This window comes from Actinoplanes sp. NPDC049599 (assembly GCF_044465625.1).
Lineage (GTDB): Bacteria > Actinomycetota > Actinomycetes > Mycobacteriales > Micromonosporaceae > Actinoplanes.
The window spans coordinates 51,964-109,634 of record NZ_JBITLX010000022.1; the positions used below are offsets into that span (position 1 = coordinate 51,964).

Sequence of the window (57,671 nt, forward strand, 5' to 3'; positions counted from 1 at the left end):
AACGCTCGTACGGGACCCAGGTGACTGTCGAGTGGTTGGCCGACGGTTGATCCAGTGTCCGGATCCCACAGCAAAATTCGGGTGTCGTCGCCGCCCGAGGCAAGCAGCGGCCGGCCGTCGGAGGTGGTACCGAAGGCCAACGCTCGTACGGGACCCAGGTGACTGTCGAGTGGTTGGCCGACGGTTGATCCAGTGTCCGGATCCCACAGCAAAATTCGGGTGTCGTCGCCGCCCGACGCGAGCAGGCGCCGGCCCTCGCTCGCCGAACCGAGCGCGATGCTCGACACTCCGCCGATGGGACTACCGACCGGCTCAGGAGCCCCGGTCGCCGCCTCCGGCGCCCACAGCCGTACCGTCCGGTCCCAGCTCACGGACGCCAGCCATCGGCGCCCGTTCTCCACTTCACCGAACGTGACCCCGGAGACCGGTCCCAGGTGACCGGTCAGCGATGCGCCCAGTTGACGGCCAAGACCCGGATCCCATACCCGCACAGTTCCGTCGTGGCCGGCGGACGCAAGGACGAGGCGCCCGTCGCGAAGGCGGCCGAACGCCACACCGAACACCGGACCGGCATGCCCGGCGAGCGGGGGCCCGAGCGGCGTTCCGGAGCGGGAACTCCAGACACGAACGGTGCCGTCGTCGCTACCCGATGCCAGCACCGGCCGCCCATCCGAAGCACCGAACGCCAGGGCGCGCACCGGACCGTCATGGCGGGCGAGAACCCGCAGGTCTCGTCCTCCGTCACCGGCACTCCAGATGCGCACCGTCGCGTCGTCGCCGCCGGTAGCCACGACGCCGTGATCGCCCTCGGCAGAACCGAGCGCTACGGCCGTGATCGGGCCGTCGTGACCGGTCAGCGGCGAGCCGAGTGGTGCGGCCGTGGCCGGATCCCACAGCCGAACCTGTTCGTCCCAGCCCGCCGATGCCAGCGTCATGCGTCCACTGATGGTCGTCCCGCAGGCGAGGCCGATGACCACGTTGCGGTGACCACGCAACGGCTCACCGATGGAGGCACCCGAGTACGGATCCCACAACCGGACCGTAGCGTCGTCGCCGGCTGTGGCCAGACGTACGTCACCGTTGGCCAGGTGCACGAACACGACGGCGGTCACCGGGCCCTCGTGGCCCTCGATCGGTGCGCCGATCGGCGCACCGGAATACGGATCCCAGAGCCGTGCGGATCCGTCGTTGCCGCCGGACGCGAGGACCATTCGACCGCCGCTGAGGGAACCGAACGCGACGCTCCTTCCCCATCCGATGTGGCCGGCAAAGGGTAGATGCGCGGTCACCCGCTCGAGCCGGCACCACCGTACGAGGATGTCGCTGCCCCGGGCGTCGAGGCTGGTTCCCAGGCGGTACGCGGCGATGGTACGAATCAACCGACGTTGTCCGACCGGAGCCCTTTCCAGATCATCTGCCACAATCATCGACGCCGCTATCGCGGGAGGAAGCCGGTGAAGGCCGTACTCCCGACGGAAGGACTCAGCGGCCACGCTCAACGGACTCACGCGGTCCAGCACGTCGGTGCGGCCGGCTAGCGACTCCCATAGCCGGCCCGCCCCGATATGCTCCGGCAGATGCTGCGTCAGGTACGGGCTCAACGGCTGATCAGCGGCGATCGCCCGGTCGGCCTCCGCGAGCATGATGAGGGCGAGCCGTTTCTCGAATTCGTGATCAGCGACAGTCACCAGCGGCCGCCGGGTTCACGTCGTACGTCTGCCGAGTTGGCGTGATTGTCAGGTCGAACGTCATGATGTGTCCCGACGGTGATACCACTCGGCGAAGGTCCGGTGCGCGAGCCGATAGACGGCCTGCCCGTTCTCGCTGTCCTGCATGATGTACGGGGCGGCCAGGCGAAGGGCACGGCCGACACCGGCATCGTCGACCGGAGCCGTCCCGATGCTCGCCGCCGCTGCCGCCCAAACTCCGAAAGTGCGTGGAAACCCACTTCCTCGGGCATAGGCGAGGACGTGCATCAGCGCCTCCACGTCGGGTGCGCAGGCGCTCAGCCGGCGTACGGCGTGGGCGAAAATGCGGCCGTGACCGTCACCAAGAAGTCGATCGAGCAGTGCGTCGGACTCGCCGATCGCCGGGTCGGCGAGTATCTCGTGGACGGCGAGCCGGGCGAACAGAAAAGGCTGGTTTTGAACGGCGATACGTTCGGCGAGATTCCTGACGTAGGTGCCGGTCCGCTGAAGGCCTGCGAATCGCAGCCGGTTCTCGACATAGCTGCGGACGGCGCCGGGATCACGGCCCAGCGTCAGTACGCAATTCGGCTGGAGGACGAGGTGATCGAGGATCTCAGAACCCATATGCTGGTTGTTGTCCAGGTCCTCCCCCAACGCCCGGCGGGTGCCGAGGAGTACCCCGAATCCGGGCAGTGCCGCGAGTCCGCGCAGAAGCGCCGCAATGGTGAACGGATCCCGGGCTTCATCCAGAGCGTCGACGACGACAAGGGTCCGGCTTTGCTGTCTCTGCCGGGCGTAGTCCAGAAGCTCTGCGTGCCCGGCGACAGCGCCAAGCCCGAGTTGCGCCGCGACGGACGACGCGGTCTCCGCGATGGTCCGCCCACTGAGGTGGAGGATCGCATCGAAGGCCAGGTCACCTGATCGCAGGTCTTCGGGAATCGGCGCATGGCCGGCGGCGTGCAGGGCCGACCGCACCTTCGGATCGGAGCTGGCAAGGACCATGCCGAGGAGTGCGGATTTGCCGCACCCCGCCGGGCCGGTGACGACCAACATGCCACCGTCGGCCGTCCGTAGCCATTCGGCGATTCGCCGACGCTCCACGACCCGGCCTGCGAAGTTCCATGCAGCCTCGCCGATCTCACAACCCTGTGCCTTGGCGTAGAAGTGGTCGCGGATTTCCGCCGGGGCGTTGGCCAGGACCGCCCTCATTTCGCCGTACACATCCATCGCGGCCCGGACCGGCGGCAGCACATCGGACCGATGAGGCAGCACGGCGGATAGCTCGAACTTCTCATTGATCTTGTCGACGCCGAGCGGGATCGTCAGGCGCCGGACGAGTTCATGGACCGGAATCGCGTCGGTATCGTTGCCGTTGAAACTGGCCAGCACTTCTTCGAAGACATCCGGAAAAGCGCCCGAGTAAGCGGCGCCGTCGTCGGTCGTCGCGATCACCCCGACATTCCGGGGCGGGTAGCCGAACGACGTCCAAATTCGCCACCCTCCTCCTCTCGACCCGCAGGTATCAAGGATCAGCAGGACCCAGTCCGTGCTGGCGGCGGCCGTCCGGGCGCGTTCGAGCCTGAGCAGGGCAGCGCTGATCTGACCGTCTGACAGGGAGTCGTTACCTACCAGCTCCTCGGTGTCGGCCAGTGCAAGGAAATAGCCGTCATCGGTGAACTCACCGTGGCCGGTCCAGTAGACGATGTGCGATTCCTGCCCTCGCTTCGCCCACTCCTTGAGCTCCTTACTGATCTTGTCGGAGGTTGCCCGGTCGGTCCAGTCCTCGGTGACAGCGCCGTGCGCGCCCAGTAATGACTCGACCTTCCGTCGGCTGTCCGCGGCGGCAGGAACTGTCCACGTCGGCTGGCCGGGATACTCGGCCAAGCCGACCGTGATGAGGCGCACCACGGTCATGCCGCCTCGTCGGCGAGGAGCAGTTCCGACACGGCGGAATATCCGCCCGCCTTGACCTCGATGCGGTGCAGGCCGGCGGCGAGCCCGGGACGGGTGTATCGGAGCAGGTCCCCGTCGATGCGCACGGTGAGCCATCTGGTGGGCACATTGGTGGACAGGTTCGTCGAGGTGACCGTCACACCGACCGGATCGCCGCCGGCACCGGACACGGTGACCTCGACCGGGGCGCCGGCGCGCACCAAGTCCGGGATATCCGCGCCGACCGGCCGAGTTCCCAGCGGGAGGCCGGTGTCCGCGCCGGCGAGTTTGTCCGCGACGAAGGTTAACGCCTCGCCGCTCCTGGCCAGCGCGCCGTGCTTCTGCGGCAAGGGCCAGGCGACCATCCCCGCCGGGGCGGCCGCGTTGCGGTACACCGTGGAATCGCCACCGTGGTCGACGCCCGCGAGTGATTCGCCGAACCGGCACTCGCCGTCGGTGAAGGAGACGCTCTGCAACGTCGGCTGTTCGGCGCCCACCACCGGGTGCACCCGCAGGCTCGAGGCCGACCTGTTCACGTCGTCCGGTCGCAGCGACAACGCGTTCCAGCGGTTTGCCGCATCGTCCGCCAGCGCCGCCACACCCCCGAGACGGACGACGTCGGATGACGTCAGAAGCCGGTCCGGGCCGACGCACCGGTACCGCGGCAGCAGGTCGTACACCCCCGGACAGGTGCGGGCCAGTGCCTGAACCGCCCGCCGCGGCAGCGGCGCGCCCTCGCCGGTGGCCATCATGCGCACCGTCTTCACCGAGCCGTAGTAAGGCGTACCGAGCGTGATGATCTGGCGAACGACCGCCGATAGGCCCAGTACCTCGGTCGCGTATCGGGCCACCAGGCCACCCATCGAGTGCGCGACGATGGAAACCTGGACCTCAGCACGATCAGTCCACCTGTTCTCGGCTACGAGGGTCCGCCATGCTGCCAGTCGGGTCTCGCAGCTGAGGACCAGGTGCCGCGCGCTATGTTCGATCGACAATCGCCAGTCATAAGGAAACTCGAACATCGCACGGGCGTCTACGACCCGCTGCGCCACTCGATCCAGCAAAGCCGAATACGGCTCGACGCCACCGAGCATCGGCATATAGCCAGGGACACGCAGCAACCGTGTCGGCCGGAGCCGGCCCGCACCCGCCATGTCGTCCTCGGTCACCCGTAACGTATCCATCGCACCGGTCGACCATGCTCGGGCCAGCACCGAAGGGGTCAGGCCCCACCGGACCTTGCCGCTCTCGTCGACAAGTTCGCTGCCCATCACCCCGGGTATGACGCAAACCACGTCGTACGTCTTCCGGAATGTCGGAAGCGCGGCCATGGGTGACCCCTGTCAGTGAGGAACTCCGCGGTTGTACGTCGATTCCTACCGGGTAAGTCGTTGACCCGCACTCGAAGCGCACGGTTTCACTCATCAGTGAGCCTTGACGCAAACCGACTGCCCTTGTCTTGGCCCTGCGCGAGTATTCGTCCGATTGTCCATAGGGAGGCGAGCCGCGCCGTCGAGTCCCGGAGCGCGTGGCCGGCCGGACACGGATGCCGCTACGAGTGGGCAACGGCCGGCCGTTCAGGCGGGAGCGCCTGCTGGCGCAAGGTGGCGGGCGGTCGCGGCCGACAACGCTTTGCGGGTGAGCGGTCCGACGACTCCGTCTACCTCGAGGCGGTGCGCCTTCTGGAAGGCCCGCACGGCCGCCGCGGTACGGCGTCCGTAGGCACCGTCGGCCGGCCCGGGGTCGATGCCGTGCATCTGCAAACGGCGCTGCACCCAGCGGACCTCCTCGCCGAGGCAGCCGAGCTCCAACAACGTGTGGTGTTTGTCGGCGTGGAGCCCTGGAACCAGTCCGCCATGCGTCCACCCTCGCTTGTCGGCCGGGAACTTGTTCACGCCGTACTTCCTGCCCCGGGCCTCTATGGTCCTGCCATTACCCAGCGAAATTGCGACATGGTCGTTCGACGGCCCTTCATCGATTCGGAAGAGCAACGCCCCTCTCGTCTTGCGGGCGCGTTCCACCGAGATGAGCTTGTCGGCGCGGCGACAGGCGTCCCGCTGATTCTGGGCACCGTCGACGAACGTGACGCCACATCGCGCGGCGGCCCACTCCACGAGCTCCGAGCAGTCGAAGCTGTCAGGGTTCGGGTCGTCGAATTCGGCCTCGGAGCCGAAGACGTAGGGATCGCCCTGCTGGGTCAGGGCAATCTTGGCGAACTGACTGAAGCTGGCCATGGTGTGACCTCTTTCCAGACGAATGGCCGCTGGTGATCAGACCAGTGAAGCGCCTGCGGGTGGCCAGCATGCGGAAACCATCCGATGCATCACCCTCTGTCGGATGAGCGACACTCTATTTGTCATACGTTTTGGCGCTCCGGTAACGGGCGCGCCTCGGAAATGGCGGCTGGCACCTGCAAGGCGGGCAGCGGATCGCGCAGCCGGGTGCGGCCTGGCGGCCGGCGCGCGGCAGTAACGAGGTCACCCGGTCGGGGCGTAAGGGAAGAAAAGGCCGGCACCGCTGCGGCCCGAGGGTAACCTGGAGAGATCCGGCAAGCGTTCTACGGGTTTGGCTTGGATGGTGCGAAATGGTTACCCGAAACGCTTGTTTCCCTCATGTTCAGAGTGGACTCAGTCGCGCCATCGCCGCGCACAAGGAATACGCAGCCGCGCTGGATGATTGGCATACCTGGCTTGCGGCCGGGGACAATCCCAGCAATGCGGAGCAGCTGACCTTGTACAAGCTGATTCAGGAGACAATCGCACGTCGGCGCGACGGCGGGGCGTGGGCGACAATGGACAAGAAGGTCATCCCCGAGCCGGCAGCCCTCGACCGTGTGCTCGATCGCGACAAATATGACGCCTTCGGGGCGACGGTTATGACCCGGCGACTGAAGGTCGAGAAATCAGCCAAGGAACTCTGCGATCAGCTGGACTCCGATGACCTCATCGCCGAATTGGAGGCCTCCTCCTATGAGGCACAGTTGGCGTACCTCGCCGAGTTGACCGATCAGCTGTCGGCATCGAATGTCGGAATGCTCTTCATGCGCAGGTCGGTGAATCTGGATCAGAGCCCTCTGCCGGTCGTACATCCTGACCGGATCACCCGCGATCCCATCAACTTTCTCATCACTGACACACCCGCGGCGCGCCGGGCCGCCAAGATCTACATCCATGCCAGCCTGAAGATGTTGCCCGCGCTGGTGAAGGACAAGAACCCCGATAAGCTCACCGCCCTGCTCGTCGATTTCATCGGCCGGTACTTCCCGGAGGACAAGGTTGCCGCCGCGACCTTGGAGGAGAAGTTCAACAAGGCACGCGCCTGGCTTGTCGACAATCCGGACGTCTGGAAGGACAAGTTCGACAAGCACGGTCGCGCCGCCGGCTGGATCCAGGTGTTCTTCGAGGTCGCCGACTGCGCGGTGAAGGCGAAGAAGATCAGCGACCACGTCGATGCCAGGAGCATCGTGGCGATGATCAAGGCGATCGTCGGTACCGGCTCGGCCATTCTCGCTTCCCCGTGGGAACGCGCGCAGAACTTCGTCACCACCGATGTCGGCAAGAGGATGAAGTACGGGCTTTCCTTGCTCAACGCGGTCATGGACGTCATCACCGCCTGTATCGCGGTGTATGACGCCAAGGAGGCATACGAGGACGGCGACCTGAGCGTGGCGGCCGGGCAGGCGATGCAGGGGGTCGGGCTGGCCGCCGCTGGGGTCATCGCCGGGGTCGACACGGTGGCGTCCCTAACCGGGTCCGTGGCTCTCGGCGCCCTCGTTCCGGGCCTTCAGGTGATCGCGCTTGCCGCGGTCGTCGCCGTCCTGGCCGGCGCTCTTCTCGTCGCTTACACCCAGGACTCGCCCTTCGAGTCCTGGCTGCAGAACTGCTGGTTCGGGGACCGCTGGGACGACGTGGAGCCCGGGGCCGGGCCCGACAAGGCGTGGTTCAAGGCCAAGCGCGTGGACGGTACCCCGGACATCGGTCGACAGGTGTCGACCTATCTATCGGTGCTCTTTCCGCTGCGGCTCACCGCGACGATCGGCGAGCACACGCCGTTGTTGGTGAGCCTGAGCAGCAGCCCCATCCTTGCCTATGCCGATTCTCAGGTGGACTTGTGGCGACTGGCGGACAACACGGGCACCGACCAGGGGATGCGGTGGACGCGGGTGCCGGTCTTCAACCGCTCCCGGACGTTGGGGCAGGTCGACGATCCCCGGGTGTTCGCCGACCTTGCCGGCGATCCGCCGGACCAGCGCGTCATCGGCTGGGTGGCGTCCTTCGGGCCGCTGGTGTGGTCACAGGGGACCAACGCGGCCTTCGACATGACTGAAAGATGGGTGGAGATGGACGTGACGATCCCGGCCAGGTTCGCCCCTCAGATCGTCGAGGCGATCGGAGGCAGCGACCGGGGTCAGAACTTCTCCTTCCCGTATACGGTGCGCGGCCGGTGCAAGGTCGCCGAGGCATGACCGGGTCTTCTGTAGAGGCGGTGCTTAGGGAGATCGGCCTCGCCCTGGAGCCGCTCGCCGACGCCGTCACGCAGCAGCCGGTTCCCTCGGGCCTGGCGGCGCTGCTGTCCGAAGCCGGAATCACCACGATCGCCGCCGGCGGCGTCCTCGCCGACCTGTGCAGGGACGTGGCGCCCCTCGTGCAAGCGGTCCAAAGCCTCACCAGCGATGACGCCGGCCCGGACGCAAGCACCCTCGGCTCGGCGCTGCGCAGGGTGTTCGCCTCGGTCAACGCCTTCGGGCAGGGCGCGGCGGGCGTTCCCGTCGGTGCCGGTGAGCAGCTCGTGGCCCATCTGCTGACCGACTCGCTCAGGCGCCGGCACACCGTGCTGTATGCCGCCCTGCAACTCATGGGCTTGATGCGGGAGACGCCGGACGGGGTCGCCGGGCCGGCCCCGCGACTAGAACCGGCGCGCTTTCCGCGACTCGTCAACGACCTCAACGGCCTGATGGCCGAGGCGTACGGATGGGGAACGCCGCATTTCGCGGATCGCCGGTTGCTGGAACACCTGCAGCAACTGGCGCTCGCCCTGGGTTTCCCGGCCCTCGCCGACGTGGCGGACCGGCACGAACATGCCGGGCTGGCACCCGTCGCGGGACACCCGATTCCGGGTCTACGGCTTGTGCTGGCTACGACGGGTACCGCGGAAGCCGCGGTCGAGACCGGGATATCCGTGCTGCCGATCAGGCGGGACTCCGACCCGGCGCCCGGGTTCGCGGTCGTGCCGTTCGGCGTCGGCGCCATCTCGCAGAAGATCCCACTCGGCGATCAGTGGGACCTTCTCCTCGAGGCAACCGGCGAGACGACAGTGCCCTTCGGACTGGTTGCACTCTCGGGCTCGTTCACCGTCGCGGCGGTATCCGACACACCACACCCGGTGCGGGCCGGAATGCGTATCGGCATCGCGCGGTCGGTCCCGTCCGACCAGTCACACACCTTGCTGGGCGACCCGCACGGCACCCGCCTCGATGTCGGAACCCTGGGTCTCTTCCTGGAGCTCAGCGCCGATCCGTTCGATTTCGGCGTATGCGTGGCGGGCACGCAGTGGCGCCTCGTCGTACAGGCCGGCAGTGAAGACGGCTTCCTGTCCGCCGTGCTGCCCGAGGACGGACTCAGTCTGCCCTTCGACCTGTCCATCGGCTGGTCACACCGTCGGGGACTCTATTTCGCCGGTGGCGCCGGACTGCGCTGGGCGGTTCCGACTGCCATCGACACCGGGCCAGTGCGCATCACGAAGGCGGCGCTCGCTCTGGCAGCGGACGCCAAGAAGCCCGACGCCGCAGCCAGGATCCGCCTCAGCGTCGCGCTCGACGCTCGCGTGCAGATCGGACCTTTCTCCGCCGTCGTCAGCGAGGTGGGTGTGCAGGGCAACCTGGCGATCGGCGTCGGCAACGCCAACGCCGGGATCGGTGAGTTCGGCCTCACCGCTCAACGCCCGACCGGTGTCGGGCTGACGATCGACACACCCACCGTGTCCGGCGGCGGCTTCCTGCGACTCGAGCCGGAGCTCGGCCGATACGCGGGGGTCTTTGAACTCACTCTCGCCGGCACGGTGGCGATCAAGGCGATCGCCCTGATCGCCACCAGGACAGGCGGCGATTCGGGGGGCTTCGCGCTGCTGATCCTGATCACGGCGGATGGGTTCACGCCGATCCAGTTGGGCCTCGGGTTCAGCCTGACCGGCATCGGTGGGCTGTTGGCGATCAACCACACGATCGACGCCGACGCCGTCCGTGACGGTCTGCACAACGGGGTCCTCGACTCGATCCTGTTCGTCAAGGACCCGGTGAAGAACGCCGATCGAATCATCAGCACCCTCGACCATGTTTTTCCCTTCGCCAAGGACCGCCTGCTGATCGGCCCACTGGCCGAGATCAGCTGGGGCAGCCCACCGCTGATCAAGATCCGCCTCGCGCTGCTGCTGGAGATCCCCCAGCCGGTGCGGGTGGTACTGCTCGCCGCGCTGTCCATGTACCTGCCCACACCGGCGAACGCGGTGGTCGAAATTCACATCGATGCGATCGGGACGCTCGACCTCGGCACGAAGCAGCTCGCGCTCGACGCCTCTCTCCACGATTCGCGGATCCTGACGTTCGCCCTCACCGGCGACATGGCACTGAGGCTGAACTGGGGAGACGAACCGCAGTTCCTGATGTCCATCGGCGGGTTCCATCCGAAGTTCCGGCCACCGAAGGGCCTGCGGCCACTGAACCGGCTCGCCCTGAGCCTGTCCGGCAGCAACAATCCGAGGATCCGCTTCGAGGCCTATCTGGCGCTGACGTCGAACACCATCCAGATGGGAGCCCGCGTGGACATCCACGCGGAGGAAGCAGGTTTCGGCATCGACGGCGGCGGCTCGTTCGACGGGCTGATCCAGTGGTCGCCGTTCATGCTCGATGTCGCCTTCGCGGCATGGGTGAAGATCACCTTCGGTGGTGCACCGCTGCTCGCCCTGTCGTTGTCACTGAACGTCACCGGTCCGCAGCCGTGGCACATCACCGGCCGGGCCGCTGTCCAGGTCCTGTTCTTCAGCGCCAGCGTCGGCATCGATCTCACCATCGGCGCCGTCGCTGCGGCACCGGAACCGGTAGAGCTCATCGATGTCGGCGCCGAGATCTGGTCGCAGCTGAGCGATCCCGCTCGGTGGCAGGCAATCCTGCCCGCCTCGGTCCCGCCCGGCGTCACGCTGGCCGGGGTACCGCAGCCTTCCGCGACGCGCCCGCTGGTCGCCCACCCGCTGGCGACGCTCAGTGTCCGGCAGAGCATCGCCCCGCTGGATCGCCCCGTCGAGCGGGTCGGCGCCCGGCTCCCCGCAGGCGGGACGCACACCTACTCGGCGGCAGCGGTCACGCCGGCCGGAGTCGACTGCGCGCCGGTCACCGACCTGTTCGCGCCCGCCCTGTACACCGATCTGCCCGACGACGCAGCACTCGCCGGGCCGTCGTTCGAGACCATGACCAGTGGGCTGAGCCTCCGGCCGGCGGTCGCGTCAGCCGCGGGACCGGGAATGGCCTGGGACTTCACCGTGGACACCCTCGACATCACCACGTGGGACGGTCCCACCGTTCCCGGTGCCCCGGCCACGGTGTCGCCGAGCACGTCCAGGACGCCGGTGACCACATGAGTGTGCAACGCGGTGTGCTGGCCTGGTACCGGCGTGGCCTGGTCACCGCGGTCACCGGTACGCCGACCGCCGGTACCGCCCGCGCCGGGCTACCCGCCCGGTTGACGCTGAACGGTGCTGCCCCGTACAGCGGGCCGGTGCCGGTGCAGCTGGCAGGCCCCGGCGATGTCGTGGCACTCGACCCCGCCGAGATCCGCCGTTGCGAACCCTATGACGGCTGCTCCGACTTCGAGCCGGAGTATCTGGCCTACGTCGAGCTGGCGTCCGCGGATCTGCCCTGGCGGTTCAGCCCGCTCGGACCGGTCAGTGTTCCCCTCACCGATCCCGAACATCCGGGTCCGGCCCCCGGAAGTCAGACACGGCTGGCACCGTGGCTCGCGCTCGTCGTCGTACCGCAGGACGCCGCCCAGGTGACGCCCGCCGCACCGGGCGGCCTGCCGATCCTGATCTGCGCCGGATCCGAGCTGCCGGATCCGAGTGAAAGCTGGGCGTGGGCGCATGTCCAGGTCGACACCAGTGGTGGCGTCGACGCCGCGACAGCCGCCGGGGACCGTAGCCGCTCAGTGGCCCGCCTGCTCTGCCCCCGCCGCTTGGAGTCGGGCGTCGCCTACCGGGCGTTGCTCGTGCCCACCTTCGCCGGCGGTCTGGGCGCCGTAGGGCTGGATCTCGCCGGCCGCGATCCCTTGGCTCCCGCCTGGGACACCACGGGAGAAGCCCGGCTGCCGGTCTACTTCAGTTTCGGCTTCAGCACCGGCGAGGCCTCGACGTTCGAGACACTGGCCCGCCGGCTACGACCCCGCGGAGCTCCCCCGACCACCGGCGGCCGGACGATCGCCGTTCATGCGCCCGGATGGGGCGTCGTCGGCCCCGTCGGGTCCACCGTCCTCGTTCAGGGCGCTCTGCGGCCTCTCGGACCGCCTACCGACGCGCCCGCCGATCCTGCACTCGCCGCCCAGCTCGCCACCGCGATCAGCGCCGGCGGCACCGGACTTCAACTACGCCCACCGATCTACGGTCAGGACTACGCCAGTGGACGCACCACCGTGAACGCCGCTGAGCGCGGCTGGCTGAGCGAGTTGAACACCGACCCCCGCCGACGGCTGGCGGCCGGTCTCGGCGCCTGGGTGGTCGCCGTGCTCCAGGAGGAACTCGTCGACCAGGCGTGGAAGCAGCTCGCAGCGGCAGGTTCCGTGCCTTCCGCGGCGGCCGACCCGGAGCTCGCCGGGATCCTGACCGACGCGCTCTATGAGCGGACCGCCTCCACCACCGCCGGGGTGCTGCCGGGCACGCTGGCACGGTCGAGCCGGGCGGGTGGTCCCATCGCCCGGACCGGCACTGCGCTGGCGCCCGCGTTGCGGACGATGGCCGTGACCGCTTTCGGCGCCGAGACCGCTCCCGACGCCGGTACGCCTGCCGCCCGCTTCGCACCCGACTACGACGATCCGGCACACGCCCTACTGGCCGGTGTCTGCCCGGAGTGGCTCCTTCCCGGTGTGGGTGACGTAGCTGAGGATTCCCTGGTCGTGATGCGCACCAACCCCGCATTCATCGAGGCGTTCCTGATCGGGCTGAACCATGCGCTCGCCCGCGAGCTGGCCTGGCGGCGCTTCCCCCTGCGGCAGGGGGCGACCATGGTGCGCCGGTTCTGGACGTCCACACCCGGTGCTGCCGACAACCGGATGAGGGCCGTGGGCGATTGGGATGCCGCCTCCGGTCTCGGTACGCACACTCCCGGCGTGGACGAGCTTGTTCTCCTGATCCGCGGTTCGCTGCTGCGCCGGTTCCCGACCGCGGCGATCTACCTCGCCGGTGTGGGCGCCGACGGCACGGAGCGGCACGTCACTCCGTCGATGTCTGCGTCACTCGGTCCCGGCACCGCGTTCTTCGGCTTCCCTGTCACCGCCACCGAGGCACTCTCGCCATCGGTGGCCAGTGGCGTCTCCGCGTGGTGGATCGTCCTGCAGGAGGCCGTCGATCACGCCCGGTACGGGCTGGACGGCGCCCCGACCGACGGCAGCACCGCCATCCTGAACAGCTGGGCCGACCTCGACTGGGCCCACCCGCACGTCGCTGGGCACACGCACCTGCCGGTCGACGGTCCGCTGGCCGGCGTCGCGCGTGGTCTCCGCAGTGCCGCGGGTGGCCCCAAGGCAGTGTGGGGGGCCGACTCCGCGCAACTGGCCGCCGCGCTGACCAGACCGGCCATCCGCGTGCGTATCTCGGTGTCGCTCTGGCTGAAGACACCGAACAAGTCGGTGGTCTGATGTTCGACCACCTCCGCGCTCAGCTCGCCTCGCGGCTGGCGCAGGCCCTGGCCGCGCTCCAGGACGCCGAGACCACCGCCGAGCGGGCGGCCCTCGCCGCGGACGAGGCGGCCACCACCGTCGGGGCCGCCGCCGCCTCACTCCAGAACGCGGAGGCCGTCGTGGCTCCGGCCCAGGCGGTCGTCTCGGCGGCCCAGCAGGCGCAGGCCGGCGCCCGGCAGACCGTGGCTGCGGCCCAGGACGCCATCCGGGAGTGGCTGGACAGCGAACCCGAGACCGACATCGGCACCAAGCCCAACCCCACACACGGCCGCTGGGCGAGACTGGGCCCGCCGCTGAAGAAGCGGCTCGCCGAGGCCCAGGCCCAGGTGAGCGCGGCCGACGCCGACCTCGCGAACGCCGAGAACGCGCTCGGGCAGGCGACCGCCCGGGCCGCGAACGCGCGGCAACAATTGCTCGCCGCCCAAGCCGGTCAGGCCAGCGCCCTGGCCCAGCTCGGCACCGTCAGGGCGACGGTGGTCGACCGCCACCAGCAGGCGCAAGCCGTGTCCCGACTGACCGTCGAGTTGGACGCCGAACAGGCGGGAATCCTGGCTGACCCACTGGATCGAGGAGCTCTGCAGGAACTGGCCGATCGGCAGACCGCGGCCGCCCTGGCCGCCCGGCAGGCCCGGCGCTCTCACCGGCAGGAGCTCGCCACGGTGGCCGCCGAGCGGGCGGCGACGCTGGCCCAGCAGGACGAGATCGTGAATCGTCTCGCGCCGCTGTGCGCCGAGATCCGGGGACAGATCCGATCGGTGCCATATCCAGAACTCGCGATCATCGCCGATGGGCTCGAGCAGGTGGTCGCCGAATCCGCGGTGCAGCGCGTCCGCGACGTACCCGATCGCACCGACGACCTCACCGCCGCCGGGGCTGCGCTGGCCACGCTCGCCGAGCACGGCGCTCGGGTCCTGTCCGCCGCCCAAGCCACCTTGCAGCAGGCGAGGGAGAAGCTGGACTCGGCGAACTCCGACCTGGCCGCCCTGAGGACGGAATGGCGATGAAGGACTGGAACCCGGACGACCCAGGTGACTCCGCCGCATGGAATCGGAACTTCCGACGCTGGCAGGCCGCCGAGGCCGCCGCGACGAGAGCGCAGACGGCGGCCCAGGAGGCAATACGGGATGCTCATGAGGCGATTGCCTCGATCACCTCGTGGACGGAGATGCTGGCCTCCGCGGCCGATACCACTCTCGCCCGAGCCGGACGGCTCGCCGAGCTGTCCCGCCAGGCGATCGCCGCCGACGCGGCGATCGCCGTCGACACCGACGTGCTCGCCGACCGGGACCAGGCACGCGACACGGCCACAGCCCGGCTGCTGTCAGGGCCCCGGAACTCGATACCGGTCACGCTGCTGCCGGTCGGTCTGCACACCAGCTGGAGCGGCGGCACGCTGCGGGTGCGCATCCAACCGGACCAGATCTCGACCACCCACCACGATCCTCGACTCACATCCGCGGAGACCGCCGCCGCCACCGCCTACTGGACGACCTGTGGGGCCGGACACGCCGACCAGGCGTGGGTCGACCTCGTACGAACGGTCGGGCCGTACCGGGCTGCCTGGATCGTGCGCGGCAGCGACCCGGCGCAGCCCACGCCGCAGACCCGCGACGGGTCCTGGACCGGCGTCGCGGTGCGCTTTGAGCTGCTACCCGACAGGTTCGCCGTCGTCGCCTACGCGGCCGGGCAACCAGTGAACACGGCGCCCGCCGATTCGCCGCCGCAGTACGTCACCTGGGGCACTCCGATCGACGCCGACGCGCTCACCATCACACCCTGGAGCGGGGCGGGCGCCCTGGACTGGACGGCTGACTTCGCCGCCGCCCAGTCCGCAGGCATGGGAGTCATGGTGACCGTGCCGCCCAGCGCGCCGACGATCGACGAGCTCGTCGCGGTCGGCGTGCGCACCTCTGGCGGCTCTCTCGCCGACCTGCTGGACGAACACGCCTTCACGGTCGGCGTCGAACTGACGACCGACCAGACGGCGACGAACAACACCGACGCCGCCCGCTCGACGTTCAGCCCGGAGCACGACGTCGAAGTGGCCGCGGCCCTGCTCACCGAAGCACCAACCCCGCCGAAGGGCTCCGGCGGCGCTCAGTTCGCCGAGTTGCTGGGAGTGGATCCGTCCCGGCTCTCCCGAACTGCCGGGGCCTCCGTGTCCCGCGTCGACCTGCCGTCGGCCGTCCGGCTGCTCACCGGGCTGGCTGCAGACGGCCCGGTGTCCGGCGCCGTCGGCGACCCGGCTGCCTGGGCACTGGTCACCCCCGGCGGCCCGGCGCCGGCATTGCGTGTCGGCCCGCAGCCGTACGGTGTCCTGCCCGCCAGCGTGCCCGCCCGCTGGACGTCCGCGGCCGGGGAGGCGGGGGCCGCTGTGGCCCCGCTGCTGGCGGCCTGGGCGGCCTCACACGCCGCGCCGGTCGACGTCGATCCGGCCCGTACGGTCGCCGATCCACCCGTCGCCCGGCGTGTCACCGCCGACGACGAGTCGACGCTGTTGGACCTGCTGGTGGAATCGGCCCGCAGTCTCTCCTGGTCCGGCGACGGTTACGACTACACGGGCCGGGATGGCCTCGTGGGGCAGGCCGGAACCTATCTGGAGACGATCGCCGCGACAGCCTCGGCCAACCTGACGGACGTTGCACTACCAGACGTCCTCCTCGCCCGGATCGCCGTGATGGCGAAGAGGCGAGCCACGGCGGAGCAGGCGAGCGCCGTCGATGCCGCACTGAGCACCCTCGCCGCCGCCGCCCGGTCCGAGGCGGGGCTTGACCAGCTGGCCGCCGCGGTGACCACCCATCTGGATGCCCTCTCGCACCGGACCGACGCCTGGATCACCGCGGTGGCTGCCGAGCGCCTCGTCGCCTCGCGCAGCGCCGGAGCCGGTTCGGCACTCGGTGCCTACGGCTACGTCAGTGACGTCGCAGCGCGCACCGATGACCGCAGTTCCGGGCACGTGCATGCACCGTCGCTGGGACAGGCGGCGACCGCGGCCGTGTTGCGGGCCGGTTATCTCGGGCAGCGCCAGGCTCTGGAGACGGCCGGCGGCGGTGACGGCGGCACCCTCGCCATCGACCTTTCCTCACGCCGGATCCGGGCGGCCCGTTGGGTGCTGACGGCTGTGCGCGGCGGGCAGGCTCTGGGGGCCGTGCTCGGCTATCGGTTCGAGCGGGACCTCGCCGACGCAGGTCTGAGCCGCTATCTGTCTGCTTTCCGTAAGCTCACTCGATTCAGCACCGGCAGTGGCCTGCAACGCCAGGAGGAAGCTCGCCACCGGGCCGCCTCCGAGCTTGCCGTTGCCCAGCGGCAGCTGACCATCCTGCAGCAGGCCGCAACCGCCGCCGCCCACGCCGCGGAGGCGGCGGACGCGGTCCTGCGGGCAGCGGTCTCGGCGCAGGCTGCCGCCGATGTGGTGGCCGAGCCCTACTGGCAGATGATGCGGGAACTCGACACGGTGACGAGAGAGATCCCCGCGCTCGAATCGGCTCTCGCCGCCGTCACCGCCCAGCGACCGCGGGCCAAAGTGGCGCGGCGCCGGGTGCGCGGGCCGGACGGCTACTTCGATATCGAAGTCGGTGACCCTGCCGACGACGACGCCACGACCCGGTGGGCCACCGAGCGGGCCGCCGCCAGCCGGGCGTTTCTGTCCGCGAAGGCCCGTCAGGCCGAGCTGTCGGCCGCGACGACCAGTCCGGCCGCTGTTGCCGCCCTCACTGCCTCGGAAAACGCCCATGCAGCGACGGCTGTCGCCCAGGGGCCGGCCGCCATCGCAGCCTCGGCGCAGCACGAGGCCGAAACCATCGCCGCGCTCTTTTCGGCCAACGACCTCGCCGCCGCGAAGGCCGCCCTCGACGCGGCCACGAAGGCAGTCGCCGACGAACTCGCGAACCGGCTCAGCCAAGCGAGTACATCGACGTCGCTCACCGCGACGGTCGACGGGCTCGCGCTACGCGGACGCTACCGTGCCGGGCTGAACGCGCAACCGCAGAACTGGAGCCTGGCCACCATCCCGTTCCGCGCCACCCCCGCCGACGCCCCGCTCGATGCCGAGATGATCCTGCCTGCCGTCACCGCCGACGCCGACCACCCGCCGTTGGCCGAGGTGCTGGCCCGGCTCGACGACCTGGTCGACGCGATCGCCGACCTGATCACCGCCGAAGGCGTGCACCACCTGGTGAACGGCAACACCGCCCGTTCCGGCGCCGCCCTCGACATCGCGACGACCGGAGCCGTGCCCGAACATTTCGACGTCGTCCGCACCCCCTCGGCGGGTACGACATCACGCACCGGGTGCTCGCCGTGACGGGAGCGGAACCGGCGCCCGCGTGGTCGGCTACCCCGACCGGAGCGCCGGCAACGGCCGACCCGGCCCTCGACGCCTGGGTCAGCCGGCTGCTGCCCGCGCCATCGAGCGTTCACATCACCGCCAGAAGGCTCGACCCGGTGACCGGCGCTACGGGGCCGGCGCTGACGTTCACCGCCGACCGGCTCGGCCTCGGACCCCTCGACTGGGTACGGCTGTCGGCCGACCCGGCTGAGACGCGTGCCCGCGCAGCCCTGGTCGCCCGAAAGGAATGGGCTGCCGTGCTGGGCGGCGAAGCACTCACCGGGACGGTCAGGCTCGAGGCATCGGAGGACACCGCGCCGCCCGGTCCAGGCGTCCTCTCGCTGGGGGACCTCACCGCCGCGGCGGACGCCGTCCGAGGCCTGCTCACCTCCGCCCGGTCCTTGAGCCCGGCCGACCTGACGCCTCCCACCGAGGCTGCCCCCATCGACGGGTTCGCGGCCACGGCCGTACTGGGCCGACTCCAGGCCGTCGAGACGATGGTGTCCGGCGTCCTGACCGAGCTACGGAACGCTCGGGAGCCGGAGGCGCTCACCACCTCTCTGCTGGCCGCGGCCGCGCTGGGCATCGCCGAAGCAGTGCCGGCATTCGACCAGGGGATCCCGCCGGTCGCCACGCTGATCGCCCAGGCGCAGCTCGCGCATGCCCGCCTCAGCGCCCGCATCGCTGCGGGACCGATCGGGGCCGCCGACGACCCGGCGACGACCATGGCGCACGCGCGCCAGCGGGCGGCGGACCTTTGCGGCTTCGCCCTGCCGCTGCTCATCCCGGTGAGCGTCCCGGCGCTGAGCGCCGTGTCCGGTGGTGACCCGGCGACGGTTCGTGCCTGGCTGCACGACCACGCCCGGGTACGGCCGGCCGTGGCGGCACTGCTACGCGCCTACGACATGGCGGAGACCCTCGGTGCCGACGCCGTCCTCGACGTCCGGGCCGCACACCTCGGCGCCGACACCGGTACGCCCTGGGCAGGCGACAGTGACGCTCCGCCGCCAGGCGTGGTGGACGTGGTGATGGTCGGGCGCGCCGACGCCAGCCGAACCGTCACCGGCCTGGCCCTCGACAGCTGGACGCAGACCGTTCCTGACGCCGAGATCCACAGTGCCCTGGCTTTCCACTACGACCGGCCGACGGCCAGCCCGCCGCACGCGATCCTCGTAGCCGTCACGCCCGACGCCACCGGCCCTGGGCCGGACACCTGGGCGCTGGACACATTGCTCGACACCGTGCGCTCGACGATCGCGCTGGCCGGTGACCGAGCCGTCGCCGCCGAACTGGTGCCCACCTCCTGTGTCCAGCTGCACGACTGAGGAGAGGTTGAATGCCCACGACACTACGCCCGCGCTCGACGGCGACCACAGCGACCGAACAGGCGCTCGCGTTGTCCGCGCCGGTGTCCGACCCGGTCTGGTTCCTGGCCCGGCAATGGCAGACCCGCGGGCTCGTCGCCACCGACGGCGGCGATCCCGTACAGGTCGAAATCGCGGTCACCACGGTGCCCGTCGAACTGGACGGCGGGTTCACCCAGCCCGACATCGAAGCCGAACCCCAGGCCGTCGTCCCGCTTCTCGACACCGCGTCCCGCGTACGGCTGGCCAATGAGCTGACCCGCTTCCTGCGCGACTCCGGGATGGGTGCCGGCCGCGTCCTTACCGTGCGTATCGCCTTGGCGAAGGCCTTTCCGTTGCAACCGGTCACCAGCTCGGCCGCGGTCGACCCGTACACCGGGCGCGTCCCGGACGCCGCTGAGCTGGCCGGTCGGCTGTCCACCGCACTCGCCGAGGATGGAACAGGGGTGTTTCCCGTGCTGCCCGGCATCGACGTGGCCGCCGACCCGCAGCTGGAGACCGGTCTGCGTTCCTGGTACGCCTGGACCCGGCGTGCGGCGTGCGCCCTCGACGACAGCGGCGACAGCGCTCCACCCCGCTGGGACGCCACCCGTCTCGGCTACTCGGCCGCCGCGACGGCGCGGCTTGCAGCGGGTGCCGTCCAGCTGACCCTCCACGACTACGACGGCACCGGGCTGGACTGGCACTCGATGGACCGTACGGCGCTGGCGACGGCCGTGTCCGAGCCGTCACCGTCACCGTCCCCGTCCCGCCTGGTCCGGCCGGCTCCGGTGACTTTCGCCGGTATGCCGAATCCTCGCTTCTGGGCATTCGAGCGTGGCGACGTCAACCTGGACGCGATCGCCGCGACAGACCCGGCACACGCGCTGCTCGCGACCTTCGCGCACGCCTACTCCAACGACTGGTTCCTCGTCCCCGTCGACGTCCCGCCCGGCGCAACCATGATCGACCGGCTCCAGGTGACGGACTCCTTCGGCACCTCGACAGCTGTGCAATCCGCCGCGGCTCAGGACGGCCCGGACAGCCCGTGGCGGATGTGGGAACTGACCCCGGCGACGCCGCTTCCCCACGACGCCGCCCTCGGCCTGCGCGTCTTCTTCCCACCGTGCGCTCCACCACTGGAAGGCCCGGTGCTGGAGGACGTGCTGGTGGCCCGCGACGAGATGGCGAACCTGGGCTGGGTCGTCGAGCTGACGGTACGCGACGACGACGGCACCGAGGTGGACCGCAACCGACGCTGGGTGCGGCTGCGCCCGGCAACCGATCCCACTTATGAGCCGGGCGAGGTGGCCGCGTACCGCCTTGGCACTGCACTGCCCGACCACTGGTACCCGCTGCTCGCCGAACCGGCGCCAGGAGGCGTCACCGAGCTGGTGTTCGCCGAATTGCCACCGGGGGCGGTCAACGTGTCGGACGAAGGAGTCGCGGGCCACCTCGTCCCACACGGGAACGGAACCCGGCTCGCCGACGAGGAAGCGACCGGCACCCGCATCAGCCGGGTCAGCCGCCTGACCCGCTCCGCCGGGGCCCGCCGGGCCTGGCGCGCCCGGGCGCGCCGCCCGGGCGCCGGGGAGGCCGCATCCGGGCTGCGCTTCGACATCCTCAGCACGCCCGCCAGCGCTACCAATCTCGTCCGCAATGGTGATGTCACCCTTGCCCGCCGCCGACCACCCGGACAGCTCACCGGCGCCGGTGTGCCCGGCGACTCCGCTGCCGAGAACTGGACCCTATGGAACAACCCGGCCACCACCACGACGACCCGGGTCGAGCCGACCACCCGCCCGGGCGGCACCGGCTGGATGCTGCGGATCACCACCGGTGCCGGCGGCTGCGGTCTCGTGCAGCAATGGGGTGCGAACGACACGGGTCCGTCGGCCGCGCAGGCGGAAGCCTGGGTCTACGTCGTCCATGGCAGTGTGGTGCTGGGGTCAGGCAACGGCGGCAGCACCGGCCATGACGTGATGAGTTCGACGATCGGGCGGTGGGAACGACTCGTCGCGGCCAGCGGCCGGCCGCCGGTGAACGAGGTCGTCCTGTACGCCGCGTCCGCCGGTGGAGCCGAGTTCCTCGTCGACTCCGTCGCGGTGCGCGCGACCGGCTGAGGCAGGCGCCGGCGAGGCACTCCCACCGCAGCCGTTGTTCAGGCACCACGCAGGACCGCATGCCCGCGCCGGAACAGCAGCGCCAGGCAGCCGCCGACGGTAACCAGCAGTGGCAGCCAGCCGGCCTCGCGCCACGGCGAAGTAGAGGGCGAGCCCGGCCACCCAGGCCCGCCGCGAGGCTGACTGAGGTGGCCGTGCGCCGAGGAAATACACCAGCCCTGGAAAGGAGCCTGGCGCCCGGGAGCGGTCAGTCCGACCAGGGGCCGGACGGGAGAGTGTGCTTGTCCTCGAGACGGTCCATCGTGTAGGCCGCAACCGCCGCGATGTCACCGTCCAGGAACGGGAAATGCGGCACCGGGGCCGGCGCCTGCGTAGCGGCCTCGACGTCGGCCATGATGTCCCGGCCCGGGTGGTTCAGCAGTTGAGCCAGGCCGATCGCCGTGGCCCACCGCTCAGCCAGATTCTTGGCACGCTCCCAGCGAGCCGTGATCGCCGCCGCCGCGGCTGGGTCCTCGGGGCCACGGCCGCAAATCCCGGCAGCCACCGCGGCAGCCGACGCCATGACCGGATTCTCCCCGCCGATCAGAGGGATCAGCGCCGCGATCACTGCCGCGGCGTCCTCCGGGAAGTACGCCAGCAACTGAGCGGCGTAGATCCGGGTGCCGAGATCGTCGGCCGACAACGCCTCGATGTAGACCGGCACACCGGCCCGCACGGCATCGTAGGCCTCGATGTTCCAGCCTTCGGTCAGCCGGTCCACCTCCACATCCGAGTAGGAGGCACTCAGCTCGCGTACATGTCGGTGGCCAGCGGGGCGATAGCGGTCAGGAAGATCACCGTGGCGATCAGCCCGGAGGTCAACGCGACCGGGCGACGCGCGACGGGCGGTGCGGGTACAGACGTCATTGAGGTCACCCCGTCAGCAAACCCGTGTCCCTGGCGGCCAGGAAGTCACCGACGATGGGTGTACCGGCAGTACATCCTCCATCGATTCCGGGATGGCGACATGACAGTTCCGTTGGTCCTGATCCAAGACACCCGCACGGTCACGCGAGAAGGACGCTCTGACGATAGGTGTACTCGCAGGGCATCCCACCGCAACCGTGGTCGTCGTACCGTCAAGGGCATGGACAACCGAGCCGAGGTCCGCGAGTTCCTCACCACCCGCCGCGCGAAAATCAGCCCGGAACAGGCTGGCCTGCCCACCTCCGGGCAGCGCCGCGTGCCCGGGCTGCGCCGCAGCGAGGTTGCCGCCCTGGCCGGGATGAGCGTCGAGTACTACGCCAAACTCGAACGCGGCACCCTCGCCGGGGTCTCCCCCGGTGTCCTCGAGGCGATCGCCCGCACCCTGCGACTCGACGACGCCGAACGCGCCCACCTGATGCGCCTGGCCCACGAGGCCGACGGCAGCAACGCCATCCTGCGCCCGCACCGCCGGCCCAAGCAGTGGCAGGTTCGGCCCAGCCTGCAGTGGTCGTTGGACGCCATCACCGCCGGCCCGGCGATCGTCGTCAACAACCGCCAGGACCTGCTCGCCGCCAACCACCTCGGCCGGGCCATGTACAGCGACGTGTACGCCGATCCCACCCGGCCGCCGAACTTCGGCCGGTTCACGTTCCTGGACAGCGCGGCGCGCCGTTTCTACCCGAACTTCGACCTGGCCGCCGACATGACCGTCGCGAACCTGCGCACCGCCGCCGGCAAAGACCCTCATGACAAGGGCCTGCATGATCTGGTCGGCGAGTTGTCCACCCGCAGCGACGACTTCCGCCGGCGGTGGGGGTCGCACAACGTGCGCACCCACGGCACCGGCGTCAAGACCTTCCACCACCACGCCGTCGGCGACCTCGAACTCGCTTACGAAAGCATGGACCTGCGTGCCGAGCCCGACCTGACCATGACGTTGTACGCCGCGGAGCCCGCCTCCCCCACCGAGGACGCGCTGCGCCTGCTCGCCTCCTGGGCCGCCACCAACCAGGCCGACACTGCCGACGAGCGACTCACCAACCGCTGACCTGAGGCATGACCGCGGATAGCAAAGTGCCTGAGCGCCGCCGCGGATGGCGCTATTACGCGAATCTGGAGAAGAAACCGTGACAACCATTGCCATCATCGGCGCGGGCCGGGGCCTGGGCGCCGCCGTCGCCCGCAAATTCGGGGCTGAGGGATTCGCTGTGGCTCTTCTTTCCCGCAACCAGCAGCACGTCGACGACCTCGCCGCCGACCTGACCGGCGACGGCCTCGACGCCCGCGGGTACGCCGCTGATGTCCGCGACCCGAAATCGCTGACCGCCGCCCTGGACCGGGCCGCCCAAGACCTCGGGCCGATCGAAGTTCTCGAGTACAGCCCGATCCCGCAGCCGGAGTTCCTGCGCCCGGTCCTGGAAACCACCATCGACGACCTGGCCGCCGCCATCGAATTCTCCGTCTACGGTCCGGTCACCGCGGTCGGGCAGGTGCTGCCCGGCATGCGGACTCTCGGCCGCGGATCGATCCTGTTCGCCAACGGCGGCTCCGGCGCCCGCCCAAATCCGAAGGTCGCCGGCACCTCGATCGCCTTCGCCGGCGAGGCCGCCTACGCCCGGATGCTGCACGACACCCTGGCGTCCGAGTCCATCCAGGTCGGCCAGCTCATCATCCCCGGTGCGATCAAGCCCGGGCATCCCACCCACGACCCGGACGTCCTCGCCGGCCGGCTCTGGCACCTGCACACCCACCCGGACGAGTTCCGGGTCTTCGCCGACGACATGCCCCCAGCCGCCTGAGCACGTGACGTTTGGTGCTCACCGGGACGCGGCAAGCCGCACGCGACCGCCGAGGACCTGGCCGGCGACCAGCAGCGGTACGCCGGGGGCCACCGACGCCGGCAAGGTGTAAGCGAAACCGCAGCCGGCGCCGGTCAGCAGCAGTGTTCGTTGCCGGATGCGGGTGGTCAGCCAGCCCAGGGCCGGCATCAGGGGGTTCTCCAGGAAGGCACAGAGCCCCAGGACCAGCCCGGCGTCGGTGACGTCGCCACCGAGATCGATCACCTCCAACGGGTGACGAACCGGGGAGCACGCGGTGACAGTTCACGGAGCCCGTTGCGTCGGCGGGACACTCGCGGGTGCAGACGTGGTCACCGGGCGGGGAAGCGCAGGATCCGGTCGTCGCCGTCGCGGACGTCGCCGCGGCCGTCGGTGTTCGAGGTGGTGACCCACAGTGCGCCGTCCGGTGCGACCTGCACGGTACGCAGGCGGCCGTACTGCCCCTGCAGCCGGGCAGCCGGCTCCCCGATCGTGTCGCCGTTCAACGGCAGCGTCCACAGCCGTTCCCCGCGCAGGGCGGCCACGTACGCCGTCGTACCGCCGATAGCAACGCCGGAGGGTGAAGCGTCGCGTACGGGCCAGGTGACCAGGGGGTTGGTGTAGCGGCCGCTGGCATCGTCGCCGTCGCCTTCGACGGCGGGCCAGCCGTAGTTGCGGCCGGCCCGGATGAGGTTGACCTCGTCGATCTCGTTCTGACCGAACTCGGTGGCGAACAGCCGGCCGTCGGCGTCCCAAGCCAGCCCCTGCACGTTGCGGTGCCCGAGGCTGTAGACCGGCGAACCCGCCGTGGGGTTGCCCGGCGCCGGGTCGCCGTCCGGGGTCAGCCGCAGGATCTTGCCGTTGGGGCTGCCCGGATCCTGCGCGCGGGAGGTGTCCCCGGCGTCCCCGGTGCCCGCGTAGAGCATGCCGTCGGGGCCGAACGCGATGCGGCCGCCGTTGTGGTCGCTGGCATTGGCGATGCCGGAGAAGACCACCTCGGTGTCGGCGCCGCCACCGTCGAGACGGAACCGGACGATGCGGTTGTCGTCGGCGGCCGTGAAGTAGGCGTATACGAGGTTGTCGGTGGCGAAGTCCGGGGACACGGTGATGCCGAGCAGGCCGCCCTCGCCGACCGGTGCGACGCCGGGGACCTCAGCGACCTGCCGGGGTTCGCTACCGCCGGGCGTCAGGCGCAGGATCCGTGCGGTGTCGCGCTCAGCGATCAGCGCGTCCCCGCCGGGCAGAAAGGTCAGGCCCCACGGTACGTCCAAGCCCCGTGCCACTTCTTCCGCGGCGCCCAGGTCGGGGGCCGCGGACGGGCTGCTCGATGCCGTCGTCGTGGCGACCGCGGCGGGCACCGTACCGGAATCGTCACCGCTGCAGGCGGTGACGGTAGCCGTCAGCAGCAGGGCCGCCGCGGTGCCGGCCCACAATGTCATACGCATGTCGTTCATCCGATCGGACGTTGGCGAAAATTGGCGGAAAGGCCTGCGGTACAAGCGAAAGAGCGGTCCTTGCTGTTTCGGCCGGCTTTCGGATCGGTCTGGCTGACTGGTGGCAGAAACCCATTCACCAGTCAGGAGTCGACCATGCGTATCAGGACCGTCATCGGTATCGCGGTGGCCGGTGGGGCCGCTGCTGTCGCGGCCGGTATCGGCGGCACGGCTTTGGCCGCAGGCCCGCAGCAAGCGGAGCCGGCCGTGCCGGTGTTCGTCAGCAGCAGTCCGGCCGTCCCGGCCGACGGCAGTGACGCCGGCGCAGCGCAAGGATGGGACTGCCCGGAGAAGGACGGCTCCGGCGCGGCCCCGTCAGCGCCGGCCGGGGCTGCGCAGGAAACTCTCTGACGCCACGCGGATGGTTCGGCGCGTAAGCCGGGGCGGCACAGCCGGAGCACGGTCGAGGCGATGTTGTCGGCTCGGCCGGACCGGCCGGGCCGCCTCCGTTCGGCCGGCGCTGGCGGCGACGTTCGCGGTGATGGCGCCGTCCATGCCGGCGATGCGGCTCGCGGCGTCGCCGTCCAGGCGGACCAGCACCACGATGCCGGGGTAATACGACTGGTCGCCGTGGTAGAGAACGAGATCGTTGCCGGGTGCGTAATACCCGACGTCTCCGACATCGGGGTCGGCACCGTCCGGTTGGCCGGCCAGCGACAGCGGTGCGGGCAGTGGCCCGGTCTTCTCCACCGAGCCGTGATCAGTCATGTCGATGCTCAGCGGTAGCTGGGCGATGAGGTCCCGGCCGGCGGCACTGTCGAAGATCGTGGCCGTGAAACGTTGATCGCCGATGGCAATCTGAATTCTCATCTGCTCTCCCTGGTCGGACGAAGCGGCGGTACCGCTGGGCGGGGCACTCGACCGCGATGCAGCCGGCTCGGTGGTCGGTGGGTTCTGCGCGCTGCTGGGCGACGTCGAAGTGGATCGCCCATCGTCACCGCATCCGGCGGTCAGCCCGAGGACTGTCAACAGCGCGGCACAAATGGCGCTGCGGGTGGCTGGCATGGCACCTCCATGGTGTGGGGTGAGCTGATCGGTCCATTACCTGGTGGCTTCTGCTGCCCGGCCGGAGGGCTGGGTCACGGCCCGGGCGGTCGACCGGCCTGCGGTTCAGTGAACTCGCTGCCGCCCAGAGGCTGGAAGTCTCTATGAAGGGGTGTACTGACAGGGAACCTTTGGCCAACGCGGTGCCGTCACCGCCTGACTGCAGAAGGTGAGGTGCCCTGCCGGTACACCCATCGTCAGGAACTCCCTGCCCGCAGGCCGACGGCAGCCTTCCTCGCTGTCGTCGTGACGCTCATCGTGGTCCCGGCCAACGCCGCGCAGGCTCACCACGGATTCGACGACTTCGACACCGACCGTCCCTACTACATCGCGGGCACCGTCTCGCAGGTCCGCTGGAGCGACCCGCACTCCTACTTCAGGCTGACCCTGGAAAGCGATCGCCCCGCCGACACCCCCGAACTGGCCCTGCCTGAGCAGCTGCAGGCTCCCGAAGACAGCGGGCCGATCAACGACGCCCCGTCGTACAGCGGTTCCCGTGCCGAGCTGGACGTCGTCATCGCACCGCCGAGCTACGCCGGACGGTGGGGTCTCGACCGTCCGCTCGTCGACGGCGAGCGGGTCGAAGCGGTCGGCTACATCGGCCGCAGTCACGACGACGAGTTCCGTCCGGTCGTGTTCTGGGTCGAGGACGGGCAGCCGATCAACCAGGTGCTCGGCAGTGAACTGCCGGCGCGGCCGCTGCCGGTTCCGTACCCCGAACGCGACGCGACGGCTGCCGCGGACGAGGCAGAGAATACGTCTCCGATTCTGGTGTGGGTCGTAGCCGGCGTCGTCCTGGCAGTCGGCGTGATGGGCGCGATGCTCTACCTGCGGGCCCGCTCGCGGCGAGCGTGAGCGTGATGGACGACTTCCTCTCCTGGCTCGAGGGCGGCCCACTGGCCGAAGCCATCCGGGGTACCGCCTACCTGTATCCCTTGCTCGGCAGCATCCACATCATCGGCATCGCCCTGCTCATCGGCCCGGCCGCCGCCTTCGATCTTCGGCTGCTGGGACTCGGCCGGCAGCAATTGCGGGTGACCACCGTGGCCGGCTACCTCCTCCCGCTGTCCCGGATCGGGTTCATGATCGCAGCAGTCACCGGCATCCTCATGTTCCTGCCCAGCGCGACCCTCATCGCTGAACGCGGCAGCGCGCCATGGAAGCTCGGCCTCCTGCTGTTCGCGGGTCTGAACGTCCTGATCTTCCACCGGCGCACCTACCGCACAGTGTCAGACTGGGATCTGGCTCGGTCCGCGCCTGCGCCCGCCCAGACCGCCGCGGTCATTTCCCTGACGGCGTCGACGGGTGTCACGGTCGCGGGCAGCCTCCTGGCCTACACCTGACCCTGGCTCCCGCTGGGCCCAACTCCCAATTCTTCTACTGAGATGCCCCTGCTCGCTCCGCCCATCCACATCGAAGGAGACACCATGCACACACGAACCCTCGGCCAAGGCCTCCAGGTCTCGGCCATCGGCCTGGGCGCCATGGGCATGTCCCAGAGCTACGGACCGAACCCGGGCGACCGCGACGCCATGATCGCCGTCCTGCGCGGGGCGGTCGACCAGGGCATCACCTTCTTCGACACCGCCGAGGTCTACGGCCCGTACATCAACGAAGAGCTCGTCGGCGAGGCCCTCGCTCCCCTACGTGACCAGGTCGTGATCGCCACCAAGTTCGGGTGGCGCATCGAAGGCGGCAAGTCGGTCGGGCTCGACAGCCGGCCCGAACAGATCAAGCGGGTCGCCGACGCGTCGCTGCGCCGGCTGCGAGTGGACACGCTCGACCTGTTCTACCAGCACCGCGTCGACCCAGATGTGTCGATCGAAGACGTCGCCGGCGCTGTCGGCGAGCTCGTCCAGGCCGGCAAGGTCCGCCACTTCGGCCTCTCGGAAGCCGCCGCGGCCACGATCCGCCGCGCCCACGCCGTGCACCCGGTGACCGCAGTACAGAGCGAATATTCGCTGTGGACCCGTGATCCCGAACCCGAGGTCCTGCCCACCTGTGCCGAACTCGGCATCGGGTTCGTCCCGTTCAGCCCGCTCGGCAAGGGATTCCTCACCGGTACCGTCACCGCCACCGAGTTCCCCACCGGTGACATCCGCGCGAGCATCCCGCGGTTCGCCGCCGACAACCGCGCCGCCAACCAGGCCCTGGTCGAGCACATCACCGCCCTGGCCCGAGCCAAGGACGCCACACCCGGGCAGCTCGCTCTCGCCTGGCTGCTTGCCCAACATCCGGCGATCGTGCCTATCCCCGGCACCCGGCGCCTGGACCGGGTCCAGGAGAACGCCGCCGCGACCGAGGTGCCCCTGTCCGCCGACGACCTCGCCGACCTCAACGCACTCGCCGATCGCATCGGAGTACAGGGCAACCGCTACAACGAGCACCACACGTCCCTCGTCGGCCGGTAATTCTCCGCGCGAGCGCTATGGGCGGGGCCGCTCTATGTGGCCCCGCCCAGGCGCCTTCGCCAATGCCGACCGATTGTCAACGTCCCACAGGTGACCGCCTGACGACCTGCCCGATCCGCGGGCCTCGCCGGCATCTCCATGCTCCCGTCGACGACACGGGGAGCCCTTCTCATCTGCGTCGAGACAACCAGCCGGCCCGGCCGGCGAACCTGGCCCGGTTCTGTTCCTCGATCCGGCCGCCGGGCAGCTCTCCGGCAATGGGACCACGCAGACGACACCACTGTGGCGCCGCTGCACACCGGCGATGGCCGAAAGGTACGAGGTGAGCGTCCCGCAGCTGTGCATCCGTTACACCCTTCAGCTGGGCACCGTGTCGCTGCCCAAGGCGGCGAACCTGGAGCACCTGCTTTGCGTGAGCGCCCAATGAGCGCTAACCTCCTTGAGTACTCGCCGAGCGCTCACAGGAGGTTCCATGTCGGCGTCAGCCACCAACCCCGTACGCGAGCGGCGCACCCAGCTGTCGCTCACCCAGCAAGAAGCCGCCAGACGAGCCGAAGTCTCCATCGCGACCTGGCGCCGCCTCGAAACCGCCGCCGACCTCGACGGTTTCAAATCCGAGAATGTCCGCGGCTTCGCCCGCGCGCTACGCCTCAGCCTGACCGAATTCCAGCAGCTGATGGGATCAGAATCGGCGGTCGAGGCAGACGCCGACGAAAGCAGGACCGTCCAGTTCTTCAACGCCGCCTTCACCGGCGATCCCCTCACCGCCGCCGACGCGATGGAACTACACCTCACGGTCGTGTTCTCCGACTTCGCACCCATGACCAACAAGCAGTTCCTGGCCGAACACGCCCTCGGCTGCGGCTTCCCCGCTTTCCTCAAGGGAGAAGCTTCCATCCGCGAGGTCGACCTTCTCCGCGACCTGCCCGAGCTCGCCCTCACCCAAGTCAACAACCACTGGCTGGTCCGCATGGGCGAGCGCATCATGCGCGTCGGCGATGAACTCGGCGAGGGACGGATCCCCCACCCTCAATGTCTGGCCGACGAATACGCCCTATCCATCGTCATCATGAACTCGGAACCGCCCACTGTAGGCGCGGCGCTCGACATGTACCCAGGCCTGAACGGCGAAACCGACAACGAAGACTACGAAGATGAAGAGCTGATCGAGGATTGGCGCGACCAGCTGCTAGGCGCCCTACTTCCTCCCGACGAGGCTCACGACTACCGGCGCCACGACCTCCTCGTCATGGAAGCCCACGGTCAGGGCATCTACGACACCGCCGACCCACGACACCCGCTGCGCTGGTTCGACCGAGACGACCTTCGCGAGCAATGCGCATCATCTCTCGCTTACGTCCGGATGTCGCAGGACGAACAGGCCGCGCATACCAAGGAGGCGATGGCCCGCCTCGACAAGTACCTCACCGCCGAGTCCGCGTAATGCTGAACGCCGCTCAAGAAGTAGCCTCCGTCCTCTCGTCGTGGCGATAGCAGCACGACGCGGTGGTGGGGAACGACATCGCGCGACCAGGGAAACTGGCGGTAGCAACACACGTCATCAGACGCGCTCGCCAATGCCCAGCCGGGTATGGGCGGCCTGAGCTCTCTCAGCAGCGGCACTGGCACCGTAGCGGCGCGGCATCTCTTCCGACGACCAGCCCATCAGCAGCATGAGATCACCGGTGTCGCCGCCGGCCAGCTTCCACTCATGCGCGAAGCTGTGCCGCCACCTCTGCGCGGTGCACATGCTCAACCCCAGCCCTCTCGCCCAACCGTTTGAGGCGGATCTTGATACCGTTCGAATTCAACGGCCGGGCACCCCTCGCGGCGATCCACAACTGGTCGAGATCCACCACGCCCGGGCGCCGACCGCGCGCTCGCACATACCGGCGAAGCGCAGCAGCAGTCTTGGCGCCGAACCGCACCCGACGCTGCTTGCCACCCTTGCCAGTCAGCACGACCGAGTCGGTATCCAGATCAACGTCGTACAGCAACAGATCACCTATCTCGGACAGACGCCCACCGGTGTTGTAGAACATCCGCACCAGCGCCTGGTCACGCAGCTGCACGAAGCCACCACCCTGGCAAACCTCGAGAACTCGCCGGGTCTCCTCGTCGCTGAGGACCTCGACCAGCTCTTGGACTGCCGTCGGCTTAGGCACCTCGAGCATGGGCGATCGTTCGATCTCACCCTCGGCAACGAGCCAGCCGAAGAACTGCTGCAACGCTTTGTACTTGTTCAGACCCGTACTTGCCGACCGTGTCTCGATCACCCACGCCTGAAACGCCACCACTTGCCGGCCGTCCACCAGGGTCGGGTGCGAAGCGGCCTCAGTCTCCGGCGCCTGCTCACCGAGAAAGGTGGCAAGCTGCGACACAGCGAGCACGTAGTTGTACCGAGTGGTTTCCGGATGGTTCCCGGCCCGCAACGACCGATCCCAGTCCCTCAGCAGCAGCGCCCACGCCTCGGCCCGCACACTCGCCAGCAGACTCTCGATCTTCAACGCCCGCCTCCAGTCAAGGGGTCGCTGACCAGCGCCGCAAGCGCCCGAGTCAAGGGGTCACCAAGCGGCGTGCTCATATCCCACCGTGGAGCGCCGCCGCCGTGCGGTGCCGGCTCACGAGCAAAGGGTCATACCTCTGCCCCGCGACCTCAAGGCCGTACACCCGAACGGCTTACACAGCGCACTGACCTGCAGCAACACCTAGCGACGCCGCCAGGCGGAATGGATCAGCAACGGGAAAGGCACGCCGAGTCAAGGGTTCTACAGAAACGGTCACCTTGCCAGAAAAGCGGCTCTGAACTGGGAAACATCGCCCGGAAGCTCATGCACGCGAGCGCCTAGCAAAGGGGTCAATCGACACTATGCATCGTTGGCTATCAATAAAAAGAACGCCTTCGCAAGTCTGTGACCTGCGAAGACGTTCCAAAAAGTCGGGCTGACAGGATTTGAACCTGCGACCCCTTGACCCCCAGTCAAGTGCGCTACCAAGCTGCGCTACAGCCCGATGCCACGTCCCACAACCCCAGAACGCGGCAACACCACAACCCTACCCCAGCCTCCCAACCGGCTTGCCACCGGCATGCCGGAAGGTACCTCAGCCGTGGGCCTTGCCCCGACCGCCAGGTCCGAGCTTCTTCCGAGGCTTCACCGACACTTCGATCGGCGACCCCTCGAATCCGAACTCCTCTCGGAGCTTCCGCTCGATGAACCGCTGATATCCCGCATCCAACGGCCCCGTCGTGAACAGCACGAACCGTGGCGGCGCCACCCCCGCCTGCGTCGCGAACATGATCCGTGGCGCCCTGCCGCCTCGCACCGGGTGCGGCGTGGCCTGCGTCAGCGTCGTCAGCCACTGGTTCAGCGCCCCTGTCGGGATCCGCTTCTCCCAGCTGTCCAGCGCTTTCCGCAGGGCCGGCGCCAGCTTGTCGATCGCCCGGCCGGTCTTGGCCGAGATGTTCACCTTGATCGCCCAGGGGATGCGCTTCAGCTCGCGGTCGATCTCCTTGTCCAGGAAGATCCGGCGGTCGGCGTCGACCAGGTCCCACTTGTTGAAGGCGATGACCAGCGCGCGTCCCGCCTCCACCACCTGGGTCAGGACCCGCTGGTCCTGCTCGCTGATGACTTCGGAGGCGTCCAGCAGGACTACGCCGACCTCGGCCGACTCGACGGCCCCGGCGGTGCGCAGGGACGCGTAGTACTCCGTACCGGATGCCTGGTTGACCCTTTTTCGCAGGCCGGCGGTGTCGACGAACTGCCAGACCTCGTCGTCCATCTCCACCAGGCTGTCGACCGGGTCGACCGTGGTGCCGGCCACCGAGTCGACGACCGCTCGCTCTTCGCGGGCGAGCCTGTTCAGCAGCGACGACTTGCCCACGTTCGGGCGGCCGACCAGCGCGACCCGGCGGGGGCCGCGGGGGGCGTTCTCGATGATGGCCGGGGCCGGGGGCATCGCGGCGAGGATCTTGTCGAGCAGGTCGCCGGCGTTGCGGCCGTGCAGGGCCGACAGCGGGAACGGCTCGCCCAGGCCGAGGCCCCACAGCGCCACGGTCTCGTTCTCGATGTTCTGGTTGTCGGCCTTGTTCGCGACCAGGATGACCGGCTTGTGGCTGCGGCGCAGCATCCGGACGGCCTTCTCGTCCACGTCCGTGGCGCCGACCATCGCGTCCACCACAAAGATGACGACATCGGCGGTCTGCACCGCGATCTCCGCCTGAGCCGCGATAGCAGCGGCCCTGTCGCGCGCGTCCGGCTCCCAGCCACCCGTGTCGACCACGGTGAAGCGGCGGCCGCTCCACTGGGCGTCGTACGGCACGCGGTCGCGGGTCACGCCGGGCTTGTCCTCGACCACTGCCTGGCGGCGGCCGATGATGCGGTTGACCAGCGTCGACTTGCCGACGTTGGGGCGGCCGACGACGGCGACGACCGGGACCGGGCCTTCCTCGGCGACGGATTGCAGCAGGGCGGATTCCAGGGCCGAGACCTCGGAAGAAAAGTCACTCACGAACTCACCTTGCTGTTGAGCATGCTCAGGAGCTGCGCCACGACCTCGTTGATGCCCAGGCCCGTGGTGTCGAGCGTGGTGGCGTCGTCGGCCTGGCGCAGCGGGTCGGCCGCGCGGCTCGAGTCGAGCTGGTCGCGGCGGTTCAGGTCGGCCTCGGTGGCCGCCACGTCGGTGGCGTCCTCGGCGCTGCGGCGCTGGGCGCGGGCGGCCGCCGAGGCGGTCAGGTAGACCTTCAGGTCGGCGTCGGGGGCGACCACGGACGCGATGTCGCGGCCTTCGACGACGATGCGCGGGGCGGCGGCGATGATCTCCCGCTGCAGGCGCACCAGCTGTGTGCGTACCGCCGGGACCGCGGCCACGGCCGAGACCGCGCCGGTGACCTCGGGCCCGCGGATGGCCGCGTCGACGTCCGTGCCGTTGGCGCGGAAGCGCGGCGCGAGCGGGTCGGTGCCGATGGTCAGGCTGGTCTCCTGGGCGATCTTCGTGATCGCGTCGGCGTCCTGCAGGTCGACGCCGGCCTGCAGCACCGCCCAGGTGATCGCGCGGTACATCGCGCCGGTGTCCAGATAGATGCCGTCGATCGCGGTGGCGAGTCGCCGGGAAACGGTGGATTTGCCCGATCCCGAGGGACCGTCGACGGCCACCACACATCGCTCGGGCCGCACTGCTTCCGCCACCGTTACCTCCAAGACCAGAAAGACGAACAACTACCTATTGTGCCGGGCCGCCGAACATCAGTCGCCGACGGCCTTGAAGAGCGCGCTCACCTCGGCGTTCGACAGCCGGCGGAAACCGCCCGGGCGCATGTCGCCGAGCCGGATCGGGCCGACCGCGGTGCGGATCAGCCGGGAGACCGGGTGGCCGACCTCGTCCATCATCCGGCGCACGATGTGCTTGCGGCCCTCGTGCAGGGTGATCTCGATCTGCGCGGTCTTGCCGACGGCATCCACCAGCTTGAACGTGTCGACCTTGGCGATCCCGTCCTCCAGGTCGACGCCGGTCTGCAGCCGGCGGCCGACGGTGCGCGGCAGCGGCCCGGCGACCTCGGCGAGGTAGGTCTTGGCGATCCCGTACGACGGGTGCATCAGCTTGTGCGCGAGCGCGCCGTCGTTGGTGAGCAGCAGCAGCCCCTCGCTGTCGGCGTCGAGCCGGCCGACGTGGAAGATCCGCTGCTCGAACGTGCCGAGGAAGTCGGCGAGCTCGTTGCGGCCCTTCTCGTCGTCCATGCTCGAGACCACGCCGCGCGGCTTGTTCATCGCCAGGTAGACCAGCTTGGTGTCGGTGACGATCCGGGCGCCGTCCACGCGGATCTCCACCTTGGCGGGGTCGACCTTGTCGCCGAGCTTGGCGACCCGCCCGTTCACGGTGACGCGCCCACGGAAGATCAGATCTTCAGACGCACGCCGGGATCCGACTCCCGCGGTGGCGAGAATCTTCTGCAGCCGCACGGAGGTATCCGGATCAGCCTGAGGCATCGAGCACTTCTTCCACGTCGTCGGGTAGGAAAGGGGCCAGCGGCGGAAGCTGATCGACCGAGTTGAGGCCGAGCTTCTCCAGGAACAGCGCCGTGGTGCGGTACAGGAATGCCCCGGTCTCGCCCTCAGTGCCGCATTCCTCGATGAGGCCGCGAGTGTTCAGCGTACGCATGACACCATCGCAGTTCACACCGCGGATGGCCGAGATGCGCGACCTGGTCACAGGCTGCTTGTAAGCGACTACAGCGAGCGTTTCCAGGGCGGCCTGCGTAAGCCGCACAGACTGCCCATCCAAGACGAACCGCTCAACATAGGTGGCATATTCCGGCCGGGTATAGAGACGCCAGCCACCCGCAGCCCGCCGCAGGTCAAACCCGTGCCCGGCGGCGGTGTACCGCGCCGAGATGTCCTCCAGCATCCGAGCGATCCGCTCGGCCGGCTGCTCCACGATCTGCGCCAGCTGCAACTCCGCCACCGGCTCGTCCACAACCAGCAAAATCGCTTCCAGAGCCGCCCGCAACTCACCGTCCGCCATCGGCGCGGCCAGGGCGGATGGTTCCGCTTCCGCAACGGTACGGGTCGACGGCTCCCCAACCGCAGCACCGCCACCCTTGCTGCCACGCCCCTGCGCGGGAATCCCGGACCGCGGCCGCGCCCGTGACACAGGCTGCCCCGGCAGAGCTCCGGACGCCACCGCGGCCTCGACGTCGGCAGCACCCCGGGCCGCCGCCTCCTGATCACCGGCAGCAGCGGTCGGCGCCTGATCACCACCGTGAGCGCCCGCAGCCCGATCACCGGCGGTAGCGCCGCCCGCTGGGAGCGCCTCGGCGGTCGGCGTCGCGTCAGCCTCGGCCCACGCGGTGGTCGACTCCTGGCCGTGTGCCGGTGCCTGCACGGTCGGCGTCGCGTCCGCCTCGGCCTGCGCGGCGGTCGACTCCTGGCCGTGTGCCATTGCCTGCACGGTCGGCGTCGTGGCCGCCTCAGGTGTCTCGGCGCCGGGGGCGTCGGCGGCCGGTTCGTCGTCCTCTTCCGGTCCCGGCACCTGCTCCTCGAACGGCAGGTCCAGGTCCGCGTCGTCCTCGACGTCGTCGTCGGCCGCGGCGTCGAAGACGTCCCCGGCGTCGTCGCCGTCCAGCGGCGCGTCGACCAGCGGCGCGGTGCCGATCTCGTTCGCGGCGGCCTCCTCGATCGCGCCCGGCAGCGGCAGCTCCGGCCCGCCGCCGACATCGGTCGGGTCCCGGTCCTCCTCGCCGGGCATCTCCCGCGGCGCGTCGACGGTCGGCGGCCCACCGGCTTCCTCCGGGAACGGCGGAAGCTCGGCCGGCACCCCCTCTGCCGCGGCGGCGCCCTCGACGTCGTCATCGCCGAGGTCGGGCTCGTCGCTGCCCTCCTCCGCGCGCACCTTGGCCGCGAACTCCGGGTCGGGCGGCCGTGGCGCCCGCTCCCAGGGCGGCACCCAGGAAGCAGCCTGCGCGGCAAGGGACTCGGGACGCTCGTCGGTCATGACTGTTCCTCGTCGGTCGAAACACGGTCTGCGGTGTGATGGCCGGTCCCAGGAATACCCGCCGGGGCCGCGTGGGACTCATCCCCCGCCGGCAACTCCAAGCCGGCGACGGCATCCGGCTCGCCGCCGGGGAACGCGCTACCCGCGAAAGCGTCGGGCTCCGTCGAGTCGGCCGCATCCACCGGCTCGACGGCGTCGCCGGCCCGGAGCGTGTCGCTCTCGATGACGTCCGACTCCGCCGCAGCGGGCACGTCCGGGTTCTCGTCGTTGCGGTCTGTGGTTCCGCGGCGGCCGGCGAGGGCGGCGTCTGCCAGCGCGGTGTAGTCCACGTCCTCGACTTCCAGGTCCTCGTCGTCGTCCTCGTTGTCCTCGTCGGCGGTGGCGAGGGCCGCTGCCGCCGACTCCGCGGGGGTCGGGTCCGAGTCGAGGTCATCCAGGTTGATGTCGTCCGGGTCCGTGGCGGCCGTGTCCGGCTCCGGGGGTGAGCCCTCGTAGTCGTCGATGTCCAGGTCGGCTTCGGCCTGGTCGCCGCCGATCCAGCGGACCGTCATCTCCTCCAGCGAGACCGGTTGTTCGAAGTCGATCAGGCCCTCGCGGTAGAGCTCCAGCAGGGCCAGGAAGCGGGCCACCACCTCGAGGGTGTTCTGGCAGTCGGCGATGAGCAGGCTGAATGTGGCGCTGCCCGCGCGGCGCAGGCGGTCGCGGATCAGGGTCGCGTGTTCGCGGACGCTCACGCGGACCTGGTGGATGTGGGCGATCGAGACTTCCGGCGGGCCGGGCTTGGGCAGGAACTGCTTCAGGGCCAGCTTGAGCAGGCGCTCGGGGCCGAAGCCGAGGACCAGGTCGGGGAGCGCTTCGGCGTACCGGGGCTCGAGGGTGACCGCGCGCGGCCAGCGCCGGGCGCCGATCCCCTCCAGGTCCGCGATGACGGCCGCGGCTTCTTTGTAGGCCTTGTATTGCAGCAGGCGGGCGAAGAGCAGGTCGCCGGCCTCCAGCAGGGCCAGGTCGTCCTCGTCCTCGACCTCGGCCGAGGGCAGCAACCGGGCCGCCTTCAGGTCCAGCAGGGTGGCCGCGACCAGCAGGAACTCGCTGGTCTCGCCGAGGTCCCAGGCGTCGCCCATCGCCCGGATGTAGGCGATGAAGTCGTCGGTGACCTGGTGCAGGGCGATCTCGGTGACGTCGAGCTTGTGCTTGCCGATCAGCTGCAGCAGCAGGTCGAACGGGCCGGTGAAGTTGGTCAGCCGCACCGTGAACTTGCCGGAGTCGACCTCGGCCACCACCGGCAGCTCAGGATCCGCCCCGGCGGCATCCGGACCGCCGGAATCCAGACCCGGGAGCCCGGAACCGGCCGCATCCGGACCGCCGGGATCCGGGCCCGGGTGTCCGGAACCGGCCGTGTCCGGGACGCCGGGGTCCGGGCCTGGGACGCCCGGCACGGCCGGGGGTGGGCCGGCGGGCTCCGGTGCGGCGCGGGAGCCGGCCGCGGCCTCGGCGGGCGGCGTGGCGGCTTCCGGCTCGGAGACGGGCTGTTCAGGCACGTGACGACCGTAGACCACGGGTCCGACAAGCTGTTCCCCGCTCAACCCCGTACCCCCGCCGCCGTGCGGAACACCGCTCCGCGATGGTCCAACGGTGCCGGGGGCGGCGGGTCACGGCCGGGGCGGCGGTGATTTTGTCAGCGGCCTCGGCGGGGTTGGCCGGCTACCTCGGCGCGGAGGCGGTCGACCAGTTCGGCGAAGACGGCTTCGGTCTCGTCGGCTCCCGCCGGCGGTTCGCCCGGGGTGGTCTCGTAGAGCCTGGCGCTGACCTTGGCGGTCGCCGCCACGGTTTCGGCGGCGCACAGCAGGACCAGCGCCGAGCGGGCCGACTGCATCCGGTCCCGCACCTCGCGCCGGTGGGTCTGGTCCATGCCCTGTTCGCCGACCCGGCGGTACTGATTGATCAGATAGCGGGCGGCGGTGATGAAGTCGGTCCCCGCTTTCAGCTTCTGGTCGCGCAGCCAGTGGCCCCGCTCGCGCCGGGCGTTGAGCAGCGCTCCGGCGGTGACGCCGGCCAGGCCCGCGACGGCCGCGATGATCGCACCTACGAGACTTCCCATGCCGGGACCATAGTGGACCGCCGGCGAGCCGTTCACCGTGTTCAAATCCGGACACTCTTGACAGCCTGCGTGTGACCGTTAACATCTTCGTCACATAGATGCCCGTTGATGGAAACCGCTTTCCTGCACCTCCGGAGGCGGGCGGCATCGCCGTGCCGGCGCACCCGTCGGTCTCGGCGTGACCGGGTCGGTGGACTGCGGCGAATGATCCGTCCCCCGCCGCCGGGGTCCTCGGAAACCTGCGATGTGTCACCTCGTCCCCGAAAGTTTGGAGCAGTGATGTCCTCCCCACGCTTGACGACGCCGAGCAGACGCTGGCGGCTCGCCCTGGTCACGGCCGCCACGGTCGCTCTGACCGGCGCCGGCGCCGTCATCGGGCTCAGCCAGGCCTCGGCCGCGGCCTGCGGCGCCCTGTCCTATCAGGCCGATGCCACGCTCAGCGGCAGCACCTGGACCGCCCGGCACGGCAGCAGCACCGTCTACACCGGCACCGACATGCGCGCCGCCGTCCAGGCCGCGATCAGCAGCCTGCCCGCGAGCCGGACCGCCAAGCAGAACGTCGTGGTCCGCGGCTCCGGCTCGATCAGCGCGAACTCGCGGATCTCCCTGCCCAGCTACACGCTGCTGGACGTCTGCGGCACCATCAACGTGACCGGCACCGGCTCCGGCGACCAGGCGCCGGTCTACTCGCGCGGCACCCACGACGTCGAGGTCGCGCACCTCAACGTCACCGGCGCCCCGCTGTACGGCATCTTCATGCGCAGCGTGAACAACCTGATCCTGGGCCAGATCGACATGCGGCTGTCCAGCGGGCTCGGGGTCCGCATCGACAACTACGGCGACAAGACCGTGCCCTCGCGCAACATCCGGCTGGACAGCGCGTACGTCTCCGGGGCCAGCTCGCACGCGGTGGAGACCTACGGCGTCGACGGGCTCACCGTCGGCACCGTGACCGCCCGTAACGTCGGCGAGTCCGGGCTGCTGCTCAACCAGACGGTCAACGCCACCGTCGGCACCGTGGACGCGGACAACGCCGGCGCCGGCACCGGGTACGCCGCGTTCCGGATGGCCAACCGCAACGGCCGGATCGGCAGCAGCTACCCCACCAACATCCGGGTCGGCACCGTCAAGGCCCGCGGCGGCGGCCGGGGCGTCTTCTGCGTCTCCGAGAGCGGCGGCGCGGTCATCGACCGGGTCGACATCGCCAACACCGGCAACAACGCGGTGCTGGTCGAGAACTGCTACAACGTCACGCTGGCCGGGGTCTCGGGCACGATCAACGGCGGCGGCGAGGTGCGGATCTCCTCGCGCACCGAGTTCCCGCCGTCGTCGAACATCCGGTTCCAGAACCTGACGGTCAGCAACACCAACATCCGGTGGAGCCCGTGCACCGGGACCAACAACACCATCAGCAACGTCACCCGGTCGAACTCCACGCTGACCTGGTGCTGAGGCGGGGCCGGCCCCGGGCGGTCAGCGGGTCGCCCGGGCCGGCGTCAGCAGCGTCGCCGCCGCGTACCGCAGCAGCGGCCAGTAGATGCGCGCCGAGTCGCTCAGCGCGCTGAAGTGCGAGGACGCGTTCTCGTCCAGGTACGTCGTGGTGATCACGACCTGCTCGATCTCGTGACCCGCGCGGGCCGCCTCCAGCAGCACGTTCATCTCGTATTCGAACCGCTCGCCGGGCACGGTCTGCAACCAGGAGAGCAAAGATCCGGGGTACGCCCGCAGCCCCGTCTGGGTGTCCTGCACCCCGCGGCCGGTGGCGGCACGGAACAGCACCTGCGTGACGGTGTTGCCGACCTTGCTGCGCAACGGGACGTTCTCGGCGAACCGGCGCACGCCCAGCACGGTGTGACCGGTCGCCGCCACCCGGTCGGCCACCCGCACGATGTCCGCGACGCTGTGCTGACCGTCGGCGTCCGCGCAGATCACGTCGACGCCGGGATGGTGCTCCTCGGCGTACCGGAATCCGGTTTTCAGCGCGACGCCCTTGCCCCGGTTGCGGGAGTGACGCAGCACCGTGCCGCCGAGGTTCTCGGCCTGGCGCAGCACCTCCGCGGCGGCCGGGCTGCTGCCGTCGTCGACGATCACGAACCGGCAGCCCGGCGCGGCCGCGCGCAGCTCGGTGAGCAGCGTGGGCAGGTGATGTCCGGGCTGGTAGACCGGCAGGAGGACGACCATCGACCGGTTTGCTGCCTGCACGTGTTTCCTCCTGGTGAGCGTCGCCGGCCCGTCCGTGGTCCGGTGGCGCCACTTCCTTACCCCGCCGGGTTTCCCAGCAACCGCTCAGCGCGCCGCAAGGAGGCGACCATCCGGCGCTCCCGGCGCATCAGCGCGGCCGGGTCACGGGCGCCGAGGAAGCCCAGGCGGGCGATGACCCGGGCGGCCCGCTCGGAGCGCCACGGCAGCGGGGTGTCGCCGCCGGTGGCCGGCACGTCGAGCAGGGCCCGGCCGGGCAGGCGCAGGACCCGGGCGGCGAGCAGCCGGATCCGCGGCAGGTGCGCGTGGTGCGACACCAGGCCGAGCGGGTGGACGGCGTCGAAGGCGTACCCGTCGAGCAGGCCGTCCTCGACGGTGTGCAGCAGGTTCTCCAGGGTGCTCCGGGAGCGGGTCTCGGCGCGCAGGTCCGCGTACCGGTCGAGGCCCGCGGCCTGGGCCTCGCGCAGCATGAGGTCGCCCTCCCGGCCACCCGCCGGGGGTGGCGCGGCACCCTCGGTGGCCTCCGCCCAGCCGCCGGTGAAGATGACGCGCCCGACCCCCGGGTGCGCGGCGGTGTAATCGGCGGCCGCCTGCACCCGGGCGGCACTGGCCGGGGTGAGCGTGTAGCTCTCCCCGGCGACGCTGACGCCGCGCCCGAACACCAGCAGCGCGGCGGCGGTCCTGCGGTCTTCCACCCGTCGATCCTGCCAGAGACCGCGCCGGCGGCTCAGCCGGTGCGGCGGGTGAAGGTCATGATCCAGTTGACCGGGTCCCAGGTCGCGCCGCCGTCGAAGGAGAAGTCCTGCTCCCAGCGCGCCGAATCGGGGGTGATCCGGGACCACAGGAAGCGGACCAGCGCCGGCCGGCCATCGATGGTGTCCTCGCCCACGAAGACGCCCCGGCCGTCGCGGAACCGGCCCTCGACCGGCGGGTCCAGCCGGCCCGGCTGCGTCGTGGAGGACCACCAGATCCGCCACAGGTCGGCCCCGGGGTCGTACAGGCGCAGCGTCATGCCCTCGAAGGACTGCCCGTCGGGCAGCGTCGCGACCACGGTGTCGATGTTGCCGGCGCCGCCGAGGACCGGGCGGGCCTCCCCCACGCTGTCGAAGTCGACCCAGGTGCCGCCGGCGAGCTTGTGGTGGTGCACCGTCCAGGCACCCAGGAGAAAGTCGAAGTCGGCGCTGCCGGTTGGTGATGTCATGCGGTGACGGTAAGTCCGCCCCGTGACAGAACCTGTCAGGTATAACCGGCATGATCGGTCCATGACCAAGGTCGACCTCAAACGTGATCAGCGCACCCTCTACGCCCCGCCGGCCGGCAGGTACGTCGAGGTGACGGTCCCACCGATGCGCTACCTGGCCGTCGACGGCAGCGGCCGGCCCGGGTGCCCGGCCTACCAGCAGGCCGTCGAGGCGCTGTTCGCCGCCGCCTACGCCGCCAAGTTCCGCAGCAAGGGCGACCTGGGCCGGGACTACGTCGTCATGCCGCTGGAGGGCCTGTGGTGGTCCGACGACATGGCGACCTTCCGCACCCGGGAGAAGGACCGCTGGTCCTGGACCATGCTGATCCGCCAGCCCGACTGGCTGGACGAGCGGACCCTGGCGGCGGCCGTCGAGCAGGCGCGGGCCAAGGGCCGGGACCCGGCCGGGCTGCTGCGGGTCCTCGACCTCGACGAGGGGAGGTGCCTGCAGACCCTGCACGTCGGCTCGTACGACGACGAGGGGCCGTCGCTGGCCTACCTGCACGACGAGCACCTGCCCGGCCTCGGCCTGCGCCCCACGGGCCGGCACCACGAGATCTACCTGAGCGACGCGCGCCGGGTGGCGCCGGAGAAGCTCCGCACGATCCTGCGCCAGCCGGTGGCGCCCGCCTGAGCCCCGGCGGCGCGCCACCGCAGCGGGGGTGCCGGCGGGCTCAGGCCGGCCCGTCGTGGCTATCATCGCGGGTGACGGTGTTGTCGACGATGGCCCGGGTACGCCGCGAAGTGCCCCCACCTGATGACGATCGATCCTTGGAGCCCGGTCGCTCCGCTCCGGTGAGCCCCGCGATCCGGGTCCGTTCCCGCAAGGACCTGCGAGCCGCCCGGCGCCCCCGCGGACATCGCTGCTGGGGACATCTGGTCGCGGCCTCGCTGTGGCCCATGCACGGGACGAACCTCGGCACACTTCTCCGCACCTGCGACGCGGTGGGCGCCTGCCTGGCCGTACCGCCGTTCCGGTGGGTCGACGAAGCTCTCGCCCGGGGCAACACGCTGCGCCGGCCCAGCTGCGTGCACCGCGTCGGCGACCCCGCCGGCTGGCTGACGGCGGAACGAGCCGGCGGCGCGCGCATCGTCGGGGTGGAGCTGGCCGACGAGGCGATCCGCCTGGCCGACCTCCCAGTCGCCGACCGCCGCACGATCATGGTCCTCGGTCACGAGGCCACCGGCATCCCGCCCCGGGCGATCGATCTGATCGACTGCGCGGTGGAGATCCCCATGGTGGGCACGGGCCACAGCCTCAACGTGGCCGTCGCCGGCTCCCTCGTGCTCTACAAACTCGCCGGACTCACCTGACAAGCCGGTGCACAGCCCGGCGAAGTCAGGTCACGAGCGCCCACCCACACGCCCCGGAGATGTCGGCCCCGGCCGCCGGATCGATGCTCCGCGACAGCGCCATGACCGGCGGTGACCGTGAGTCGTCGCCACCGAACACGCGCAACCGGCGCGGAATCCCCTACCGCCGCTACAGGCGCGGCAGCCAGCACCCCACCGCAAGGTGAACACCGGACCAGAGCTGCAACCAGCGCTCAGCAACCAGTCACCTACCGGTAACAGGAGTCCAGGCAAGGGTGGGGGCCAAGAACGGCATGGATGCTTTGCCGCCAATCTTGGGCACCCCCGACTTCCGCCGTTTCTGGATTCATCCGGTTTGCGGGATTGGCCCTTGGAGCGTGTGTGTTGAGGGGTTCATCTCAGGAGGAAAGGGGCATGAGTGGTGGACCTTGTAGCGGTGTGGTGTGGCTGAGTCTTTTGCATGGCTGTTGTGATGATCGATCGCCATCCCCCGGACGGGCGACACGCTTCTGCCGCGCCGAAACGGCCGCGCCAAGCATTGCCTGAGACCTGCCCACCGCCGAACCCGCAGCACTGGCCCACATATTGAGCAGGATTCTCACATCACGGAACTCCTAACGGAACAAAGAGCATAAAAGTCACGAAGCGAGCAGTGAATTGTCGATCTTGTGGACTTAAGGTTCGCTCGACTTTCGCCATTTCTGGATCACGGTCCCCCGGTGATCCAGCCCGTTGCCGGGTTCGTCCGGTATGCGGAATGGCGGTAGTGGAGGTTGAGGGGTTCATTTCAGGAGGAAAGGGGCACGAGTAGTGGACCTTGTAACGGTGGGGTGCGGCTAAAACGTTCTAGCTCATCAAGATCTGCGGGAAAGCTGCCGCTGAGGCTGCGACGGCACTGAATGGTGAAAGTCGACCGCCCCTGCTTTCCAAGATCTGTGAGGCGGTCGGCTGCTGCCCCTCGGTGCGAGCGCCATATGGGTGATGTCAGACATCGTCGGCCACTGCGGGTGCCCGAGAGCTGGTTGCGGGCTGTCGTCGTTGCCCCAAGAGAGACGCTCAGCTCAGCCGGCCCTTGAAGTGAATCTTGCATCGCGCCGGTCGAGGTGAAGTCCCGAGATCCTCGGCGAGACCTTCGAGAAGCTGCCCGACCTCCGCGGACGCCGAAAGTCAAGGCGCTTAAGGGCTCCGCCACATGGCGAAAGTCGAGAGGTTCGGAACTCACACCACATCAACAAGATCGAAATCTTGCGCGTCGGTGGCGGTCGGCGCGCGGCCCACGTCACTCCGGCGGGCTATTGACATCGCCCGATACACCAACCACGCAAAAGACTCGGCTGGAACGTTTTAGCTCATCAAGATCCGCGGGAAGGCTGCCGCTGAGGCGGCGATGGCGATGGCGAAAGTCGACTGACGTGGAGCCGTACTGCGTACCAAATCGTGATCAACCCCGGTGAGCCGCCCGAACCGGACGACTCACCGGGGTGAGTACCGGCGGTCAGACACCCGCATTGAGCCGATTGAGCATCCAGCTCACCGGCGGGTTGGCCGCCGCCTGACTCTGCTGCAGCAACCAGGCCAGCACCTGCGGATCCGCATGCGCCGGCACCGGAGCAGGCACCGGGACAGGGACCGGGATCATCCCCGGCACCGCCTGGAACGGCGTGAAGGTGCCGAAGCCGCCGAGAGCCGGGCCCGCACCCTGCGGGGTCACGGTCTTGTCCCCCGCCTGCTTCCCGGCCGGCTGCAGGATCCGGTCCATCCCGGCCAGGGTCGGCATGCCGGCGCCCACCCGGGTCGGGCCGAACGGGTACTGCACACACATCGACCGCATCATGCTGAACAGCCCGGCGACCCGTGCCTGGCTGCGCCCGGCCAGCGATTCCCGGAAGACCGGGTGGTGGGCGAGCAGCAGCGCCGCGAGACCGGTGACGTGCGGCGCCGCCATCGACGTGCCGGTCTGTGCCTCGAATCCGCTGCCGGGGATCGTGGAGATGATCGCCACGCCCGGCGCGCAGACCGCCACCTCGGGGCCGTGGCAGGTGAACGCCGGCGAGAAGACGCCGTCCGCCGCCAGATACTGCGGGCGCAGGTTGGACCTGTCCCAGGTGTTCGGCATGGCGTCGTCGACGCTGCCGATCGCGGCGACGGCGAACGCGTTCGGCGACTTGCCCGGGTACTTGACCGCGTCGCCGGAGTTGCCGGCCGCGACGATGCACGCCACCCCGGCGTTGACCGCGGCGATCAGCGTCTCCTCCACCACCGGGTTGATCTCGTCGTCGCCGCCCAGGCTCATGTTGACCACGTCGATCTGGTGGTCGATGCAGTAGTCGAGCGCGTCGACCAGGCTGTCGTACCGGCCGCCGGGGAAGACCTTGAGGATGTGGATCTCGGCCTCCGGCACGAAGCCGCGCAGTTGCTCGTCGGAGCGGGCCCCGATGACGCCGGCGCAGTGCGAGCCGTGGCCCACCACGTCGTTGCTCCAGGTGGTCGGGTTGCCGTCGGAGAAGTCCCGGCCGATCTTGAGGTGGCTCAGCAGCGGGTGCGTGTTGTCGGCACCGGAGTCGATGATGGCCACCTTGACGCCCTCGCCGCGCAGCTCGGGACCGAGGTGGTCCAGTGCCATCAGCCGCTGGCCCCAGCCGTACTGGAAGCCCTTGGGGAAGCCTTCGATGGTCTCGCTGTAGGCCTTGAGGCGGACGATGTTGCCCGTCATGTCGGACAGCGACGGCTCGGTGAGGTACATGTCCCAGTAGCCGCCCGGCCGCGTCACGAACAGTGAGCGCGCCGGCCGGTCGTGCAGGGTGTAGAGGTCGAGGGTCACCTCGCCCTTGGTGTTGGTGGTGCCCTGGCTCGGCACCGTGTCGCCGGTCAGGGTGATGACCGCGCCCTCCAGGGGCCGGTCGTTCTCGCCCAGCACCCGGAAGCGGATCTGCCGCGGCTTGACCGCGGCGGCGGGGAAGAAGGCCTCGCGCATGGTGGCGGGACCGCTTCCGTAGGTCAGGGTGCTGTTGCGGCCGATCGAGAGCTGCGGGGCCGTGGCGGCCATCAGCTGGGCGCGTTCCGGCTCCATGTTGGCCACCAGGACGTCGGTGGCCTCACCCTGCCCGATGCCCAGCGTGGCGAGGGTGGCGCGGGGACGCTTGATCCGGCGCACCACGTCGAGCCCCTGGACGGCGACGTTCAGCATGTTCACCGACAGGGGCTGGATGCCGAACGAGCGGGCGGTCGAGCCGGACCGCGGGGCGATGAGAAATTGTTCCGTCGAGGCCGAACCGACGATGTTCTCCGATGGTTCGGCCGACGCCTTGGTGGCGCTGTGTGCGGTGCTCGCACGGCGGCCTTCTGCTTCGGGCATCCGTTCCTCCAGGGGCGGTGAGCACGGTGGCCCGCCCCGTCGCGGGACGGGCCGCCGTCGCTCTATTCCAAGAGTCCGAGTTCTTTGTTCGGGGTAATCGTGTACCTGCCGGCGAGCTCTGCGCTCAGCTTCGCTGCGTCGCTTTCGCTCGCTTCGAGCACGACGTATCGCGAGGCGACCCTCTTGACCGATACCTCGGGCAGCAGCGCGACATAATCAAGAAGGTTGGCAATTTCGCCGCCGCTGACGATGTATTCCTGGAGGCTCATGGCGCTTCTCCCGGGCGGGGTGACATCGGGCCGAACAATGGGTTCGGCACCCGGCCACTCTATCGGCTCGTCCGCGCCATTGCCGATCTCCGGGGTGGTCAGTTCACCGCCGCGGAGACCCGCGGCTGCTGGCCCTGTTGCGGGGCGCCGGCCTGCTGGCCGAACCCGACCTGCTGGCCGAACCCGGGCTGCTGGCCAAAACCCTGCGGGAACCCGAAGATGCCGGGATTGACGAACGGCGGGGTCTCCCAGGGGTTGCGGCCGACCATCGACTGCGGGTTCAGCTGCGGCGGCGTGGCCTGGTAGGCGGGTGTCTCCCACGGCGCGTAGCTGGACTGCGGGGTCATCTGCGGTCCGGCCTGGAAGGGCAGCAGGTTGCCCAGCGTGCTGCCGAGCTGCCGGCCGAGGTCGCCCTGGCCGAAGTAGCCGCCGCCCCAGCCGCCGAGCGCACCGCCCAGCGCCTGGCCGAGCGCACCCTGCGGCACGAACTGCTGTTGCTGCTGCTCGGGGCCGGCCTGGAACGGCAGGAAGCCGCCCGCGATGCCGCCGATGGTGCTGCCCAGGCCCCGGTTGCCGAACGCGTTGCCGACCAGGCCGCCGGCGATGCTGCCCAGCGCCCCGCCGAGGATGCCCTGCGGCGCGAACTGCTGCTGTTGCTGCGGGCCCGCCTGGAACGGCAGCAGGTTGCCGAGCGTGCTGCCGAGCTGCCGGCCGAGGTCACCCTGACCGAAGTAGCCGCCACCGAGGCCGCCGAGCGCCCCACCGAGCGCCTGACCGAGCGCGCCCTGCGGCACGAACTGCGGCTGCTGCTGCGGGCCCGCCTGGAACGGCAGCAGGTTGCCCAGCGCACTGCCGAGCTGCTGCCCGAGGTCGCCCTGACCGAAGTAGCCGCCGCCCCAGCCACCGAGCGCACCGCCCAGCGCCTGCCCGATCGCACCCTGCGGCACGAACTGCGGCTGCTGCTGCGGGCCCGCCTGGAACGGAAGCAGGTTACCCAGCGCGCTGCCGAGCTGCTGCCCGAGCTGACCCTGACCGAGGTAACCGCCGCCCCAGCCACCGAGCGCTCCCCCGAGCGCCTGACCGAGCGCACCCTGCGGCACGAACTGCTGCTGCGGTCCGGCCTGGAACGGCAGCAGGTTGCCCAGCGTGCTACCGAGCTGCCGGCCGAGGTCACCCTGACCGAAGTAGCCGCCGCCCCAGCCACCGAGCGCCCCACCCAGCGCCTGACCGATCGCACCCTGCGGCACGAACTGCGGCTGCTGCTGCGGGCCCGCCTGGAACGGAAGCAGGTTGCCCAACGCGCTGCCGAGCTGCTGCCCGAGCTGACCCTGACCGAGGTAGCCGCCACCCCAGCCACCGAGCGCTCCCCCGAGCGCCTGACCGAGTGCGCCTTGCGGCGCGAACTGCTGCTGCGGATACATCTGCTGTTGCGGATACATCTGCTGCTCGTACATGTGCCGTTGTCCTTCCCGATTGGCCGTCCCCGGCGCCCCCTGGCCGGTGGCGCGACGCCATATCACCGCCGCCTCCCGACGGTGTCGTCGCAGCACTTATGAAACCGGCGTCTTCAATGATCGATGGCCGGATGATCGGATTGTCAGTCGCATCCCGCACTGCAGTTGCGAGATCACGGAATCGCTACCTGCGCTCGCGCCCGGTAAACGTCATCCTCAGCCTCTGGCACCGAACGGTTCCGGCGCTATCGGCCGTACGGATGAACGGGGTCCAGTATGCCCCCGGACAATGATCGTATCCATGTCGGATCACAGATTGATTCAGAACGTTCAAATTGCGCGCAGATCATTTCCGGGAGATTAACTGAAAGGATCGTCAACGGGCGCGCGAGGCACCGCGACATGGATCGATAACCGGCGCCGGTCCGCAAAGGACGATCACCGGCCGGGCAGCGGGCGGACTATGCCGGATCGGGGGCGGGCCGCTGCTGCGCGGCGCGCACCTCGGCCTCCGCCTCGGCGCGACCGGCCCAGCGTTCGCTGCCCACCTCGACGCTCTTGCCCGGCTCGATGGCCTTGTAGATCTCGAAGAAGTGCTGGATCTCCAGCCGCAGGAACCCGTCGAGGTCGTCGATGTCCCGCAGCTCGTCCAGGCGGATGTCCGCGGTGGGCACGCACAGCACCTTCGGGCTCGGGCCCTGTTCGTCGCGCATCGTGAACATGCCGATCGGCCGGCAGTTGATCAGGCAGCCGGGGAACGTGGGCGCGCGCACCAGCACCAGCGCGTCCAGGGCGTCGGTGCCCGGGCGGTACGTCTCCTCGATGAACCCGTAGTCGGCCGGGTACTGGGTGGCCGTGAACAGCGTCCGGTCCAGCCGGAGCCGGCCGGTCGCGTGGTCGAACACGTACTTGTTGCGGGTGCCCTGGGGGATCTCGATCGTGACGTCGAACTGCATGACAACGCGCTCCTTCAGCCAAGGGCAGGCTACATCCAACGGTTTCCTTCGATGAATGGAGGAGGTAGCGTCGCCGTAGCGGGAAGGTAACTCACCGCGACCGGCCGGGCGTCCCGACCGACGGGTGTGCCACCCGCGGAAGGGAACGCTGATGGCCGGCATCGCCCCACCTCCGACCACCGACGAGGCCGCGAAGACCGGCCCGGAGCCGCTGCTCGGGCGCGGGATGCTGCTGCTGTTCATCGCCCTGATCGGCTGTTTCACCGCCTGGGGTGTGGCGCAGGATCTCACCACCCCGATGGTGGCCGGCTTCAAGCGCATCTTCGAGATGAGCACCTTCCAGGCCTCACTGGTCCAGCTGGCCTATTTCGGCGCGTACTTCCTGCTCGCGCTGCCCGCGGCCGTCATCAACCAGCGGTTCGGCTACAAGACCGGGATCCTGACCGGGCTCGGCCTGGCCGCGATCGGCGCGTTCGCGTTCTACCCGGCCAGCAAGATCATGACGTACGAGGCGTTCCTGGTGGCGCTGTTCGCGATGGCCGCCGGCTGCTCGATCCTGGAGACCTCCGCCAACCCGTACGTGTTGTCGCTGGGTGCGGAGTCCACCGCGACCCGGCGGCTGAACCTGGCACAGGCGTTCAACCCGGTCGGCACCAACATCGGCGTCCTGCTCGCCTCCACGCTGATCCTGCCCAAGCTCAGCGACCCGGTGGACATCTCGTCGCTGTCGCCCGCCGAGCTGCACACCATCCGGGCCGGTGAGCTCGGCGCGGTGATGGGCCCGTACCTGGGCCTGGCGTTCGTGCTGGTGCTGATCGCCGTGGCGATCGCCAGCCAGAAAGCGCCGCCGATCGTCGAGGAATTCCCCGACGCCGAGCCGCACCAGGGCGGCACCCGCGGGTTGTTCCAGGTGCTCTGGCGGCACAAACGCTACCGGTACGGCGTCGTCGCCCAGTTCTTCAACGTCGCGGCGCAGGTGTGCGCCTGGACCTACCTGATCCAGTACGTGCAGCAGGCGCTCGGCGGCAGCCTCGAGAAGGGCGGCTTCTTCCTGCAGCTGAGCCTGCTCGTCTTCCTGTTCTCCCGGTTCCTGATGACCTGGCTCATCGGCCGGATCCGCGCGACCAAGGTGCTCGCGGTGCTGGCCGCGCTGGCCGTCGTGCTCTGCGTCTTCGCGATGCTCAGCCCGACGATGGCCGGGGTGCTGGCCGTGGTCGGGCTCTCGTTCTGCCTGTCGCTGATGTTCCCGACGATCTACGGCGTCGCCCTCAAAGGGCTCGGCCCGGCGACCAAGTTCGGCGCCGCCGGGCTGGTGATGGCGATCGTCGGCGGCGCGATCATGCCGCTGGTGCAGGGCGCGCTGGTGGACGCCACGAGCGCGGCCGTCTCGTTCATCGTCCCGGCGGTCTGCTTCGTGTTCGTCGGGCTGTACGCGCTCTACGACCTGCGCACCGCGCCCGGCCCGGGGAGGACGGCATGACCATCCGCCGCCGCATCGCAGCCGCCGCCGTGCTGCTGACCCTGCTCGCCGCGGGCGGCTGCGGCAGCGACGAGCCGACCAGCGCCACCACCGACACCCGGCGCCTCGAGGTGGTCTCCTGGTGGACCTCCGGCTCGGAGGCCGCCGCCCTGGACACCCTGCTGAGCGCGTTCCGCCAGGCGAACCCGGGCGTCGAGGCGGTCAACGGCGCGGTGGCCGGCGGGGCCGGGTCGCAGGCGGTCGTGGCGCTGGCCAAGCGGCTGCAGCGCAACGACCCGCCGGACGTGTGGCAGACCTTCGCCGGCAAGTCAGTGCAGGGCTACGCCGCGCGCGGCGCGGTCCGCGACGTCTCGTCGGTCTACGCCGCCGGCGGGCTGGACGCCGCGATGCAGCCCACGATCCGGCAGTCGCTGCGGCGCGGCGGCAAACCGTACGGCGTGCCGACCGGCGCGCACCGCAGCAACGTGCTGTGGTTCAACCCGGCCGTGCTGACCAGGGCCGGCGTGACCCCGCCTGCGGCCGGCTACCCGTTCGCCACGTTCCTGGCCGACCTGGCGAAGGTCAAGGCGGCCGGGACCGCGCCGCTGTGCCTGGGCGGCAAGGACCCGTTCACCACCGTTGAGCTCTTCGAGAACGTGCTGCTGAGCACGATCGGCCCCGCGGGCTGGCGCGACATGGCCGCCGACGGGCTGAACTGGCGCAGTTCCCGGGTCGCGTCCGCGCTGCGCTCCTTCGGCACCCTGCTCACCTACTCCGACCCCGCGGCCAGCAGCCTGACCTGGGACGCGGCCACCCGCAAGCTCACCACCCGCGGGTGCGCGTTCGAATCCATGAACGACTCCGCGAACGGCGAGCTGATCGCCGGCGGCGCCCGCGAGGGCATGGACTTCGCCGCGGTGCCCTTCCCCGGCACCGACGGCAGCTACCTGGCGGTCGTCGACGTGTTCGTCGCGGCGACCCGGGCCGAGAACGCCAAGAACGCGCTCGGTTTCCTCGGCGAGATCAGCAAGCCGGCCGTGCAGGTGCCGTTCAGCAAGGCCAAGGGCTCGGTGCCGGTGCTGCGGACGGTGGACGTCTCGACGCTGCCGCCGTACCAGCAGGATGCGTCGAGGAGCCTGTGGCACGAGACGGTGCTGCTGTCGGTCGCCCACGGTGAGTCGATGAGCCCGGAGTTCCAGGAGGGTTTCTACAACGCCGTCTCCACGTATGTCCGTACCCGCGACCCGGACGCGTTCGCCACCGACCTGGAGGATGCGGTCTCCGCGGGCAAGATCCCGCCGCGCTGACCGGATCTCCGTCTTTCGGCCGATTCCCGGCCCGGGTGATCCGGTCCGCCGCCCGATCCGCGCCGCCGGCCGCGTGCCTAGGCTCCCGGAGGTGAAGATCATCCGGTACGCCGCGGTCGCGGCACCCGTCGGCGGCGTGCTGCTCGGCGCGCTCGACTTCGTCTGGATCAAGTACGTCCCGTACCCGTTCGCGGAGCTGGGCAACTCGATGGCGGTGTGGGCGGTGGCCGGCTTCCTGCTCGCCTTCTGGGGCCGCTGGGGCTGGGCCCGGGGCATCGGCGCGGCGGTCGTCCTGCTGGTCGTGGCGGTGCCGAGCTACTACCTCGCGGCGATGGTGATCCAGCACGACGACGCGGCGACCATGTACAACACCACCGCCCTGCTGTGGATGGGCTCCGCCGTGATCGCCGGCGTGGTCTTCGGCGGCGCGGGCGTCGCGGCCCGCCGGCCGGGCCGCTGGCAGGCGGTCGCGCCGGCCATGCCGGCGGCGGTGCTGTTCGCCGAGGCGGGCCTGCTGGCCGGCCGGATCGGCGACCCGGACTACGGGATCGATCCGTTGTGGTCGGCGCTGCTCGACGTGGCGCTCGGGGTGCTGCTCACCGCGCTGATCGCGGGCCCGCGACGATGGGTGGCACTGCTGTGGGCGGTGCCGCTGGCGCTGGTGGGCTGGGTGCTGCTGTCGGTGGCCCGGTTCGGCTGAGCGCCGGTCATCGCACCCGGCACGTGGTGGTGGTCGTGGCGGCCGGGTTGCTCTCCGAGGTGAGGGTGACCGCTGCGTTCGTGCCGCGGGTCTTGCCCGCCGCTCGCTTGACGTAGACCTCCACCTTGCCCGTGCGGCCGTTCGCCACGTCGATCACCGCGCGGGGCAGCCAGGTCGTCCAGCCCGCCGGGGCCGGGGCCGTCACCCGGTACACGTCGGGGGCGCCGCCGGTGTTGCGGACCGGGATCGTGCAGCGGGCCCAGCCGGCGCCCGGCGCGGGCGCGGTGGCCGGGCGGGCCGACACGCCGCGGGGCTGCGGCCCGGCGCCGTCCAGGGAGCGGACCGCGACCCGGTACGACAGCACCCCCGCCCGGTCCCGCTTCGGGTCGAGCACGTAGAAGTGCAGCCGGTTGGCGGTGTCGACGTACTCGTACTCGCTGCCGGAGTCGGTGCCGGCGTGCAGCAGCGCGTCGGAGAGCTGGCGGTAGTCGCCGATGGTCATCTTCTGCGGGGTGCCGTCCGGGAGCACGAAGTCGACCTTGTTGATGTCCTCCGGGTTGGCGTCGATCGTCCAGATGAACGGGGCCGCGTCCGCGTTCTTGGTCTTGGCCAGCAGCACCCCGGAGTCGGGTGTGAACGAGTCGAAGCCCATCCGGTCGACCACTTCGAGCGTGTAGTTGTCGTACCGGCCGCCGTCGCAGTACGGGTCGGTGGCCGGGTCGCAGGCCGGGCTCCGGTCGCCGCCGTCGAGCGTCACGGTGATGCCGGCCAGGCCTTTGTCGGCCGCGCGCGCCGTCACCCGGGTCACCACCACGCCGGACTGCTGCAGGCCGTCGCGGGACAGGCGCAGCACCGCGTCCTCGTCGACGATGCCCAGCTTGAGCTTGTTGCGCAGCATGTGCTGCGCGCCCATCGACGAGCCGGCCGTGCCCGGGATGAGCCAGCGGCTGTGCGGGCCGCCCGGCCCGTTGAACGTGCCCCGGCTGAGCATCTCCCACGGGCCGCTGTAGTCGCGCCGCGGCGGCACCGAGTACGGGTTGTTGTAGTTGTCCCCCACGCCCAGGATGTGGCTGAACTCGTGCGCATAGGTGGACATGCCCGAGCTCTCCGCCTGCACGGAGCTGCCGCTGGCGGCGTTGGGCCAGATGGTCGACGACGCCTGCCAGGAGGTCCACTCGACGTAGCGGGTCGCGTTCCAGTTGGGCAGCGCCTCGTCCGGCGGCCCGAACGCGTCCGAGACGTCCTCCTTGCTGGTGAACTTCATCTGGCCGAACTCCTGCCAGGTGGACGACTCGTCCTGGCCCGCGGCGAGGAAGAAGACGAAGTCGTACGCCGCGGCACCCTGCTCGCCGACGTCGGCCAGCCAGGCGGCGCGGGCGTCGGCGCGCAGGTCACGCCCGCAGCGGTCGCCGGCCGGGCAGCCCAGGCCGCGCTGCATCGAGTTCTCGATGCCGTACTCGTGGCTCTTGGCCGGCATCCGGTAGACGCCGTGCGCGCCCAGCTCGATGCCGTAGCGGCCGCCGGAGTCCTCCATCCAGTACTCGTGGATGGTGTGGCCCCGGTTGAGCTCGCCGGGGGTGTTGAGGAAGTCGCGGTAGAACGCGGGCACGTCGGCGCGGGGCAGGTCGTGCACGGTGGACGGGTTGCCGAAGACGGTCGAGTTGGCCGGCTGGGTCACCACGAACGGCTGGTTGGCGAAGTCGACCAGCACCAGGGCGCCGCGGAAGGTCTTGACCGAGCCGGGCACCGCCGGGTCGGCCCAGTCGGCGCCGGGCACCGCCCGGTAGTCGTCCCAGGTCATGGTGTCGGGCAGCTCGTAGTGCTGCGGGTCGATCGGCCGCGGCGCGCCGGCGCCGAACGTGCGGGCGGCCGGCTCGTCGGCCTGCCACGGCTGGGTCTGCGGCCAGTGCCGCATCCGCCAGGGGTGATCCGGGTCCGGCGAGGGCGGCGCCGCGTCGGCGGGTGTCGCCACCAGCGCCCCGGCCAGCAGCAGCACCAGGGTGGGTACGACCCGTCGCACGGTCACGCTCGCCGCCATCAGTCACCCCGCGATAGAAGATGGTCGATTACCCGAGGTGGTCATCCTGGCACTTCGGGCAACGCCGATCAATCCCTTGTGGGCGGTGGCGGCGCGCCGCCACCGCCGCGTGACCAGAGGTGCACGCCGTACGCGGCGGCGACCACCGCCACCAGCAGGCCGGTCCAGCCGCCCACGGTGACCAGGAACGGCATGCTCATCCACAGCGCCGCGGCGAGCAGCGGGCGGGGCGGGCGCGGCGCCGGCGGCCGGTGCCGGATGCCGAGATCGGGGTCCTCGGCGAGCAGGCCCGCGACAATCACGTTGAACTGGCGACGATCGTGAGAGCTGAGCAACACTGCCTCCGCGAAGCTCGTGGCGTACCGGTACGGACACATACGCACGACCCGCCGCCCGCGGACGAGGCGAGGCCGGCCGGGCTGTGGGATATCCGTCACACCGCCGCGCCCGTTCCGTGATTGGATACCCGTGGGTAACAAACGGAGGGGCGGGTTCTCGTCATGACCACTGACACGACTCGGACGGCGTACCGGACGTGCCCGCTCTGCGAGGCGGCGTGCGGCCTGGAGCTGACCACTCGCGACGACCGGATCGTCGCCGCCCGCGGCGACCGGGAGCACGTGTTCAGCCACGGCTTCGTGTGCCCGAAGGGCGCCATGTTCGGCGAGCTGGCGGCCGATCCGGACCGGCTGCGCCGGCCGCTGATCCGCCGCGGCGACCGCCACGAGGAGGTCTCCTGGGACGAGGCGTTCCGGGAGATCGAGCGCGGGCTGCGGCCGATCCTCGACCGGTACGGCCCGCAGGCCGTCGCCCTGTACCTCGGCAACCCGAACGTGCACACGATGGCCGGCGGGCTCTACGTGACGCCGCTGCTGAAGGCCATCGGCACCCGCAACATCTTCTCCGCCAGCACCGTCGACCAGATGCCCAAGCACGTGTCCTGCGGTTACCTCTACGGCAGCCCGCTGGCCATCCCGGTGCCGGACCTCGACCGTACGGACCTGCTGCTGATCCTCGGCGCGAACCCGTGGGAGTCCAACGGCAGCCTGGCCACGGCCGCCGACTTCCCGGGGCGGCTCAAGGCCATCCAGGCCCGCGGCGGCCGGTTCGTGGTCGTCGACCCGCGCCGCACCCGCACCGCCGAGCACGCCGACGAGCACCTGTTCATCCGGCCCGGCACCGACGCGTACCTGCTGTTCGGGATCGTCCACACGCTGTTCGCCAAGGACCTGGTGCGGCTGGGCCCGGTCGCCGGGCACGTGAGCGGGGTCGAGGAGCTGCGGGAGCTGGCCGGGCCGTTCAGCCCTGAGCGGGTGAGCGCGGCGTGCGGCGTACCGGCGGACCGGATCCGCGGCCTGGCGCGGGAGCTCGCGGCCGCGCCCACCGCCGCCGTCTACGGCCGGATCGGCACCTGCACGGTCGAGTTCGGCACGCTGACCAGCTGGCTCGTCGACGTGGTCAACGTGCTCACCGGCAACCTGGACCGGGCCGGCGGGGTCATGTTCCCGCTCGCCGCGCACGTGCGAGCGCGCAAGCCGGGCGGCGGCCAGGGGTTCCGGACCGGCCGGTGGCACAGCCGGGTGCGCGGCCTGCCCGAGGTCAAGGGCGAGCTGCCGGTCGCCACCCTGGCGGACGAGATCGAGACGCCCGGCGACGAGCAGGTCCGGGCGTTCGTCACGGTGGCCGGCAACCCGGTGCTGTCGACGCCGAACAGCGAACGGCTGGACCGGGCGCTCGCCGGGCTCGACTTCATGGTCAGCGTCGACCCGTACCTCAACGAGACCACCCGGCACGCGCACGTGGTGCTGCCGCCGGGCGACCCGGCCCGCAAGGGGCACTACGACTTCTCGTTCCTGACGCTGGCGGTGCGCAACTTCGCCGCGTACTCCCCGCCGGTGCTGGCGGCGGACCCGGGCAGCCTGGACGAGTGCGACATCCTGGCCCGGCTCACGCTCATCGCCGCCGGCCGGGACGCGGGCACCGACCCGGCGGTGCTGCACGAGCAGCTGCTCGACCGGGCGCTGCAACGGGTGGCGGACGCCGCGGACGCCCCGGTGCAGACGCTGCGGGCGCTGGTCGGCGGCGACCACCCGGCCGAACGGCTGCTGGACGTGCTGCTGCGCACCGGCGCGTACGGTGACCGCTTCGGCGCCCGTCCCGACGGCCTGTCGCTGGACCGGCTGCTGGCCAACCCGCACGGCGTCGACCTGGGCCCGCTGCAACCGCGGATCCCCGAGGTGCTCCAGACCGCGAGCGGCACGGTGGAGCTGTGCGCGGCGCCGATCGTGGCCGACGTGGAACGGCTGCGCGCGGCGCTCGACCGCCGGCCCGACGAACTGGTCCTGATCGGCCGGCGGCACCTGCGCTCCAACAACAGCTGGATGCACAACGTGCCCGCGCTGGTGAAGGGCCGCGACCGGTGCACGCTGCAGATCAGCCCGGTGGACGCATCCCGGCTGGCGCTCACCGACGGCGGCGCCGCCGAGGTCACCTCGCGGGCGGGCACGCTGTCCGCGCGGGTCGAGGTCACCGACCGGGTGATGCCCGGCGTGGTGAGCCTGCCGCACGGGTGGGGACACGGCGTGCCGGGCACCCGGATGGCGGTCGCCGCCGCCCACCCCGGGGTGAACAGCAACGTGCTCACCGACGAGTTCGCGGTCGACCGGCTCTCCGGCAACAGCGTGCTCAACGGCATCCCGGTCGAGGTCAAGGCCG

The 57,671-nt window shown here is 70.1% G+C and carries 45 protein-coding genes, 1 tRNA gene and 1 pseudogene (1 of these 47 running past the window's edge); 21 read left to right on the top strand and 26 right to left on the bottom strand.

All coding sequences use genetic code 11. The features are described from left to right. From ACIBQZ_RS30940 to ACIBQZ_RS30955, 4 genes are all read right to left on the bottom strand, one after another. The coding region (locus tag ACIBQZ_RS30940) for a WD40 repeat domain-containing protein (protein WP_396092350.1) at positions 1-1,688 on the bottom strand (1,688 nt) is incomplete at its 3' end. 60 nt (positions 1,689-1,748) lie between these two features. After that, entirely contained in the window at positions 1,749-3,602 is a 1,854-nt protein-coding gene (locus ACIBQZ_RS30945) for a hypothetical protein (protein WP_396092351.1), read from the bottom strand. After that, a complete protein-coding gene (locus tag ACIBQZ_RS30950) occupies positions 3,599-4,951 on the bottom strand; it encodes a hypothetical protein (RefSeq protein WP_396092352.1) in 1,353 nt (450 codons plus the stop codon). The genes ACIBQZ_RS30945 and ACIBQZ_RS30950 overlap by 4 nt, the downstream gene beginning before the upstream one ends. Positions 4,952-5,197: 246 nt before the next feature. Further along, entirely contained in the window at positions 5,198-5,854 is a 657-nt protein-coding gene (locus ACIBQZ_RS30955) for a peptidoglycan-binding protein (RefSeq protein ID WP_396092353.1), read from the bottom strand. 350 nt (positions 5,855-6,204) lie between these two features. Here ACIBQZ_RS30955 and ACIBQZ_RS30960 point away from each other — a divergent pair, with 350 nt between their 5' ends. The 7 genes from ACIBQZ_RS30960 to ACIBQZ_RS30990 all read left to right on the top strand — a co-directional run bounded on the left by ACIBQZ_RS30960 (position 6,205) and on the right by ACIBQZ_RS30990 (position 21,348). Further along, positions 6,205-8,085 carry a hypothetical protein gene (locus tag ACIBQZ_RS30960; RefSeq protein ID WP_396092354.1) on the top strand — a complete coding sequence of 627 codons (1,881 nt, stop codon included), beginning with the start codon at positions 6,205-6,207 and terminating at the stop codon, positions 8,083-8,085. Then, positions 8,082-11,249 (top strand): DUF6603 domain-containing protein, encoded by a 3,168-nt coding sequence (locus tag ACIBQZ_RS30965; protein WP_396092355.1) that lies wholly within the window; start codon positions 8,082-8,084, stop codon positions 11,247-11,249. The genes ACIBQZ_RS30960 and ACIBQZ_RS30965 overlap by 4 nt, the downstream gene beginning before the upstream one ends. Then, positions 11,246-13,513, top strand: coding sequence for a hypothetical protein (locus ACIBQZ_RS30970; protein ID WP_396092356.1), 2,268 nt, complete (start codon positions 11,246-11,248; stop codon positions 13,511-13,513). Before ACIBQZ_RS30965 ends, ACIBQZ_RS30970 begins: the two co-directional genes overlap by 4 nt. Then, positions 13,513-14,559 carry a hypothetical protein gene (locus ACIBQZ_RS30975; RefSeq protein ID WP_396092357.1) on the top strand — a complete coding sequence of 349 codons (1,047 nt, stop codon included), beginning with the start codon at positions 13,513-13,515 and terminating at the stop codon, positions 14,557-14,559. The genes ACIBQZ_RS30970 and ACIBQZ_RS30975 overlap by 1 nt, the downstream gene beginning before the upstream one ends. A 266-nt stretch (positions 14,560-14,825) precedes the next feature. Continuing rightward, complete coding sequence (locus ACIBQZ_RS30980) at positions 14,826-17,858, top strand: hypothetical protein (RefSeq protein WP_396092358.1); 3,033 nt, start codon at positions 14,826-14,828, stop codon at positions 17,856-17,858. Continuing rightward, on the top strand, positions 17,855-19,207 hold the full coding sequence (locus ACIBQZ_RS30985) for a hypothetical protein (RefSeq protein ID WP_396092359.1): 1,353 nt from the start codon (positions 17,855-17,857) through the stop codon (positions 19,205-19,207). Before ACIBQZ_RS30980 ends, ACIBQZ_RS30985 begins: the two co-directional genes overlap by 4 nt. 11 nt (positions 19,208-19,218) lie before the next feature. Beyond that, positions 19,219-21,348 (top strand): hypothetical protein, encoded by a 2,130-nt coding sequence (locus ACIBQZ_RS30990; RefSeq protein WP_396092360.1) that lies wholly within the window; start codon positions 19,219-19,221, stop codon positions 21,346-21,348. Positions 21,349-21,595: 247 nt separating this feature from the next. Here the strand turns inward: ACIBQZ_RS30990 and ACIBQZ_RS30995 are convergent, their stop codons facing one another. Then, a complete protein-coding gene (locus ACIBQZ_RS30995; RefSeq protein ID WP_396092361.1) occupies positions 21,596-22,108 on the bottom strand; it encodes a hypothetical protein in 513 nt (170 codons plus the stop codon). Positions 22,109-22,131: 23 nt separating this feature from the next. After that, positions 22,132-22,254: a hypothetical protein gene (locus tag ACIBQZ_RS31000; protein ID WP_396092362.1), complete on the bottom strand. Its 123-nt coding sequence runs from the start codon at positions 22,252-22,254 to the stop codon at positions 22,132-22,134. A gap of 220 nt (positions 22,255-22,474) precedes the next feature. Between ACIBQZ_RS31000 and ACIBQZ_RS31005 the strand changes: the two genes are divergently transcribed. Together ACIBQZ_RS31005 and ACIBQZ_RS31010 are read left to right on the top strand one after the other, a co-directional pair. Then, positions 22,475-23,362 (top strand): helix-turn-helix transcriptional regulator, encoded by an 888-nt coding sequence (locus ACIBQZ_RS31005; RefSeq protein WP_396092363.1) that lies wholly within the window; start codon positions 22,475-22,477, stop codon positions 23,360-23,362. Between the two features lie 79 nt (positions 23,363-23,441). Then, entirely contained in the window at positions 23,442-24,113 is a 672-nt protein-coding gene (locus tag ACIBQZ_RS31010) for an SDR family NAD(P)-dependent oxidoreductase (RefSeq protein ID WP_396092364.1), read from the top strand. Positions 24,114-24,131: 18 nt separating this feature from the next. Here ACIBQZ_RS31010 and ACIBQZ_RS31015 read toward each other — a convergent pair whose 3' ends face one another. Then, the gene (locus ACIBQZ_RS31015; RefSeq protein WP_396092365.1) at positions 24,132-24,377 is read right to left on the bottom strand and encodes a hypothetical protein; all 246 of its coding nucleotides are present in this window, start codon (positions 24,375-24,377) and stop codon (positions 24,132-24,134) included. Positions 24,378-24,463: 86 nt separating this feature from the next. Beyond that, positions 24,464-25,585 (bottom strand): PQQ-dependent sugar dehydrogenase, encoded by a 1,122-nt coding sequence (locus ACIBQZ_RS31020; protein WP_396092366.1) that lies wholly within the window; start codon positions 25,583-25,585, stop codon positions 24,464-24,466. A 60-nt stretch (positions 25,586-25,645) separates the two neighbouring features. Between ACIBQZ_RS31020 and ACIBQZ_RS31025 the strand changes: the two genes are divergently transcribed. Beyond that, on the top strand, positions 25,646-25,975 hold the full coding sequence (locus ACIBQZ_RS31025; RefSeq protein ID WP_396092367.1) for a hypothetical protein: 330 nt from the start codon (positions 25,646-25,648) through the stop codon (positions 25,973-25,975). On the opposite strand, the gene ACIBQZ_RS31030 is transcribed toward ACIBQZ_RS31025, so the two are convergent. After that, a complete protein-coding gene (locus ACIBQZ_RS31030; protein WP_396092368.1) occupies positions 25,940-26,629 on the bottom strand; it encodes a cyclophilin-like fold protein in 690 nt (229 codons plus the stop codon). The genes ACIBQZ_RS31025 and ACIBQZ_RS31030 overlap by 36 nt on opposite strands. A gap of 285 nt (positions 26,630-26,914) precedes the next feature. On the opposite strand from ACIBQZ_RS31030, the gene ACIBQZ_RS31035 reads away from it, so the two are divergent. The 4 genes from ACIBQZ_RS31035 to ACIBQZ_RS31050 all read left to right on the top strand — a co-directional run bounded on the left by ACIBQZ_RS31035 (position 26,915) and on the right by ACIBQZ_RS31050 (position 30,523). Then, positions 26,915-27,523, top strand: a complete 609-nt coding sequence (locus tag ACIBQZ_RS31035) for a DUF6152 family protein (protein ID WP_396092369.1) — start codon at positions 26,915-26,917, stop codon at positions 27,521-27,523. Between the two features lie 5 nt (positions 27,524-27,528). Then, positions 27,529-28,011, top strand: a complete 483-nt coding sequence (locus ACIBQZ_RS31040) for a hypothetical protein (RefSeq protein ID WP_396092370.1) — start codon at positions 27,529-27,531, stop codon at positions 28,009-28,011. 84 nt (positions 28,012-28,095) lie between these two features. Next, on the top strand, positions 28,096-29,079 hold the full coding sequence (locus tag ACIBQZ_RS31045; protein WP_396092371.1) for an aldo/keto reductase: 984 nt from the start codon (positions 28,096-28,098) through the stop codon (positions 29,077-29,079). 472 nt (positions 29,080-29,551) lie between these two features. Beyond that, positions 29,552-30,523, top strand: coding sequence for a helix-turn-helix domain-containing protein (locus tag ACIBQZ_RS31050; protein ID WP_396092372.1), 972 nt, complete (start codon positions 29,552-29,554; stop codon positions 30,521-30,523). A gap of 265 nt (positions 30,524-30,788) precedes the next feature. Here the strand turns inward: ACIBQZ_RS31050 and xerC are convergent, their stop codons facing one another. From xerC to ACIBQZ_RS31090, 8 genes and pseudogenes are all read right to left on the bottom strand, one after another. After that, positions 30,789-31,586, bottom strand: a complete 798-nt coding sequence (gene xerC / locus ACIBQZ_RS31055) for a tyrosine recombinase XerC (RefSeq protein WP_396092373.1) — start codon at positions 31,584-31,586, stop codon at positions 30,789-30,791. A 431-nt stretch (positions 31,587-32,017) separates the two neighbouring features. Further along, positions 32,018-32,091 (bottom strand) — tRNA-Pro (locus ACIBQZ_RS31060). 90 nt (positions 32,092-32,181) lie between these two features. Further along, positions 32,182-33,588, bottom strand: coding sequence for a ribosome biogenesis GTPase Der (der, locus tag ACIBQZ_RS31065; protein WP_396092374.1), 1,407 nt, complete (start codon positions 33,586-33,588; stop codon positions 32,182-32,184). Continuing rightward, positions 33,585-34,265, bottom strand: a complete 681-nt coding sequence (gene cmk, locus ACIBQZ_RS31070) for a (d)CMP kinase (protein WP_396092375.1) — start codon at positions 34,263-34,265, stop codon at positions 33,585-33,587. Before cmk ends, der begins: the two co-directional genes overlap by 4 nt. A 57-nt stretch (positions 34,266-34,322) precedes the next feature. Beyond that, complete coding sequence (locus tag ACIBQZ_RS31075) at positions 34,323-35,063, bottom strand: pseudouridine synthase (protein ID WP_396092376.1); 741 nt, start codon at positions 35,061-35,063, stop codon at positions 34,323-34,325. Then, the gene (gene scpB, locus ACIBQZ_RS31080) at positions 35,050-36,015 is read right to left on the bottom strand and encodes an SMC-Scp complex subunit ScpB (RefSeq protein ID WP_396092438.1); all 966 of its coding nucleotides are present in this window, start codon (positions 36,013-36,015) and stop codon (positions 35,050-35,052) included. The genes ACIBQZ_RS31075 and scpB overlap by 14 nt, the downstream gene beginning before the upstream one ends. Before the next feature lie 923 nt (positions 36,016-36,938). Beyond that, positions 36,939-38,003, bottom strand: a pseudogene (locus ACIBQZ_RS31085) (segregation and condensation protein A); the annotation flags it as partial. A gap of 239 nt (positions 38,004-38,242) precedes the next feature. After that, positions 38,243-38,665 carry a hypothetical protein gene (locus ACIBQZ_RS31090; RefSeq protein ID WP_396092377.1) on the bottom strand — a complete coding sequence of 141 codons (423 nt, stop codon included), beginning with the start codon at positions 38,663-38,665 and terminating at the stop codon, positions 38,243-38,245. A 279-nt stretch (positions 38,666-38,944) separates the two neighbouring features. On the opposite strand from ACIBQZ_RS31090, the gene ACIBQZ_RS31095 reads away from it, so the two are divergent. Then, positions 38,945-40,117: a hypothetical protein gene (locus tag ACIBQZ_RS31095; RefSeq protein ID WP_396092378.1), complete on the top strand. Its 1,173-nt coding sequence runs from the start codon at positions 38,945-38,947 to the stop codon at positions 40,115-40,117. 21 nt (positions 40,118-40,138) lie between these two features. Here the strand turns inward: ACIBQZ_RS31095 and ACIBQZ_RS31100 are convergent, their stop codons facing one another. Genes ACIBQZ_RS31100 through ACIBQZ_RS31110 form a run of 3 tightly spaced genes read right to left on the bottom strand, consistent with a single transcriptional unit; the run spans position 40,139 to position 42,065 of the window. Beyond that, entirely contained in the window at positions 40,139-40,867 is a 729-nt protein-coding gene (locus ACIBQZ_RS31100; protein WP_396092379.1) for a glycosyltransferase family 2 protein, read from the bottom strand. A gap of 56 nt (positions 40,868-40,923) precedes the next feature. Next, complete coding sequence (locus ACIBQZ_RS31105; RefSeq protein WP_396092380.1) at positions 40,924-41,559, bottom strand: ElyC/SanA/YdcF family protein; 636 nt, start codon at positions 41,557-41,559, stop codon at positions 40,924-40,926. A 32-nt stretch (positions 41,560-41,591) separates the two neighbouring features. After that, the gene (locus tag ACIBQZ_RS31110) at positions 41,592-42,065 is read right to left on the bottom strand and encodes a hypothetical protein (RefSeq protein ID WP_396092381.1); all 474 of its coding nucleotides are present in this window, start codon (positions 42,063-42,065) and stop codon (positions 41,592-41,594) included. A gap of 61 nt (positions 42,066-42,126) precedes the next feature. On the opposite strand from ACIBQZ_RS31110, the gene ACIBQZ_RS31115 reads away from it, so the two are divergent. Then, the gene (locus ACIBQZ_RS31115) at positions 42,127-42,738 is read left to right on the top strand and encodes a GyrI-like domain-containing protein (protein WP_396092382.1); all 612 of its coding nucleotides are present in this window, start codon (positions 42,127-42,129) and stop codon (positions 42,736-42,738) included. A gap of 266 nt (positions 42,739-43,004) precedes the next feature. Beyond that, on the top strand, positions 43,005-43,418 hold the full coding sequence (locus tag ACIBQZ_RS31120; RefSeq protein ID WP_396092383.1) for a TrmH family RNA methyltransferase: 414 nt from the start codon (positions 43,005-43,007) through the stop codon (positions 43,416-43,418). A 1,495-nt stretch (positions 43,419-44,913) separates the two neighbouring features. Here ACIBQZ_RS31120 and ACIBQZ_RS31125 read toward each other — a convergent pair. The 4 genes from ACIBQZ_RS31125 to ACIBQZ_RS31140 all read right to left on the bottom strand — a co-directional run bounded on the left by ACIBQZ_RS31125 (position 44,914) and on the right by ACIBQZ_RS31140 (position 49,452). Further along, complete coding sequence (locus ACIBQZ_RS31125) at positions 44,914-46,773, bottom strand: S8 family serine peptidase (RefSeq protein WP_396092384.1); 1,860 nt, start codon at positions 46,771-46,773, stop codon at positions 44,914-44,916. 62 nt (positions 46,774-46,835) lie between these two features. Then, complete coding sequence (locus ACIBQZ_RS31130) at positions 46,836-47,042, bottom strand: hypothetical protein (RefSeq protein WP_396092385.1); 207 nt, start codon at positions 47,040-47,042, stop codon at positions 46,836-46,838. Positions 47,043-47,140: 98 nt separating this feature from the next. Beyond that, entirely contained in the window at positions 47,141-48,496 is a 1,356-nt protein-coding gene (locus tag ACIBQZ_RS31135; RefSeq protein ID WP_396092386.1) for a hypothetical protein, read from the bottom strand. A 461-nt stretch (positions 48,497-48,957) separates the two neighbouring features. After that, positions 48,958-49,452 carry an inorganic diphosphatase gene (locus ACIBQZ_RS31140; protein ID WP_396092387.1) on the bottom strand — a complete coding sequence of 165 codons (495 nt, stop codon included), beginning with the start codon at positions 49,450-49,452 and terminating at the stop codon, positions 48,958-48,960. Between the two features lie 151 nt (positions 49,453-49,603). On the opposite strand from ACIBQZ_RS31140, the gene fucP reads away from it, so the two are divergent. From fucP to ACIBQZ_RS31155, 3 genes are all read left to right on the top strand, one after another. Next, positions 49,604-50,932 carry an L-fucose:H+ symporter permease gene (gene fucP, locus ACIBQZ_RS31145; RefSeq protein WP_396092388.1) on the top strand — a complete coding sequence of 443 codons (1,329 nt, stop codon included), beginning with the start codon at positions 49,604-49,606 and terminating at the stop codon, positions 50,930-50,932. Next, on the top strand, positions 50,929-52,218 hold the full coding sequence (locus ACIBQZ_RS31150; RefSeq protein WP_396092389.1) for an ABC transporter substrate-binding protein: 1,290 nt from the start codon (positions 50,929-50,931) through the stop codon (positions 52,216-52,218). Before fucP ends, ACIBQZ_RS31150 begins: the two co-directional genes overlap by 4 nt. Before the next feature lie 91 nt (positions 52,219-52,309). Then, entirely contained in the window at positions 52,310-52,918 is a 609-nt protein-coding gene (locus tag ACIBQZ_RS31155; RefSeq protein ID WP_396092390.1) for a DUF6518 family protein, read from the top strand. 7 nt (positions 52,919-52,925) lie between these two features. Here ACIBQZ_RS31155 and ACIBQZ_RS31160 read toward each other — a convergent pair whose 3' ends face one another. Both ACIBQZ_RS31160 and ACIBQZ_RS31165 read right to left on the bottom strand, forming a co-directional pair. After that, positions 52,926-54,944 (bottom strand): M6 family metalloprotease domain-containing protein, encoded by a 2,019-nt coding sequence (locus ACIBQZ_RS31160; RefSeq protein ID WP_396092391.1) that lies wholly within the window; start codon positions 54,942-54,944, stop codon positions 52,926-52,928. 80 nt (positions 54,945-55,024) lie between these two features. Beyond that, entirely contained in the window at positions 55,025-55,291 is a 267-nt protein-coding gene (locus tag ACIBQZ_RS31165; protein ID WP_396092392.1) for a DUF3040 domain-containing protein, read from the bottom strand. 165 nt (positions 55,292-55,456) lie between these two features. On the opposite strand from ACIBQZ_RS31165, the gene ACIBQZ_RS31170 reads away from it, so the two are divergent. Continuing rightward, positions 55,457-57,671 carry the 5' portion of a molybdopterin oxidoreductase family protein gene (locus ACIBQZ_RS31170; RefSeq protein ID WP_396092393.1) on the top strand. The gene runs 17 nt beyond the window's last position, so 2,215 of the gene's 2,232 nt are visible here — the first part of the coding sequence; its start codon is at positions 55,457-55,459; its stop codon lies off the right edge, out of view.

Excerpts from the sequence above, each read along its gene's own strand:
- ACIBQZ_RS31140 (WP_396092387.1), bottom strand. The coding sequence starts at position 49,452 with ATGCAGTTCGACGTCACGATCGAGATCCCCCAGGGCACCCGCAACAAG.
- ACIBQZ_RS31135 (WP_396092386.1), bottom strand. The coding sequence starts at position 48,496 with ATGTACGAGCAGCAGATGTATCCGCAACAGCAGATGTATCCGCAGCAG.
- ACIBQZ_RS31130 (WP_396092385.1), bottom strand. The coding sequence starts at position 47,042 with ATGAGCCTCCAGGAATACATCGTCAGCGGCGGCGAAATTGCCAACCTT.
- ACIBQZ_RS31045 (WP_396092371.1), top strand. The coding sequence starts at position 28,096 with ATGCACACACGAACCCTCGGCCAAGGCCTCCAGGTCTCGGCCATCGGC.
- ACIBQZ_RS31125 (WP_396092384.1), bottom strand. The coding sequence starts at position 46,773 with ATGCCCGAAGCAGAAGGCCGCCGTGCGAGCACCGCACACAGCGCCACC.
- ACIBQZ_RS31005 (WP_396092363.1), top strand. The coding sequence starts at position 22,475 with ATGGACAACCGAGCCGAGGTCCGCGAGTTCCTCACCACCCGCCGCGCG.
- ACIBQZ_RS31150 (WP_396092389.1), top strand. The coding sequence starts at position 50,929 with ATGACCATCCGCCGCCGCATCGCAGCCGCCGCCGTGCTGCTGACCCTG.
- ACIBQZ_RS30955 (WP_396092353.1), bottom strand. The coding sequence starts at position 5,854 with ATGGCCAGCTTCAGTCAGTTCGCCAAGATTGCCCTGACCCAGCAGGGC.
- scpB (WP_396092438.1), bottom strand. The coding sequence starts at position 36,015 with ATGGCACACGGCCAGGAGTCGACCGCCGCGCAGGCCGAGGCGGACGCG.
- ACIBQZ_RS30990 (WP_396092360.1), top strand. The coding sequence starts at position 19,219 with ATGCCCACGACACTACGCCCGCGCTCGACGGCGACCACAGCGACCGAA.
- ACIBQZ_RS30960 (WP_396092354.1), top strand. The coding sequence starts at position 6,205 with ATGGTTACCCGAAACGCTTGTTTCCCTCATGTTCAGAGTGGACTCAGT.
- ACIBQZ_RS30970 (WP_396092356.1), top strand. The coding sequence starts at position 11,246 with ATGAGTGTGCAACGCGGTGTGCTGGCCTGGTACCGGCGTGGCCTGGTC.
- ACIBQZ_RS31030 (WP_396092368.1), bottom strand. The coding sequence starts at position 26,629 with ATGCCAGCCACCCGCAGCGCCATTTGTGCCGCGCTGTTGACAGTCCTC.
- ACIBQZ_RS31120 (WP_396092383.1), top strand. The coding sequence starts at position 43,005 with ATGCACGGGACGAACCTCGGCACACTTCTCCGCACCTGCGACGCGGTG.
- ACIBQZ_RS31090 (WP_396092377.1), bottom strand. The coding sequence starts at position 38,665 with ATGGGAAGTCTCGTAGGTGCGATCATCGCGGCCGTCGCGGGCCTGGCC.
- ACIBQZ_RS31040 (WP_396092370.1), top strand. The coding sequence starts at position 27,529 with ATGGACGACTTCCTCTCCTGGCTCGAGGGCGGCCCACTGGCCGAAGCC.
- ACIBQZ_RS31020 (WP_396092366.1), bottom strand. The coding sequence starts at position 25,585 with ATGAACGACATGCGTATGACATTGTGGGCCGGCACCGCGGCGGCCCTG.
- fucP (WP_396092388.1), top strand. The coding sequence starts at position 49,604 with ATGGCCGGCATCGCCCCACCTCCGACCACCGACGAGGCCGCGAAGACC.
- ACIBQZ_RS30950 (WP_396092352.1), bottom strand. The coding sequence starts at position 4,951 with ATGGCCGCGCTTCCGACATTCCGGAAGACGTACGACGTGGTTTGCGTC.
- ACIBQZ_RS31050 (WP_396092372.1), top strand. The coding sequence starts at position 29,552 with ATGTCGGCGTCAGCCACCAACCCCGTACGCGAGCGGCGCACCCAGCTG.
- ACIBQZ_RS31095 (WP_396092378.1), top strand. The coding sequence starts at position 38,945 with ATGTCCTCCCCACGCTTGACGACGCCGAGCAGACGCTGGCGGCTCGCC.
- ACIBQZ_RS31000 (WP_396092362.1), bottom strand. The coding sequence starts at position 22,254 with ATGACGTCTGTACCCGCACCGCCCGTCGCGCGTCGCCCGGTCGCGTTG.
- ACIBQZ_RS31115 (WP_396092382.1), top strand. The coding sequence starts at position 42,127 with ATGACCAAGGTCGACCTCAAACGTGATCAGCGCACCCTCTACGCCCCG.
- ACIBQZ_RS31110 (WP_396092381.1), bottom strand. The coding sequence starts at position 42,065 with ATGACATCACCAACCGGCAGCGCCGACTTCGACTTTCTCCTGGGTGCC.
- ACIBQZ_RS30965 (WP_396092355.1), top strand. The coding sequence starts at position 8,082 with ATGACCGGGTCTTCTGTAGAGGCGGTGCTTAGGGAGATCGGCCTCGCC.
- ACIBQZ_RS31075 (WP_396092376.1), bottom strand. The coding sequence starts at position 35,063 with ATGCCTCAGGCTGATCCGGATACCTCCGTGCGGCTGCAGAAGATTCTC.
- ACIBQZ_RS30975 (WP_396092357.1), top strand. The coding sequence starts at position 13,513 with ATGTTCGACCACCTCCGCGCTCAGCTCGCCTCGCGGCTGGCGCAGGCC.
- ACIBQZ_RS30945 (WP_396092351.1), bottom strand. The coding sequence starts at position 3,602 with ATGACCGTGGTGCGCCTCATCACGGTCGGCTTGGCCGAGTATCCCGGC.